Below are 56137 nucleotides of genomic sequence, written 5' to 3' on the forward strand. Positions count from 1 at the left end.
TGGAGGAGTGGTGTCACCTGCTGCCGGAGAGTTGGTTCCGTCTGCTGCTGGTGGCGTGGTGTCACCTGCTGCCGGAGGTGTGGTTCCGCCTGCTGCTGGAGGTGTGGTTCCGCCTGCTGCCGGAGGCGTGTTGTCACCTGCTGCCGGAGGGTTGGTTCCGTCTGCTGCTGGTGGCGTGGTGTCACCTGCTGCCGGAGGTGTGGTTCCGCCTGCTGCCGGAGGTGTGGTTCCGCCTGCTGCTGGAGGTGTGGTTCCGCCTGCTGCTGGAGGCGTGGTGTCACCTGCAGCCGGAGGCGTGGTTCCGCCTGCTGCTGGAGGCGTGGCGTCACCTGCTACCGGAGGTGTGGTTCCGCCTGCTGCTGGAGGTGTGGTGTCACCTGCAGCTGGAGGCGTGGTGTCACCTGCTACCGGAGGTGTGGTTCCGCTTTCTGCTGGAGGCGCGGCTCCGTCTGCGGAAACTGTTCCGTTTGCTACTGTTGGTAGAGTTATTGACTGTGTCAACTGTGCACCGGCTGGCATGCTAAGGACTGGGCCCAGCGTCAGCAGTACGGCAGCGTAGAGACTCTGCTTGCGCAGACCACCAGGCGACATCGTTTCGACCCGCTTGGTCTGCTTATTTTGCTTCTTCATCTTGCCATCCTAGATTTTGGGCGGATGCCATTTCAGATTGAAATCTGTATTCCACCCTTGTTTTATCCCTCCCTGCCTACCGGCTTTAACCGATTTATGTAGAGGCGCATTGTCTTAGGGAGGATGACATTTCAGTCATTGTCTATTGGTGCAGATCGAGCAAAAGAAGCGTCCGTTTTCATGAGTCTGAGAAGACGCGATCGCGAGGAAGAGAAGAGGGAGAACAGCCCGGCAGACTGGCCGGAAAGACAGGATGATCAGCGCACCTGGGCAAAAGTGCCACACAAAAGAAGAATAAAAAAAATCGCCGCATGCATAGCTGCACGCGGCGATTTGAAGGTAAGGATCAATTCAGATGACACGAGCCGGAGCAACCCTGTCAGCTAGCAAATTTCAGAGCGCTTCCTCCGACCACCCCAACCCCAGCGCCTTCTGGATCCCCACAAAACTGCGCGTCAGATTGGCCTCGGCCTGCAACAGGTTCTGCTGCGCCGTGATCTGCTGGCGCGTGGTGTCGAGCACTTCGATCAGTGTACCGGTACCGGCCTGGTAACGCTGCCGCGCCAACACCAGCGCACGGTCGGCCGAGACCTTGGTGCGCGCGATGGTGGCCACGCTCACCCGCCCATAGCGGAAGCGCGAGAGCGCATCCTCGGCATCGCGCAACGCTTCCAGCACCGACTGGCGATACTTCATCTCGGCCTCGTCGCGCACCCGCTCGGCTTGCGTGACACGCGCCTTGGCGCGGCCAAAGTCGAGGAAATTCCAGCTCAGCATGGGCGCACCCAGCGCTGCAAAATCATCCAGGCGCGTCAGGTCCGATGGATGCGTTCCACCCAGCCCGATCACGCCAAACAGCTTCAGGCTGGGGTAGCGCGCCGCTTCAGCCTGCCCGATCTTGGCCGTGTCGGCCGCCAGCGTGCGTTCAGCAGCCCGCACATCAGGACGGCGACGCAGCAGCGAGACCGGGTCCCCCACCGCCACCTGCTGCGGCGGCAGCGGCACCGGGGCAGTGGCCGCCAATTCCACATCCAGCGTGCCCGGCTCCTGTCCCAGCAGCGTGGCCAGTTGATTGAGGTAGGCATCGCGCTCGGCCTGCAGCGGGACCAGGTCGGCACGGCTGGCATCAAGCTGGTTCTGCACGCGCAATTGATCCAGCGAAGAGGCCGTGCCGCGCTCGACGCGCTGTCCGGTCAGCTGAAGCATTTGCTCCTGCGCCTGCACCGCTTCCTGGCCCAGCGACAGACGCAGCTGGCGCTCGCGCAGGCTGATGTAGGCACTGGCCACCTCAGCGGCCAGGCTCACCTGCACATCCGCCAGCGAAGCCTGCGCCGCATCAGCGGTAGCGCTAGCCGCTTCCACCGCACGGCGGCGGGCACCGAAGAGATCGATCTCCCAGCTGGCATCAAAACCGACGCTGTAGAGATTGGCGCTGGTCGGCGAGCCATTGCCGGAACTGGCGCCGCCGGTCAGCGCGCCCAGGTTGGCCGGCGGCAGGCGCGCATGCCCGGCCAAGGCTGAGGCACCGACGCTGGGTGCGGCATTGGCCTGTTCCAGCGCCAGGCCAGCACGCGATTGCTGCAGGCGGGCACGCGCCACGCCCAGGTTCGGATTGGCTTGCAGGGCGCGCGCGATGAGGCTGTCCAGTTCGCTGTCGCCCAGCCCTTGCCACCACTGGTTGATCGGTGCGGCAGCATTGGCGCTGTCGCCGCCGCGCACGAAGTGCTGGGTGTGCGCCGCTTGCGGGGCGGCATCGGGCGGGCCGGCGTAGTCCGGTCCGAGGGCGGAACAGCCGGCCAGCAGCGCGGCGGCCGCCAGCGCGATCAGGTGCACGGCCGGGAAGGAAGAGGAAGTCTTGTCCATGTTGATCATCAATGAGAAGCCACCGGTGCGGCATTGGTCGGCAAGGGGCGCAGGAACAGCACCAGCGGAGTCACGCAGAGGATGGCCACGCCCAGCAGCCAGAACAGGTCGGCATAGGTCATGGTCAGCGCCTGCGCCTGGATGGTGGCGCCCATGAGCTGGATCGCCACATCCTGCCCGCCCAGCAGATGGCCTTGTGCGGCGATGCCGGACTGCACCAGGTCGGAATTGGCGTTGAGGCTTTCTTCGAGGCGGCGGCTGTGCAGCCACAGCCGCTGGTCCTGGATCACGGCGATGGCCGCCAGCGCCAGCGAGCCACCGAGATTGCGCGCGGCACTGTAGAGGCCGGACGCATCCCCTGCCTGCGACGGCGGCACCGAGCGGATCGCCGCCTGGTTCAGGAACAGCATCGCCAGCACCGTGCCGACCCCGCGCATCAGCTGGGAGGCCACGAAGGATCCGCCATAGGACAACGGGCTCAGGTCGGTCTCGATGAAGGCGGAGGTCGCCAGCAGCAGGAAGCCGGTGCCCACGGCAAAGCGGATATCCACCAGCCTCATCAGCAAGGGCGTGAAGGGCATCATCAGGATCATCGGCACGCCCGAGAGCAGCACGATCCAGCCCGACTGCAGCGAGTTGTAGCCGGCGATGCCGGAGAGGAACTGCGGGATCACGTACGCCGTGCCATAGAGCGCCACGCCGACGATCATGGCCATCATCACCACTGACCCGAACTGGCGGTCGCGCAGGAGCCGCAGCTGGATCACCGGATGGCGCGCACGCACCTGGCCGATGGCCAGCAGGATGAAGCCGAGCACGGAGGTGGCGGCCAGCCAGCGGATGTCGGGCGAGGAAAACCACTGCTCGCGCTCGCCTTCCTCCAGCACCACCGTGAGTCCACCCAGGCCCAGCGCCAGGCCGGCGATACCGAACCAGTCGGCCTCGGCCAGCTGCTCGAACTTGGGCCGTTCATAGGGAATGGCCACCAGCAGCAAGGTGATCAGGGCCGCCCCCACTGGCAGGTTGATGAAGAAGGCGTAGTGCCAGCTGACGTTCTCGGTCAGCCAGCCACCCATCACCGGCCCCAGCACCGGCCCCAGGATGGCGGTAGCGCCGAACAGGGCATTGCCGACCGGCTGCTGTGAACGCGGCAGGCGCGTAGCGATGATGGTCATGGCCGTGGGAATGAGCGCGCCGCCGGTGAAACCCTGCCCCACCCGGCCCACGATCATCATCGGCAGCGTAGTCGAGAGGCCGCACAGCACCGAGAACAAGGTGAAGAGACTGGCGGCAGTGAGCAGCAGCACCCGCAATCCCAGCAGCCGTTCCAGCCAGGCCGACATGGGGATGATGACGATCTCGGCCACCAGGTAGGCGGTGGCGATCCAGGTCCCTTCCGTGCCTGAAGCACCGATTTCGCCCTGGATGGTGGGCAGGGAGGAATTGACGATGGAGATGTCCAGCGTGGCCATGAGCGCGCCCAGCGTGCCGGCGGCCACCGCCAGCCAGGCGGCGGCGTCAGCCTTTTCCGGCTGGGCGCCCTGCCCTGCGGGCTTGGCGGGGGCGGCGCTGCTCACTGTGGCTCCTTGCGGGTGGCGTTGCTCTCGCTGTTGCGCTCGCGCAGCGCACGCAGTTCATCCTTGGCCGCGATGGTGTTGACTTCCACCGTCACCGACAGGCCCGCCACGAAGGCGCGGGTTTCTTCCGGCGTGGCATCGACGGCCACGCGCACGGGGACGCGCTGGACGATCTTGGTGAAGTTGCCGGTGGCATTCTGCGGCGGCAGCAGCGAGAACTGGGCGCCGGTGCCCGGCGAGAGGCTTTCCACATGGCCGTGGAATTCCACACCCGGCAAGGCATCGACCTTGATGATCGCGGGCTGGCCAATGCGCATGATGCCGATCTGGGTTTCCTTGAAATTGGCCGAGACGTAGAAACGAGTCGGAACCACGGTCATCATGCGCGTGCCGGGCGAGACGAACTGGCCGACACGAACCTGCTTGTCACCGATGCGGCCATCGACGGCGGCGCGGATTTCGGTGTAGCCGAGGTTGACACTGGCGGCGTCGTATTGTGCCTTGGCCGTCTCGCCCTGGGCTTGGGCCTGGCGCACCTGGGCCTGCAGCGAGCGCACCCGCAGCTGTGCGGCATCCAGCGCGGCGCGGCGTGCGGCGACTGCGCTGCGGGCCTGGGCCTGCTGGTTGCGCAAGGTGGTCAGGCGTTCACGGGTTTCGGCACCGGAGGCGGCCAAGGGCGTGTAGCGTTCCACTTCGGCGGTGGCGAATCGGGCATCTTCGTCGGCGGAGGCCAGTTGCGCCTTGGCCTGTGCAATGGCGGCCTGCTGTTCGGCCAGTTGGGCATTGGCGGCTTCCTCGCTGGCGCTGGCGGCGTCGATCTGGGCTTTGGCCTGGGCGGCCTGGGCGGAATAATCGCGCGCATCGATGCGCACCAAGGGCTGGCCGGCCTTGACGATCTGGTTGTCCGCCACCAGTACCTGGTCGACATAGCCGGTGACCTTGGAAGACACCGTCACGCTGTCGGCCTGGACGAAGGCGTCGTTGGTGCTCTCCAGGTACTTGCCGCGGAACTGGTAGTACAGCACCCAGGCCGCCACGATCAGCAGCACCAGCCCCCCCAGCGCACGCAGGATGAAGCGGGCCCGCGGACTCATGCGTTTCTTGGGAGCGGTGTTCTTGTTGCTGCCGGTGGTGGCGGCATCCGGCTGGGAAGGACTGGCTTCTGTATTGCTGGGTGTGCTGCTGGGTGTGGCGTCTGTCATCTTTTTTATCCTAATATCTGGGCGCGGAGGGCTGCAAACTGAATCAATACACTGGCTGAACTGTGTTGATGACGGGCAATACACTTCACACGCCAGCACCAATACAGTGGCAATACGGGGTCAATACAGCTTTCCCCAACCGAACGGGGAAATTAATGAGGTACCATATGATATGGTATCTGGAAAAATCATGTCTACAGGCTTTACAAACGATGACAGCAGCAGTGCCGCCGAGGCCCTGCGCGACTTCTACATCCGCTCGCACCGTACGCTGGACAAGCTCATGGCCGGCGAAGGCGCCTCATTGGCGCGCAACAAGATGCTCGGCCACATCGAGCGCAACAGCCCGGTGCGCGCGGCCGACCTGGCCACGGCCTTTGGCTTCGCGCCGCGCACCATCACCGAGGCCATCGATGCCCTGGAACGCGATGGACTGGTCCAGCGCACTGGCGACACCACTGACCGCCGGGTCAAATACATCGCTTTGACAGCGTCGGGCAAAGAAGTGCTGCGGGCCTCGGAGCCGGTGAAAAAAACCTTCATCGACGGACTGTTCGCTGCCTTGAACGAAAAAGAAATCGCGGCGCTGACCACTGTATTGGGCAAGCTCAACCATCGGTTGGCTGAATTGGAAGAGGTGGTTTCCTCAAATGCACCGCTGCCCGCCGCAACAACGGATGAGCTGCCCGCCAAACGCAGCCGCAAGAAAAGCTGAAACGACCGAACAGGCATAAAAAAAACGCTCCCGCAAAGGGGAGCGTCAGGCAGGCTGTGCGGCCAGATCGCTGGCCGCGTTCAGCGCAAAAGCATCACAGTTCGGCGAATCGATCGGTGGCCGCGATCAGCTGGTCGAGGATGCCGGGTTCGTTGTAGGCGTGCCCGGCACTGTCGATCAGGTGCAATTGCGAACCGGGCCAGGCCTGGTGCAGGTCCCACGCCGACTTGGCCGGGGTGGCCAGGTCGTAGCGGCCTTGCACGATCACGCCGGGAATGCCCTCCAGGCGCGAGGCATTGGCCAGCAACTGGCCCTCCTCCATAAATCCCTTGTTGAAGAAGTAGTGGTTCTCGATGCGCGCAAAGGCCAGCGCGAATTGCGCATCGTTGAAGGAATCGATCAGGCCTTCATCGGCCACCAGGGTGATGGTGCTGGCCTCCCAGCGGCTCCAGGCCCGCGCGGCCTGCAGTTTGGCCGCCTCGTCGTCGCCGGTGAGGCGCTTGCGATAGGCATGCACCAGGTTGCCGCGCTCGGCCGCCGGGATCGGAGCCAGGAATTCGTCCCAGCGATCCGGCACCATCCACGAAGCCCCTTCCTGGTAATACCAATCCAGCTCGGCCTGGCGCAACAGGAAGATGCCGCGCAAGACCAGTTCGGTCACGCGTTGCGGATGGGTCTGTGCATAGGCCAGCGCCAGCGTGCTACCCCAGGAGCCGCCGAAGACCTGCCAGCGCTCGATGCCCAGCAGTTCGCGCAGGCGTTCGATGTCGGCCACCAGGTCCCAGGTGGTGTTGGCATCGAGGTTGGCATGCGGCCGCGAGCGGCCACAGCCGCGCTGGTCGAACAGGACGATGCGGTATTTCTCCGGATTGAAAAGTCGGCGATGCGAAGGGCCGCAACCACCACCGGGGCCGCCATGCAGGAACACCACCGGCTTCCCCTTGGGGTTGCCGCAGACTTCCCAGTAGACCTGGTGACCGTCGCCGACATCAAGCAGGCCGTGGTCATGCGGTTCGATGGGAGGATAGAGTCCGCGCAGGGTGGCAGGAGCAGAAGTGGTCATCAGCAGATCCTTGAGGGTGAATGCAAAAGTTGCAGTATAGGATGGTCAGGACAAGAACGCAGCGTCGTCATTCCACCACGAGTTCCGGATTGTTCTTCACCTCGTTGAGCACGAAGAATGAACGCAACTGCCGCACGCCCGGTAGCCGCAGCAGCGTATTGGCGTGCAGGCGATTGAAGGCCTGCAGGTCCTTCACGCGCAGCTTGATCCAGTAATCGAATTCGCCGGCCAGCAGCAGGCACTCCTGCACGGCAGCGATCTCGCGCACCGCTTTCTCGAACTCGGCGAAGCTTTCAGGGGTGGAACGGTCCAATACCACGCCCACCGTCACCAGCACCGGCAGTCCCAGTTTCTCGGGGTCGAGGATGGCCCGCACTTCCTTCACATAACCTTCGTCCATCAACCGTTTGGTGTGGTTCCAGCAGGCCGTGGCGCTCATGCCGAGCTTCTTGGCCAGCTCGGCATTGCCGATGCGGCCGTCCTTCTGCAGCGCCTTGAGGATGCGCTTGTCCATGCGGTCCAGTGACATGATGAATCTTTCTCTGAATTCAGTTTTATCGCAATTTTCTTTGCATGAAATAATTTACATCGCTTTTTCATCACGAATCATGCCATAAATTCGGAAGCACCATTTTAATCCTCCGGCGTAAAGTTGATCCCGGCGATTCACCATGAATCGGACCAGATTCGGACCCCTTTCGACCATCCACCTGAACCGGAGCACTCCATGCTGGCACTCGACAAACTCTTCCCTCGCAAGACCCTGGGCTTCTTCCCTTCCCCCATCCACAAGCTGGAGCGCTTGTCCGCCATGCTGGGCGTGGAAGTGTGGGCCAAGCGCGATGACGTCTCCTCAGGCCTGGCCTTTGGCGGCAACAAGATCCGCAAGCTTGAATGGCTGGTGGCCGATGCCCTGGCCAAGGGCTGCGACACTCTGGTCTCGATCGGCAACATCCAGTCCAACCATACGCGCCAGGTCTGCGCAGCCGCCGCCGCCGTGGGCATGAAGTCCTATACCGTGCAGGAAACCTGGCTGGAATGGGATGACCCGGTCTACGACAAGGTCGGCAACATCCTCTTGACCCGCATCATGGGCGGCAACCCGATCATGGGCGGCTATGGCTACTCCACCACCGAGAAGGACACCTGGGCCCGCGCCCTGGAAGAAGTGCGCGCCAAGGGCGGCAAGCCCTATGCGATTCCGGCCGGTGCGTCGGACCACCCGCTGGGCGGCCTGGGCTATGCCAACTTCGCTGATGAAGTGGCGATGCAGGAACAGCAGTTGGGCATCTTCTTCGACAACATCGTGGTGGCGACCTGTACCGGTTCCACCCAGGCTGGCATGGTGGTCGGTTTCGCCGCCCAGGAAAAGCGCCGCCGCGTGATCGGCATCGACACCGCCGATGACGAAGCCATGACCCGCCGCGCCGTCACCAAGATCGCTAACGACACCAGCGAGCTGATCGCCGCCAAGGGCGGCAAGCGTGTGGTGGTGCGCGACGCCGACATCGAGATCATCCCCGACTACAGCGGCCCGGCCTACGGCCTGCCGAGCGAGCAGACCATCGCCGCCATCCGCACCGCCGCCGAGATGGAAGCCATGCTGACCGATCCGGTGTATGAAGGAAAATCCATCGATGGCTTGATCGACATGGCCAAGAAAGGCCATTTCAAGGGCCAGCGCGTGTTGTACGCCCACCTCGGCGGCGCACCGGCACTGAACGCATATTACAAGGCTTTCGAAGATCCGGAAAACCTGACCAAGCTGGCCCGCGAAGCGCGTTACAAGGAGTAAGCGGACTCGCCTGGACCAGGCGGATATCCAGGCAGCGCCCCTTGTCGCTGCTACGCTCTACACCAAGCCCGAGCCTGTTCCTGCAGGCCGGGCTTGTGTCGCTTTTGTGCGGCAAGTTCCCGCTGGCGAAGGCATTTTCGCCCCATGTGGCCACGCGCTTGATCGGCATCAAAGCCTGCAGAAAGCTTCACGCGTACCTTTCGGACATCCTCACTCGACAGGTAAAACACCGTGAAAAAAATCGTCACCCTTACTGCCGCCGTAGCCGCCCTGGCTTCCTCGTTCGCTGCTGCTCCCGTGTTCGCGCAAGAAGCGCAAAGCCCGTGGCTGGTGCGCGTGCGCGCCGTCAACCTGAGCCCGGATAACAAGTCCGACCAGGTCGGCGGCACCGGCGCCTCGGACCGCATCAGCATCAACAACAAGGTGATCCCCGAGTTCGACGTCAGCTACTTCTTCACCCCGAACATCGCTGCCGAACTGGTGCTGACCTATCCGCAAAAGCAGGACGTGCGCCTGGACGGCAACAAGATCGGTACCTTCAAGCACCTGCCGCCGACCCTGACGCTGCAATACCACTTCATGCCTGAAGCGGCCTTCAGCCCCTACGTCGGTGCCGGTATCAACTACACCCGCATCTCCAGCGTGAACCTGGCCAACGGCCTGCAACTGGACAGCAGCAGCGTCGGTGGCGCCCTGCAGATCGGTGCCGACTACAAGATCAACAAGAACTGGCTGATCAACTTCGACATCAAGAAGGTGCAGATCTCCAGCGACGTCAAGACCGCTTCCGGCACCAAGGTCAGCAACGTCAAGATCGACCCGTGGCTCATCGGCGTTGGCGTAGGTTACCGTTTCTAAGGTATTCTTGCCGCACCCAAACGGCGCGATCCGTCATCCATGATGACCGGTCGCGTTGTTTTTTGGGATCCGCGCTAACGTCCCCGCCACCGGTTTTCCGGCCGCCATTCCTTGCAATGCCATCCGCCTTTGCAGCGTTAGCTGGAGCAGTCTCCTGCGGCATGCTCCGCCTGTCCACCGTTTGATAGTAGGAAGAGGTAATTACGATGTCGACGACTTCGCACCCCAATACCCCGGTCGCGCCCGGCGCGCCGATGCCCCATCGCAAGATCATCCGCTCCTGGGTGATCCCCATCAGCCAGCGCAGCACGGCCATCGCCCTGGCGCTGTCGGTGCTGGACTTCTGCCTGTTCGGCGCCAGCCTGGCGGCCATCGTCTGGGCCCCCTGGCTGCTGGCCAAGATCGCGCTGGGCGTGGTCAATGGCTTCATCATCGGGCGCCTGTTCATCCTCGGCCACGATGCCTGCCACCAGGCCTTCACACCCAGCCGCAAGCTCAACACCTGGCTGGGCCGCCTGTTGTTCATGCCTTCGCTCACGCCCTATAGCCTGTGGGCGGTCGGCCACAATGTGGTGCACCACGGCTATACCAACCTGAAGGGTTTTGATTTCGTCTGGCAGCCGCGCTCGCTGGAAGAGTTCCGCGCCCTGCCGCGCTGGAGACAGCGCCTGGAGCGCATCTACCGCAGCGGCTTCGGCCCCGGCCTGTACTACATGATCGACATGTGGTGGAAGCGCATGTACTTCCCCTCGAAGAAGCAGATGCCCACCCGCCGCGCCGAATTCATGTGGGATGGCGTACTGGTGACCGCCGTGGCCGCCGTCTGGATCGCCGGCCTGGCTTGGGCGGCGCAGGCGACCGAACAATCGTTCTGGACCCTGCTGGTGACCGGCTTTGCGATTCCGCTGCTGTTCTGGAAGGCCATGATCGGCTTCGTGGTGTATGTGCACCATACGCATACCTCGGTGGCCTGGTATGAAGACAAGATCACCTGGGCTGCTGCGCAACCCTTCGTCTCCACCACCGTGCACCTGACCTTTGGCCGCTACTGGGGTTCGCTGCTGCATCACATCATGGAACACACCGCGCACCACGTGGACATGAGCGTGCCGCTGTATCGCCTGAAACAAGCGCAGAAGAAACTGGAAACCATGCTGCCCGGCCGCATCGTGATCCAGCGCTTCTCCTGGCGCTGGTATTTCGATACCGCGCGCCGCTGCAAGCTCTACGACTTCAAGCGCCTGTGCTGGACCGACTATCGTGGCCGCCCGACCAGCACCCCGCTGCCCTTGCCGGAGATGAGCAAGCCCACGGCAGAAGCCTGAGCAGGAGCCATGGCTGCTCCATTCAGGCAGCCACGAAGACGCTGAAGTTTCAATAACAAGACGGTCGCATGGAAGGGCATTCGCGGGTCCCCGGTAACCCCGCGATACCGCCCACTTTCCCCCATCAAGGCCGCTTCTCTTCCACACTGTCAGCCGTTGTCATTTGCTGTCAGTTCTGATGTTTTTCGGTGAAATCCGCCATCGCACGGCAGCCCTGCCCGCCCTTTCGGGCGCTTACTTGGACCAAGTTTGATCTGAGACAAGAAATGCCGTCTGATTCGGGAATACTGTGCTTCCTATCACGTTCCGCGCACTTAAAATCGAGTCATTCGATTGCCACAAGTCCGCCGGGAACATCGTATGAACCAGCCTTGCCACTCCACTTCGCTCGCCGCTGCCAACAATGGCGCCGCTCCCCTGACCCAATGCTCGCCGCTGACCGCCGCGCGCGAAGCGGCCGCCAGCTCTGCACTGCGCAGCTGCACCGCTTGCGGCATGCACCAGTTGTGCCTGCCCATGGGCCTGGATGAATCCGACATGAAACGCCTGGACAAGATCATCGGCCGCCGCAAGGTTGCTCGCGATGACTTCCTGTACCGTATCGGCGACCGCTTCACCGCTCTCTATGCAGTGCGCGTGGGCCACTTCAAGACTTATCAGGAAAACCTCGACGGTGACCGCCAGATCACCGGTTTCCAGATGCCTGGCGAACTGTTGGGCATGGATGCCATCAGCACCGAGCAGCATCAGTGCGATGCGGTGGCCCTGCAGGACAGCGAGGTCTGCGAGATCCCGTTCGCCCGCCTGGAACAGCTGTTCGGCCAGATCCCGCATTTGCTGCGGCATTTCCACCGCATGATGAGCCACGAAATCACCAGCGAACAGAACGTCATCATGCTGCTGGGAAACATGCGTGCGGAGCAGCGTTTTGCCGCCTTCCTGGTGAATCTGTCTTCACGTTATGCTGCGCGCGGCTATTCCTCGACGCGCTTCCAGCTGCGCATGACGCGCCAGGACGTCGGCAATTACCTGGGCCTGACCATCGAGAGCATCAGCCGCCTGATTTCCAAGTTCCGCAAGCAGGGCCTGCTGGCAGTGGAACAGCGCGATGTGGAGGTGGTGGACCTGGCCGCACTCAAGCGCCTGGCTGCCGGCGTCGATGCCTGCACGCCAGCACCGGCGGCCACAGCGGCAGCGCGTGCGAGCACCTGATCGGTTTAACGATCAAAGGCTTGAAACCGGACAACAACACCGGTTTCAAGTCCGCTCAAACGCACTCAAGCCAACCAACCCTGCTCAGATCAGCTCAGTGTTGATTGATACGCTCCGGGGCGCTCAGCCCTGGACGTAATGACGCAAGCGCTCTCTCGGCAGTGCCCGCGTCAGCCGCACGGCCAGCAGGCCGCAGGCGGCAAAACTTCCCCAGAAACAGAAGAAACCTACCGTATAGGCGCCCAGCGCTTCCCATTCACGGCCGGACGCCATGGCCAGCTCCTCGGGATTGAACAGGGAAAAGAACACGCCTTCGGCCGCGATGGCCATCAGGAAAGCCACCCAGACCACGATGGCGAGATTGCGTTGCTGTTTGCGCATGGCTGTCTCCTTGACGCATGAAGTTTCATCCGAAGATGGCCGGTCTTGAAGCCGACTTCACTCCAGCTTAGCGCATTATTCGGCCGGTGCGTAGGCCTCCGCATTCATTTCGATGCTGCGCTGTTGCGGCCACACCCAGGACCCGTGCAGGCGCCAGCTGTGGCTGCCATCCTCGGCCACCAGACGCCAGCGCGCCTGTTCCATCTCCGCCAGCGGTACCGAGAAGCTGCCGTCAGCGGACGGACGCACCAACAACGTGCGGTCCTTGGCCGGCTGGGTCGGGTGCACCAGGTTCAGGACCAGCGTCTGGCCCTCTTCGCCGGCGGCAGGCATCTGGCGCATCTGCAGGCGGCCGCGCAGTACAGCGGCGGCCGGGTCATAGGCGATACCGATGGCCGCGCCCAGGCGCTGCGCCTCATGATCGCGGCGCAAGTCCTTGTTGATGGCCTTGCCTTGCTTGTAGTAATCGTCAGCCACCAGGGCATCGGCGCGCGAGATGGCCAGCCAGGCGGTAAAGATCCCCGCCACCACCACCACGGCCGGGCCGGACATCAGCAGCCAGGGCCAGCGATGACGGTACCAGGGAGCGCTGTTGCCAAGCTTGGGGGAGATGGTTTGCATGGTTTCCTCTCGATATGACGTTAAGTTCATGTGACCTGTGGCAGCTGCACGCGGTCAGCGGCGCGGCACCAGGAACACCGCCTTCTCGCTGACATGCAGCGCGGGCTGGTCCTCGGCCTGCAATTCGATATGAATCTTGTTGGAGCCGGATTCACCTGCCCCATGCGGTGCCCTCACCCGCACCGGTACCATCAGGGTCTGGGTAGCGGCCAGTTCGATGGGACCGGACGGATCGACGCTCAGTCCGTCGATGCCGCTCGCACTGATGCGATAACGATGGCCACGCTCATCGGTATTGATGACTTGCAAGCGGTAGACGTTTTCGATGATGCCGTCCTCGACCTCGCGGCCCATGGAGCCGCGATCGCGGATCACATCCAGCTTCAGCGGCGTACGCACCACCAGCGAACCGAGGAACAGCGCGATTACGGCACCCAGGATGGCGGTGTAGATCAGGATGCGCGGGCGGAACAAGCGACGGCGGATCTCCGGCGTCGAGAAGCCCTGCTCGATGGCGTTCTCGGTGGAATAGCGGATCAGGCCGCGCGGGCGGTCGATCTTGTCCATGACGCTGTCGCAGGCGTCCACGCAGGCTGCACAGCCGATGCACATGTATTGCAGCCCCTGGCGGATATCGATCCCGGTCGGGCAGACCTGGACACACATGGTGCAATCGATGCAATCCCCCGCCTTGCGGCCTTCCTGCAGCTTGGCCGCCTTGGCCGCCGGCATGCGCGGTTCGCCACGGGCGTTGTCATAGGTGATGACCAGGGAGTCGCGGTCGAACATGGCGCTCTGGAAGCGGGCATAGGGGCACATGTACTTGCACACCTGCTCGCGCATCCAGCCGGCATTGCCGTAGGTGGCAAAGGCGTAGAAGACGATCCAGAAGCTCTCCCACGGACCCAGCGCGAACTGGCCGATTTCCGGCAGCAGCTCGCGGATGGGAGAGAAGTAGCCGACGAAGCTGATGCCGGTCCACAGCGCCAGGCTGCCCCAGGCCAGGTGCTTGGCGGACTTGCGCCAGAGCTTGTCGAACGACCAGGGCTGGCGGTCCAGGCGCATGCGGGCGCTGCGGTTGCCCTCGATGCGGCGTTCGATCCACAGGAAGATCTCGGTGTAGACCGTCTGCGGGCAGGCATATCCGCACCAGACGCGGCCGGCGATGGCGGTGAAGAGGAACAGGCTGAAGGCGCAGATGATCAGCAGCGCGGCCAGCCAGATGAAGTCTTGCGGCCACAGCACCAGGCCAAACAGGTAGAACTTGCGCGAGGCCAGGTCGAACAGTACGGCCTGGCGCTCGTTCCAGTTGATCCACGGCAGTCCGTAGAACACCAGCTGCGTCAGGAACACGCACAGCCAGCGCAGGCTGGCAAAGCGTCCCTGGATCTCGCGCGGGTAGATCTGTTCACGTGCGGCATACATGCGAACGACGGCATATTCATCCTTGCCCTCCTTCTTCGGCACATCCTGCTGCGTTCCTGCCTCGGGTGGCGGGTCCCCTTCCTTGCCCTGCCTGGGTGTCATTGCGGCCTTGTTCATGGTCTTGCCTGCTCTGCTTTCACTCTCTGTCATGCGCCCCTTGGCCGGGCGCGGCCGATATGGCCATCACGAAGAACGCCGGGGCCGCGCAGTTCTGTGACTGCGTCGGCCCCGGCGCGGGTTCAACTGCTCATCGGAGCCTACTTGGCCTCGGCATTGCTGGGCTTGTTGGACAAGCTCCAGACATAGGCCGCCAGCACGTGCACCTTGGGTTCACCGAGGAATTCGCCAAACGCCGGCATGGTGTTGTCGCGGCCCTTGTTGATGGTTTCCTTGATGGTGTCGATGCTGCCGCCGTAGAGCCAGATCTTGTCCGACAGGTTGGGCGCGCCCAGGGCCTGGTTGCCCACTCCGCCAGGGCCGTGGCAGGCCATGCAGGCGGCGAACTTGGACTTGCCCAGCTCGGCCTTGATCGGATCATGGGCGGAATTGGACAGGCTCAACACATAGTTGGCGACGTTGTCGACATCCTTGTCCGTCCCCACCGCAGCAGCCATGGGCGGCATGACGCCGTGACGGCCCTTGAGGATGGTTTCCTTGATGATCTCGGGCGTGCCGCCATGCAGCCAGTCGTTGTCAGTCAGGTTGGGGAAGCCCTTGTTGCCGCGCGCATCCGAACCGTGGCACTGCGCGCAGTAGGTCAGGAACAGGCGCTCGCCGATGGCATGGGCCTGCGGATCAGCGGCCACTACCTTCAGGTCCTTCTTGAGGTAGCTGTCGAAGAGCGGTCCGTACTTGGCTTCGGCCTGCTTGACGTCGGCATCATGCTCGCCGGTGGAACGCCAGCCCAAGGTGCCGGGCAGGTTGCCCAGGCCCGGGTAGGCGATCAGGTAGCCCACCGAGAAGATGATGGTGATATAGAACAGCCACATCCACCAGCGCGGTAGCGGGTTGTTCAGTTCGGTCAGGTCGTCGTCCCAGACGTGGCCGGTGGTCGAGCCGGCAACCGGCTGGTCGCCCTTCTTGACCTTCCAGCTGGACTGCTGCCACAGCAGCAGCGCGCAACCGGCGATGCCCAGCACGGTCAGGACGATGATCCAGATGTTCCAGAAACCATTGGTGAAATCAGCCATGGCGCACCTCCTTGTCGCTGCTGGCGGCGGGCTGGCCGATGTCGCCATCGGCGAAGGGGATCATTTCGGCTTGCGTGAAATCAGCGGGCTTGTGGCCGACATAGGTCCACCACAGGATGCCGACAAAGGTGATGAAGCTGATCAGCGTGATCAGGCTGCGTGGGTCGGTCAACATTTCAATCATGGTCTTATCTCTCCGCCTTGATCAGGATACCCAGGCCTTGCAGGTAGGCGATCAGCGCATCCTGTTCGGTCTTGCCGGCCAGTTCTGCCGGGGCATTCTTGATGTCTTCTTCGGTGTACGGGTCGCCGATGCGCTTCAATGCCTTCATGCGCGAGACGATGTCGTAGTTGTCCAGCTTGGCCTGCTCCAGCCACGGGTAGGCCGGCATGTTGGACTCCGGTACCACGTCGCGCGGGTTGTGCAGGTGAGCGCGATGCCATTCATCGCTGTAGCGGGCACCGACGCGGGCCAGGTCCGGACCGGTACGCTTGGAACCCCACTGGAAGGGGTGGTCGTAGACCGACTCACCGGCCACCGAGTAGTGGCCATAACGTTCGGTCTCGGCGCGCAGCGGGCGGATCATCTGCGAGTGGCAGTTGTAGCAGCCCTCGCGGATGTACACGTCGCGGCCAGCCAGGCGCAGGGCCGAGTAAGGCTTGAGGCCGGCGATCGGTTCAGTGGTCGATTTCTGGAAGAACAGCGGCACGATCTCGGCCAGGCCACCCACACTGACCACCAGCAGCACCAGGCCAATGAGCAGCCAGGGGTTCTTCTCAATCCATTCATGCGAAAACTTCATACTTTCCCCCAATCAGTGCGCAGCGTTGGTCACGGCAGGAATCGGTGCGACAGCCAGTTCGGTGCCGCGCATGGTGCGCCAGGTGTTGTAGGCCATCACCAGCATGCCGGACAGGTACATCAGGCCGCCCATCAGACGAATGATGTAATACGGGTAGGTTGCCTTGACGCCTTCGACGAAGCTGTAGGTCAGGGTGCCGTCGGCATTGACCGCGCGCCACATCAGGCCTTGCATCACGCCGGCGATCCACATGGCAGCGATGTAGAGCACGATGCCAATGGTGGCGACCCAGAAGTGGATCTCGATCAGATCCTTGCTCCACATCTCGGTCTTGCCCGACAGGCGCGGGATCAGGTAATACATCGCCCCCATGGTGACGAAGCCGACCCAGCCCAGGGCACCGGAGTGCACGTGGCCGATGGTCCAGTCGGTGTAGTGGGACAAGGCGTTGACGGTCTTGATGGCCATCATCGGACCTTCGAAGGTAGACATGCCGTAGAAGGACAGCGACACCACCAGGAACTTCAGGATGGGATCGGTACGCAGCTGGTGCCAGGCGCCCGACATGGTCATCATGCCGTTGATCATGCCGCCCCAGGACGGTGCCAGCAGGATCAGCGAGAACACCATGCCCAGCGACTGGGTCCAGTCAGGCAATGCGGTGTAGTGCAGGTGGTGCGGACCGGCCCACATGTAGGTGAAGATCAGGGCCCAGAAGTGCACGATCGACAGGCGGTACGAATACACCGGACGGTTGACCTGCTTGGGGATGAAGTAATACATCATGCCCAGGAAGCCGGCGGTCAGGAAGAAGCCCACCGCGTTGTGGCCGTACCACCACTGGATCATGGCATCCTGCGCACCGCTGTACATCGAGTACGACTTGGTCAGCGTGGCCGGCATGGTCATGCCGTTGACGATGTGCAGGATGGCCACGGCGATGATGAAGGCACCGTAGAACCAGTTCGCCACGTAGATGTGCTTGACCTTGCGCTTGATGAGGGTGCCGAAGAACACCACGGCGTAGGCCACCCAGACGACGGCGATCAGGATGGTGATGGGCCATTCCAGCTCGGCATATTCCTTGCCGCGGGTCAGTCCCAGAGGCAGCGTGACGGCCGCACCAAGGATCACCAGCTGCCAGCCCCAGAAGGTGAAGGCCGCCAGGAAGTCGGAGAACAGCCGCACCTGGCAGGTGCGCTGCACGACGTAATACGAGGTTGCCATCAGCGCGCAGCCGCCGAAGGCAAAGATCACTGCGTTGGTATGCAAGGGACGTAGCCGGCCGAAGCTCAGCCAGGGAATCCCCATGTTCAATTCGGGCCATGCCAGCTGGGCGGCGATGATCACACCGACCAGCATACCGACTACGCCCCACAGGATGGTCGCCACGGCGAATTGGCGCACAACCGTGTAGTTGTAGCTATTTTCTTTGCTCACGAAACTCTCCCCACTTTGTTGAGTACTGTTCAATGCGAGCTTACGGGGCAAGCCCCCCGGGGGCATTGACGTGTATCAAGTGGAAAGATAGCCGCAGAAAAATGCAGCAGATTGAGCGCGGCCTGTGACACGAACAGGCGGGTGCGAAGCCGGCTCAGGCGGGATCGTGCCGATCCGGCTGCGCGGGAATATCGTCGTCGTGGAGGATGCGCATGGCCGGTCCTTCGAGGTCGTCGAACTGGCCGCCGTCGGAGGCGCGGAAGAACACCCAGATCGCCAGGAAGACCAGCAAGGTACTGAGTGGAATGAGGAGATAGAGCGCTTCCATCAGGCGCCTCCCGCCAGCGCTGGCTGGACCGCTGGCGCAGTGGCCGGCAGCTGCCGGGAGCCGCGCGCGGCACGGCTCAGGCGCAGTGCATTGGCGACCACCAGCAGCGAACTGGCCGACATGCCCACCGCCGACATCCACGGATCGAGCAGGCCGAAGGCCGCCGCCGGAATGGCGAGGAAATTGTAGATGCTGGCCCACACCAGGTTCTGGCGCACGATGCGCATGGTGCGGCGGGCCATCTGCGCACATTGCGCCACGGCCGACAGGCGGTCGCTCATGATGACGGCATCGGCACTGACCTGGGCCAGCGCCGCCCCTTTGCCCATGGCGAAGGAGACATCGCCTGCGCGCAGCATCGCAGCGTCATTGATGCCATCGCCAACGATGGCCACCACCGCCCCACCCTGCTGCAACTGGCGCACTACCTCCAGCTTGCGCTGCGGGGTACAGCCGGCGATCACTTCATCGATGCCGACCGCGGCCGCGACCTCGGCGCAGACCTCGGGCTGGTCACCGCTGAGCAGGATGACGCGCACACCTTGCGCGCGAAATGCAGCCACCGTATCCACGGCATCCGCACGCAATGCATCGGCCAGGTCGAAGCGCGCCAGCCAACCGTTGCTGTTGCCCAGGTAGACCGAACCGGCCGCAGCGGCAGCGGGCTGGTTCAGTTCGGCAGGAATGGATTGCCCGGCAATCCCGGCCACGAAGCCACGCGCGCCCAGGCGATGCACAACACCATCAATGAGACAGTGCATGCCTGCCCCCGTGACGGAGCCCAGCTCGGCGACTTCGCAAGCGGCACTGCCACGGCGCCCGGCCTCCTCCACCAGCGCCTTGGCCAGCGGATGCAGACTGCCGCGCTCCATGGCTGCAGCCACCGATAGTGCCTGCGCCTGGTCGATGCAGCTCCATAGGGCCGTCATCTGCGGCCGGCCTTGCGTGAGTGTGCCGGTCTTGTCGAAGAGGACGGTATCGGCGCGCTGCAAGGTCTCCAGCACGTTGCCCCGCACGACCAGCGTACCTTCGCGCAGCAGGCGGTCGGTTGCCGCAGCCAGGGCCGACGGCGTGGCCAGGGACAGCGCGCAGGGGCAGGACACCACAAGTACTGCAATGGCGGTCGCCCAGGCGCGTGCAGGATCAATCAGATGCCAGGCAATGAATGTGATCGCCGCCAGCAGCAGCAGGGCCACCACGAAGCGCGAGGCCACCACGTCGGCCCACTGCGCCAGGGCAGGCTTGCCCTGTCCGGCCTGCTCTGCCAGGCGCGTGATGGCAGCGAGCGTGCTCTCGCGCGTGGTGCGCACGACGCGCAGCAGCACCGGCTGGCTCAGGTTGACGGCACCGCCCGGCGCTTCCTGGCCAGGCTGGAAGGTTTGCGGACGGCTTTCGCCGGACAGCAGGGCCAGGTCCAGTTCGGCCATCCCTTCGAGCAGGCAGGCATCGGCAGCGATGGTGTCGCCCGGGCGTGCCAGGATCACATCACCGGCCTGCAATTGATTGGCCGCCACCAGTGTGGTTTCGCGTTGCTGCGGGTAGCCGCGCACCACCAGCGCCGACGCCGGGAACGCTTGCTGCATGCGCTCCAGCGCTGCGGCCGATTTGCGCCGCGCGGCCGTCTCAAGATAGCGGCTGGCCAGCAGCAGGAAAATGAACATGCTCACGCTGTCGAACCAGATCTCGCCCTCGCCGCGCCAGGTCGCGATGGCGCTGCCGGTGAAGGCGGCAGCAATGCCGATGGCCACCGGCAGGTCCATGCCCGGGGCCCGCGCCCGCAGGCCCGCCCAGGCACCGGTAAAGAACGGCAGTGCCGAATAGAACACCGCCGGAATGGTGAGGAACAAACTGGCCCAGCGCATCAGCGCCATCATGTCGGGGTCAATGCCTTCATGGGTCATGTAGACCGGAATGGCGTACATCATCACCTGCATCATCGACAGCCCCGCGATGAACAGCTGGCGGAACAGCCGACGGCCGGCGCGGCGCGCCTGCTCGCCCTGTCGCAGCGGATCGAAGGGATAGGCGGTGTAGCCCAGGCCATGCAGGCCCCGCAGGATGGTGGAGGTGGAACAGAGGGCGGGATCGCGGCGGATATGCAGGCGCGCACTGGCCACGTTGAGTTCGGCCATGTGCATGCCAGGCAAGCGGGCCAGGTATTTCTCGATCAACCAGACGCAGGCGGCGCAGCGCAAGCCATCGATGGAAAGGACCAGTTCCTGCGCGTGCTCCGTCGCGTCAGCAACTTCACCATCGGATGTCTGCACGGGAAGGTCGACCAGGGCCAGTTCGGGGGGCAGCAATTGGTCGGAATCGACACGGGCAGAGGGAACGGTACGCCGCAGGTAGAAATCTTCACATCCGCTATCGACGATGAGCCGGGCCACGCTCTGGCAGCCCACGCAGCACAGCGTCCGCTCGAGCCCGCCGACGTCCAGTGTCCATGACTCTCCCGCCGGCACGGGCTGGCCGCAATGGAAACACAGGTTCGCCGTATCGCTGCCATCATTGTGCATGCTCATCCTCCATGCACCGGGCTGACGCAGAACACGTCGATCCAGCCGCGCGCGATGCCCAGGCCGCCAATCTCGGCGGCACGCAGCAAACCGAGCAGGCCGAAGGCCAGCACGATCACGCCGGCGCTGCGCCGTACCCACGGGCGCGCAGCCAGCTGGCGCAAGCGGGCTCCGGACATGCCGGCCACCAGCAGTACGGGCAAGGTACCGGCCCCGAAAGCCAGCATGGTCAGCGCGCCTTGCACGGCACTGCCAGCCATGAGCGCGGTCAGCAAGGCGCTGTAGACCATCCCGCAGGGCAGCCAGCCCCACAGGCTGCCCAGCAGCAGCGCCTTGGCCGGCGTATCGACCGGCACCAGCCGTGCCGCATGCGGACGCAGGCGGGTCCAGAGACCGCTGCCCAACTGCTCCATGCGGGAGACGCCGCTCCACCACTGGGTCAGGTACAGCCCCAGCAGGATCAGGACGAGATTGGTGATGACGTAGGCCACCGTCTGCGCCGGTGCCAGCCAGCCCAGCACATCGGCACCGCGCAGCAGCCCGGCGGCGATGCCACCGGCCAGCGCGCCGGCCAGCGCGTAGCTGGACAGGCGGCCGAGGTTGTAGCCCAGCACGCGCACCAGATCCTGCCCGAAGGCCTGAACCTGGGCGGAGCCAGCGAGATGCAAGGGAATGATGCGATGTACAGCCCGCCCCGGCGCTGCGGCCATGGCCAGCGCCTGTACGGGAGCGGCCGGCGCACGCGGCGGTGCGGCTGAACTGAGCGCGCCGATGATGCCGCCGCACATGCCGATGCAATGGACGCTGCCCATCAGGCCTACCAGGAAGATCGGCAGCAGGTTCATCGACACGCCCCGCTCAGACGGTCTGCGAATAGCGCTGCGGTGCGTCCTTGTTCTGGCTCGCGGCTTTCTCGCGGTCCTGCGACAGGTAGCGGTCGAACACCATGCAGATGTTGCGGATCAGCAGACGGCCCTTGGGCTCGACCGTAATCCATTCGGGTTCGATCTTGATGAGGCCGTCTTCTTCAAGTTGCTTCAGTTTTTCCATTTCCGGCGCGAAGTATTCGCGGAAGACGATGGGATAAGCGATCTCCAGCGAATTGATCGACAGCTCGAAATTGCACATCAGCCGCTGGATGATGAGACGGCGCAGCACGTCGTCCATGCCCAGCTGGATGCCGCGGGCAATGGGCAGCGTGGAATTTTCCAGGCGGGCGTAATAACCATCCAGGGTCTTTTCATTCTGGCTGTAGCTGCCGCCCACGGCGCTGATGGCCGAGACGCCGCAAGCGACCAGATCGGTCTCCGAATGGGTGGAGTAGCCCTGGAAGTTGCGATGCAGGCGTCCCTGCTGCTGGGCGATGGCGAGATCGTCCGTGGGCTTGGCGAAGTGGTCCATGCCGATGTAGACGTAACCGGCGCCGGTCAGCTGGCGAATGCACAGCGAGAGCATGTCCAGCTTGCTGTCGGCGCTGGGCAGGTCTTCTTCCTTGATCTGGCGCTGGGTCTTGAACAGTGCCGGCATGTGCGCATAGTTGTAGACCGCGATGCGATCCGGACTGGCGGCGATGACCTTGGCCAGCGTGCGCGACATCGACATCACGTTCTGCTTGGGCAGCCCATAGATCAGGTCGATGCTGACCGAGCGGAAGCCGGCTTCACGCGCGGCGGCGATGATCTGCAGGGTCTGCTCTTCGGATTGCACGCGATTGACCGCCAGCTGGACTTCCGGATCGAAATCCTGCACACCCAGGCTGATGCGGTTGAATCCCTGCTCACGCAGCTTGTGGACCCGCGCCACCGACACCGTGCGCGGATCGATCTCGATCGAATATTCACCCACGTGATCCGGGGCCAGCGTGAAGCTGTGGCGGATATGGTTCATCAGGTCCGACATCTGCTCGTCCGAGAGATAGGTCGGCGTACCGCCACCGAAGTGCAGCTGCTCGACCTGGTTCATGCCGGAGAAGAGCGAACCCTGCATGCTGATCTCGCGCTTGAGGTAGCTCAGGTACAGCGAGGCCTTGGCACGGTTCTTGGTGACGATCTTGTTGCAGGCGCAGTAATAGCAGATGGTGTCGCAGAACGGGATATGCAGGTACAGCGACAGCGCTCGCCAGGCGCTCATGTTGCGGCGGTCCGCGACCGCATGCAGGTAGTCGGCGACGGCGAAGTCACTCGAAAAGCGATCTGCCGTGGGATAGGACGTGTAGCGCGGACCACGCTGGTCCATTTTGCGCAGGACGGCCTTGTTCATGCCGGCGAGACTGGCGGATGGATGCAGGATGGACGGATGGGCGACTTGCATGCGATGCTCCTGGCCGGCTGCCACGCCGGACTGACGCGGCGCGCACATGCGCTGGGCCGCGAGCCCACCGGGCGAGCTGGTATTGACTGGAGCTTGCAGAATAGACAGATCATTGCCGGCTCGCATTGATATGCATCAAAGGGGCCGGCAGCGTTGTCCCATCGTCCTTCCGACCTTCCCGTTTTGTTGACCAAACGGCACCACCGCACGGTCCGTCGACACATCTTGTGGCGCGAATGGAACGCCTTGCCCGCCGCTCCCGCGCATTTCATTGCTTTTCGGCACTGTCGCGCTTTACAGGGCATGGTGGCAAACCCTAGGCTGCGATGGACGGATCCTGTCCGTCCTTTCAACATTCATCCCGGGGGATTTCTTCGTGCGTCGTTTCCAACTTTCCTGCGCTTGCCTCATCAGCCTGGCTGCCATCGGCAGCACCGCCCAGGCCGCCAATCTCGGCCTCAGTGGCGAACTCGGCACTACCGGCGTGGGTGTCCACCTGAGCGTGCCGCTGGCGCAACAGCTCAATGCCCGCTTCGGGGTCAATTACTTCGATTATTCCTTCAACTCCAGCACCAACGACGTGAACTATGACGCCAAAGCCAGGCTGCGCACCTTTGATGCGCTGCTGGACTGGTTTCCATTCGACAGCGGTTTCCGACTCTCGGGCGGGGTGGTCTACAACGGCAACAAGATCGACGCCACCGGCAAGCCCAAGGCCAACGGCATCTACACCCTCAATGGCAACGTCTATACCGCTTCGCAAGCCGGCCAGGTCGACGGCCGCATCGATTTCAAGAAGTTCGCCCCTTACGTGGGCCTGGGCTGGGGCAATGCGCTCGCTCCCGCCAAGGCCGGCTGGGGCTTCACGGCAGACCTGGGCGTGATGTTCCAGGGAAATGCGTCAACGTCGGTCAGCAGCTCGGGATGCAATGCTCCCGCCGCGATCTGCTCGCGCCTGGCCACCGATGTGGCGGCCGAAAACGCCCAGTTGAGCGACAAGGTGCATGGCTACAACCTGTATCCGGTACTGCGGGTGGGCGTGAGCTATCAGTTCTGATTGGGTTGATCGGCTATCCGGGCCTGTCCGAGACAGCGTAACAGGCCCGCAAGGCGCGATAGTCGTAGTAATGGCTGCCCGGGGAGAGCCGCGCAACATCGCAGTTGGGCTTGAAATCCATCTCCGCTTCGTTGTACAGCAGGCGCACCACGGTGCGTCCAGCGGCATTGGCGAACATGTCCCATTGCAGGTTGGCGGCCATCGGTGCGACCAGCGCGCCACGCCAGCCATTGCTGGCAGGATCATAGGGCTCGCGCTCGACTACCTGCCGCGACGCGCCCGGCAGGCCCAGCAACGTAGCCAGCGGGATCACGATCTCGGCGTGGGTGAAACGCAGCTTGGCCAGATGGCGGCGCTGCCCACGCTCAATGGCGTCGGCCTCATCAAAGAAGTCCTGCAGCAGGATGCGCGCCATGCGCCAGGTTACATCGCCCTGCTCCACCGTGCCCGGCCCCTTGCTGTAGAAGTCTTCAGCATCTTCAGCCTCTGCGTAACGCTGCGCCGCCAACGGCGGCATGAATCGTTCAAACTCCTTCACATCGCTGCCAGCCTGCTCCAGTTCGCTGCGCATGCCGGCACTGATGGCATAAAGGTCATACAGCGCCCAGGCGGCCTGCAAGCCATTGACGATCACGCTGCGGCCATCGCCGGTCAGCGTGTTGGTGTAACGGCCATCAGCACTGGAAAATGTCAGCGTACCGCTGTTGCTGAAACGGTAGCTCCCCTGCACCAGCCGGCCCAGAAGATCCGGCTTGAACAGCCGTGTCAGGACTACATCGGCCGCCTGCTGCAAGCGCGGATCCTGCCGGATGCGTGCCAGTTGCGCCTGTAAGGCCGGACTGCGGGTATAAGCCTGGTAGGCCTGGCTGTCGCGCCAGGTCTGCAGGCGCAGCGCCTGCTGAGGATCCGCGCCGGAGTTCTCTGCCGGCGGGGTCTTGGGCAAGCGGTGGAAATACAGCAGATAGGAATCGCTGGAAGGCCCCAGGACCTGGTCACGCAGGCCAGGGCGGACAGCCAGCAATGCCCGCGTGAAGGCCTCGGCACTGTCCACCGCGCGATCCTTGCCCGAACTGACCACGACCACCGCGCGCCCGGCGCTGCCGGGCTGATCGAACAAACCGGGCAGGCGCTGTACCATCCGGCGCGCCAGATCGGCATGTTCCTGCAAGCCGGCCCGCGTCTCGTTGCCATAGCCGGGCTGGCTGATGCCGGGCACGCCGGCCCCCAGCAGGAAGTTGGCGCGCAGCATGGCCTGCAAGGCCGGCCCCAGCTCCCGTCCCAGCGGGGTCAGCGCATCCTCCTGCTCGGCCTGCTGCCACAGGCGATACAAGGCCAGATCGGATTTCATCCCCGTCAGGCCGCGTGATCCATGGCGCGCCAGCAGTTGCGTAAACACCGGTTCATATCCAGCCGGGACCGGCTCCAGGCTGGCCATCGTCTGACGTGGCGTGTAGGGAGTTTTGGTCTGGCGATCATCGCGATCGGCGGCCTGCGCCAGGCTGGCGCCCAGAAGCAGGCCTGCCAACCAGGCACAGGCCCTTGCGGGCTTGTTGGAGAACATGCCACCGATCATGTTGTTTCACCCTTTCCGGATCAAGCAAACCTGGGCGATCAGAAGTCCGCGCGCACGTTAAGGTTCAGGGTACGCGGGGCCCCCACGTTCAGGTAGGTTTCCTGATAGTAGGTCCAGTACTTGCGATTGGCCAGGTTGGTGATGTTGGCGCTCCAGGTCGTCATGTGGCCACCGATGCGGGTGCGATAGTTCAGCCCCGCATCAAACAGGCTGTATGGAGAAAGCATGTTGGCATTGGCCGAATCCAGCGCCATGGTGCCGATATACTGCGCGCCGGCATGCAATTGCAAGCCCGGCAAGGCTGCCACGCGGTAAGTCAATTGCGCACCGGCTTGCACATCGGCCGCACCGACGGCACGCTTGCCGTTGACCGCAGCGGCCGCATGGGTGATCTCCGAGCCCATGACCATCACGCTGCCATCCAGGCTCAGATCGCGCGTGAGCTGCAGCGAGCCATTGGCTTCCACACCGCGATACACGCTTTGGCCATCGGCCACGTAGACGTTGGCGCCGTTGATGTACTGCGAGCCGCGCTCGATGCGGAACAGCGCCAGGCTGCCGTTCCAGCCGTCGTGCTCGGTTTTGACACCGACTTCAGCCTGTTTGCTCTTGATCGGCGCGAAGGTCTGGTTGGCATTGACGGTGGTAGTCGGCGCGGAGGCGCTCTGTTCCAATGCTTCGGCATAGCTGACGTAGACCGTGGTATCGACGCGCGGCTTGTACATGATGGCCGCCGTCGGGCTCAGCGGATTGGCGGTGAAGCGCGCGCTGGTGGTGTTGGCAGTGCTGTAGGCGGTATCGATGTAGTTGGTATAGCGCACACCGGCCAGTACCGACCAGCGGTCGTCGAACTTCATCGTGTCACTGGCGAAGAGCGCGGTCTGGGTGGTCTTTTCATCGCGATACGTGCCGCCACTGTAGTTGACGCTGTCGGCCGAATAGATCGTCGGCGCATACAGGTTGCCGGTACCGATGTAGGGCTTGGGCGTATTGACCGAGGAGGTCGAGAGCAGGTTCTGCGCCATTGCGCCCAACACCAGCTCATGCTGGAGGAATCCGGTACGCACCTTGCCCTGTACCATGGCTTGCGCCTCGTTGAATTCATAACCGTGGTATTCCGAGGTCACACGATCCCGGTAATTGCCGCTGTTGCTGGTGATGTAGTACTGATCCTTCTTGTAGATGCGTACCGATTCGGAATGGCGCAGGGCGACACTGGCCTTCCAATCATCCGAAAGGCGGTAGTCCGCACTCAGCGTCACCAGGCGGTAATCGACATCGGTGGAGGAGCCATTGCTGTAGAGCCGGGTCGTGCCATCCAGTGGCGAGGGAATCCTGAAGCCGCTGACGATGACATCCGTGCCGCCGGTGGCGATGCGGCGCTGGTAGATGGCGTCCAGACGCACGGTCAGGTCGCTGGTGAGCCGGGCGTCGAAGGATGCGCCGACGGACTGGCGGTTGATGCTGCCATGATCCGCCTCGGTATCGCCGCTTTCGTTGACCAGGTTGACGCGGTAACCGAAGCGCTGGTCCTCGCCAAAGCGCCCTCCGGCATCGACGTGTTCTTTCCAGGTAGCGCCGCTGGCATAGCCGAGATCGGTGGCGAAGAAGGTGTCATCGGTCGGGCGCTTGGTGACGTAATTGATGATCCCGCCCGGCGAGCCGAACCCATACATGAAGCCGGACAAGCCCTTGAGCACCTCCACCTGCTCGAACATCTCCAGCGGCATTTCGGTGCCGCGGTTGATATTGGCCAGTCCATCGATCTTGTAGCCGTTCAGGTCATCCAGGCGCAGGCCGCGCACCGACATGGTGGCCGGGTGCGTGCCATTGGCCGGACTGTTGTTGCTGACGCTGGCATCGTACTTCAGCACTTCGGCCAGCGAGGTGGCCTGGCGATCTTCGATCTCGTCGCTTTTGACCGCGCGCGTGGAGAACGGCGTCTCCAGTTCGGAACGATCACCGAGGGCACCGCTGCTGACCTTCTCGGCCAATTTCTTTTTGTCGACGCTGTCAGTGACGGTGATCTGGGGCAGGACGCTGTCATCGGCCTGTGCCATCAGCGGGCCGGCGCTGCCCAGCAGGAGGCCGGCGCCGAGCAGGGCACGGCGCATGGTGGACGGACGGAAACGGGCAATGCGTGTGGAATTCATGTCGGACTCGCAGTGGATGTGGAGAGAGAGGGAGTTGATTTGGCTATGCAATGGACCGACCGGACAATGCCGGTCAGTCTTCTCTTTTTTATCGGGTCGTTTTCGGGTTCACGGCCGCGGATCAGTCACGAAACCGATCTTGGCCAGCCCGCCTGCCTGTGCCATGGCCATCACCTGCGCCACTTTTTCGTACGGTGTGGTGCGGGCTGCACGCAGATGCAGTTCCGGTGGCTGCGGTGCGGAAGCTGCCTTGCCGATGCGAGCCTGCAGTTGCGCCTGATCGACCGGTTGGTCATTCCAGAAGGTCTTGCCGTCGGCATCGATGGCGAGGTTGATGCTGTCCGGCTTGAGCGTATCGGGCTGGGCGGCGGCGCGCGGCAGGTCGATCTTGACGGTGTTGTTCATGACCGGAACCGTGATGATGAAGATGATCAACAGCACCAGCATCACGTCCACCAGCGGTGTGGTATTGATCTCGGGATTGAAGTCATCGTCCGAATCGGAGAGGGAACCCATGCCCATCATGCAGCTCCCCGCGTGCGCAGGCGCATGGCCGGGGCCTGTTCCGACGCGGCCAGGGCGGCATCGGCACGCGCCCCGGTGACGAACAGCGCATGCAGTTCGAAACCGAACTTGTTCAGTCGCGCGATGATGCTCTTGTTGCCGCGCAGGAGCGCGTTGTAGCCAAAGGTGGCGGGAATGGCTACTGCCAGCCCGAGCGCAGTCATGATCAGCGCTTCGCCGACCGGACCGGCGACCTTGTCGATGCTGGCCTGGCCGCTGCTGCCGATGGAAACCAGTGCGTGGTAGATGCCCCAGACCGTGCCGAACAAGCCCACGAAGGGGGCCGTCGAGCCGACCGAGGCCAGCACTGCCATGCCCGACTGCAGGCTGGCCGAGGCTTCATCGATGGCCTGGCGCAGCGACAGCGTGACCCACTCGCTGACCGGCAGACGATCCTGCAATTGGCCCTGGTGGGTGGTGTGATGATCGACTGCGCTCTGGCCGGCGCTGGCGAGCGCGGCAAAGGGGTTGTCGCGGCCCAGCAGGGTGACGCCAGCGGCAACGTTGCCGGCCTCCCAGAACGCGTGGCCTGCGGCGTGCGCCGGGGTCCGGTAGCGCCACAATTGCAGGGCCTTGGTCACGATCACATACCACGAGGCCATCGACATGGTCGTCAGCAGAAGCGCCACCGCCTTGGTGACGACATCGCCTTGCGACCACAGGGCCGTGAGGCCGTAGGGGCTTGCATCCATTGCTGATTCCTTTCGTTCGGGGTTACTGCGTCAATTGAAATTTGATCGGTACGACGACATAGGCAGGCTGCGCCCTGCCCTGCTCGGCATAAGGCTGGAAGCGCGCGCGCTGGACGGCCTCACGCGCAGCCTGGTCGAGGCTGGCGATGCCGGAAGAGCGTTCCAGTGCAATCTGTTCCACCCCGCCCTGGGCATTGATCAGCACGCGCAACAGCACCTCGCCTTCATCGCCGCGACGGCGCGCCGCAGCGGGGTAGACCGGCTGCGGTGCAGTGAGGTACTGAACGCCGCTGGTAATGACAGGCGGGCGGGACATCGGCGTTGCAGGCGTCACCGCCACAGCAGCGGCAGCGGCCTCGGCAGTCGGCGCTGCCGCTGGCGAAGAGGGTGCATCGGCAGCCGTGACCGGGGCCACCGCTGACGGCGCTGCAGGTACCGGCAAGGACGACACGATCGGATGGGGCCGCGGCATGGCTGCCGGCCGCAATGGCACGGTGTGCACCGGTGACGCGGGCTGTGTTGGCGCCGCAGGCAAAGCCGGCTGCGGTGCGGGCTCGACAATCGCCAGCATCACGGTGGGCGGCACCGGTGGCGTGGAGATGGACGGGGGCAAGGCATGCATCTGCGTGGCCAGCCACAGCAAGCCCAGATGCGCTGCCAGCACGAGCAGCGCTGGCCGTGCACCACGCAGCGTGGACGCGCGAGGAACCGTACGCTGAGGAGAAAGAGTGAGGGATGACTGCATAACTGGTGCCGCAACACGCGGCCTTGCTTTGAAAAAAGCAGGAGTCTAGGCAGTCATGATGACCTCGACATTACACATCCATGACAGCGGCGTCAGGAAAGCACAATGAGATGTAAAAATTTATCAAGCCCATCCGGGACATTGAACTTCACGGACCCGCGCGGCAGCTCAAGCTTCTCGACGTCCCGCGGCAGTAGCCCGCCAGCACAGGATCGACCCGGCGCACACCAGCGCAGCGCCCACCCAGAACGAGGTGGGCAGCGGCGCACGCAGCAGCAAGGCCGACAAGGCCGAAGAAAAGACCGGGATGAAATACGAGGCACCGGCCAGCACCGTCACATTGCCATGCAGGATGCCCACGTTCCAGGCCGCATAGCCCAGCCCCATCGCCGCCGCAGCCAGCACCAGGTAGACCAGTGCGGGCACACTGAAGGATAGTTCAGCCACATGCCCGCCCAGCAGCACCTTCACCCACAATGCCAATGCCACCAGCATGAAGAAAGGCGTCACCCCGTTCTGGCCTTGGGCGATGCGGGTAGTCACGGTGCAGTAGGCCGCCCAGATCAAGGCCCCGATGAAGGCCAGGCCGTAGCTCAGCGGATTGTCACGGATATTGGCCAGCATGCCGGAAGGATCCAGCCCCTGGTCGCCCCCGAGCACCCAGCAGATGCCCAGCATGGAAAGGATGAAGCCTGGCACCACCAGCAGCGTGGCGCGCTGAGCGCCGAAGAGGATGGCCGCCACCAGGGTGAAGGTCGGCCAGAGGTAATTGACCATGCCGACTTCGATGGCCTGGCGGCCGGTATGGGCGTAGCCGATGGAAAGCGACAGGCACAATTCATAAGACACGAAGAGCACGCTGCCCCATAGCAGATACCTGCGCGGAAAACTCGCCAGGCGCGGGAATCCCACCGACACCAGCAGGATCAGCGAAGCCACCGTGTAAATGGCCGCCGCCCCGCCGGTGGCTCCGAGATGCTCGCTCACGCCACGGATCAGGCCCACGATGGCGCTCCACAGCACCACCGCGCTCAATCCGACCAGGGTTGCGTTCTTGCTCTTCATTGCGCCTGCCCAAAAGCGCAAGAGTGTACCTCAACGGCCCGCTCCATCGAACGCCGGTTCCGCCACCCGAACAGGCTGCAGAGCCGCCCTATGTTAAAATGCTGCCCCTCTTGCCGGCCGCTGCGACCGTCTTCCCTGCGGCTGGATATGTTCATGGGTTCCCTCGCCCCCATTCATCAAAAAGGTTCATATGACCACTCTCGACCTGCGCCGCCATGCCGCGCTGCTGGCCTGGCTTTCGCTGTTCCACCTGCTGGTGATCACCTCCAGCAATTACCTGGTGCAATTGCCGGTGTCCATTTTCGGACTGCATACCACCTGGGGTGCTTTCAGCTTCCCCTTCATCTTCCTGGCCACCGACCTGACGGTACGTTTCTTCGGCGCGCCGCTGGCACGCCGCATCATCTTCGCCGTGATGCTGCCGGCCCTGTTCATCTCCTACGCCGTCTCGGCGCTGTTCTACATGGGGCAGTGGCAGGGCTTTGGCGCGCTGGCGCATTTCAATGTCTTCGTGGCGCGCATCGCGGCGGCCAGCTTCATGGCCTATGTGCTGGGGCAAGTGCTGGACGTGCAGGTCTTCAATCGCCTGCGCGCTGCGCGCCACTGGTGGCTGGCGCCCTCGGTATCGATGATCTTCGGCAATGCCAGCGACACCCTGGCCTTCTTCTCCATCGCCTTCTGGCGCAGCAGCGATCCTTTCATGGCCACGCACTGGGTGGAGATTGCGTTGGTCGACTACGGCTTCAAGATCGCCATCAGCCTGCTGTTCTTCCTGCCGGCCTACGGGGCGCTGATGTCGTTCCTGAAGAGCTGGTTCGGCCGTCCGCTGGCGGCGGACCCGGCCTGAGTCCTGCAGCCGATTGCGTCCGGCGGTAAACTGGCGGCTTTGCGCGGTCTTGCCTGACCGCGCGCCCTCCCCTCCACCCTCCACCTGGACTGCGCATGAACTGGCCCCTGTTTGCCCTCGCCGTTGCCGCCTTTGGCATCGGTACCACTGAATTCGTCATCATGGGCTTGCTGCCCGACGTCGCGCGCGATCTGGACGTGAGCGCGCCGGCAGCCGGCATGCTGGTCTCGGGCTATGCCCTGGGCGTGGCCGCAGGTGCACCCATCCTCGCCATCCTCACCGCCAAGTGGCCGCGCAAGCAGGCCCTGGTGGGACTGATGTGCCTGTTCATCCTGGGCAATGTGCTGTGCGCGGTGGCCCCCAATTATGTCTTCCTGATGGTGGCACGCGTGGTCACCGCTTTCTGCCATGCGGCCTTCTTCGGCATCGGTTCGGTCGTGGCGGCCGAACTGGTCGCGCCGCAAAAGCGCGCGCAAGCGGTGGCGCTGATGTTCACCGGACTGACCGTGGCCAACATCCTCGGCGTGCCCCTGGGCACCGCCTTCGGCCATGCGGCCGGATGGCGCTCCACCTTCGGCGTGGTGACCGGTATCGGCGTGCTGGCCGCCATCATGCTGTGGACGATGCTGCCCAAGAAGATCCCCATGCAGATGGGCGATATCTTCCAGGAGTTCCGGTCCATCATCGATACCCGTGTACAGCTCTCGCTGCTGACCTCGACACTGGCCTCGATCAGCATGTTCAGCGTGATCACCTACATCGCCTACATCCTGCTGGACGTGACCGGCTTCAGCACCCAGCAAGAGAGCTGGGTGCTGCTGCTCTTCGGTGCCGGCATCACGGTCGGCGGACTGGTCGGCGGCAAGCTGGCGGATTGGAAGCTGATGCCGGTCATGTGCGGCGTGTTCCTGTGCATCGCCGTCGTGCTGGGGCTGTTCTCCTTCACCAGCCACTACAAGTGGCCGACGCTGGTGACCATGTTCGCTTGGGGTGCGTTCGCCTTTGCGGTGGTGCCGGGCGCACAGATCCGCGTGCTTGATACTGCACGCGGCGCGCCCAACCTCGCCTCGACCCTCAACCAGGGTGCCTTCAACCTGGGCAATGCCACTGGCGCGTGGGTCGGCGGACTGGCGATCTCGGCTGGCCTGCCGCTGACCGACCTGCCGCTGATCGGCTCGTTCTTCGCGCTGCTGGGATTGGCCACGGTCGCCCTGTCGGCCTCGCTGGACAAGCGCGTGCGCGCTCCCGCCTGATCCATCCCCCCGCTCCGGCAAAAAGGCGCTTGACCCTCACGGGCAAGCGCCTTTGTTCATCCGGGTGCTGCAAGCCTGGCGGTCAAGCTGCCTTCAGATGCGCCGAAGCGATGAAGTTGTCGAAGAAACTTTCACATCGGGCCAATTGCTCCAGGGTCACGAACTCGTTGGGCTTGTGCGCATGGACGATGTCGCCCGGCCCGCAGATCACCGCCGGCATGCCGGCCTGGCCGAACAAGCCGCCTTCGGTGCCGAAGCCGACCTTGCGCGCGCGTTCACTGCCCAGGATACGCAATGCCGACGTCACCAGCGGATCATCGGCTGCCGTGCTCATGCCGGGATAGGCGGTGAGGGTCTCGAATTCGATGCGCCCTTGCGCGCCTTCGATCTGCATTTGCGGCAGCACTTCCTGTTCTGCATAACGCTTCACCTCCTCGAAGACCTCGGCCGGATCGATGCCCGGCAGGAAGCGATGCTCGAAGACGAACTCGGCCTTGTCCGGGATGATGTTGGGGGCATTGCCGCCGTTGGAGAGCGTGGTGACGATGGAGGAATACGGCACATCGAAGTCGTAGTCCTGCACTTCGGAATGTCGCACGCGCAAGGCGATCTCGCGGATCTTCAGCTGCATCATGGCGGCATAGTCGATGCTGTTGATGCCCAGGTGCGGACACGAAGAATGCGCCGCATGGCCATGCACCGAACAACGATAGGAGCGCTTGCCCTTGTGCGCGATCACGGGCTGCATCATGGTGGGCTCGCCGATGATGACGCCGGTGGGCTTGATGTCGTTCTGCTGCAGGTCGGCCAGCAGTTCGCGCACGCCCAGGCAGCCGACTTCTTCATCATACGAGAAAGAAAAGTGCAGCGGCGTATGCAAGCGGTCCTGTGCGATGAAAGGCAGCCGCGCCAGGCAGACCGCGATGAAACCCTTCATGTCGCAAGCACCGCGACCGAACAATTTGCCATCGGCCACCTGGGCGACGAAGGGGTCGGTGTCCCAGTTCTGGCCTTTGACGGGCACCACATCGGTGTGGCCCGAGAAGACCGTGCCGTAGCGGCCAGGGCCGGCATCCCCGAGGGTGGCGAAGAGATTGGCCTTGCGCCGCTCGGCGTCGTAGGTCAGGCGCGTGGTGGCGCCGTGGCGCTCAAGGTAGTCGCGCACCCATTCGACGAGGCCCAGGTTGGATTCGCGGCTGATGGTGTTGAAACCGATGAGGGTCTTGAGGATATCCAGCGTCGCCGGGGTCGGTTCCACGGCGGCTGCGTTCAGTGATGCATTCATGATGATGGTTTGCCTGTTCAAATCCGGAACGCGGGCCAGCCGTCAACAGGACGTATGGCTTGCGTGTTCCCTCAGAAGTGCAGCAAGCCGCGTGCCACGGCCGGTGCCTGCTGGGATGCCAGCCGGCTGGTCCATTGCGGCGCAGCTAAAGCCGTTTGCCTCAATTGCACCGCTCTCACCAAATGGGAATGATATTCAGCAAGGATGGGGCAACCGCGCACAAGAAGGCCTTAGCTTACACCGCAATGCATCGCCCGGTTGCGTGGACGAAGGATGTTGACGGCCAAGCCCCGCTACCCGAGGGACGGCAATTTACCCTCAATGCCACTTGAAAAGGGGCAAACGCTTGCGTAAAAACGTCGAACCGTCCCCTATCAGGAAAATCCTGCTATGAGTTTCCACCCATTTTTGTCAGACTGCAGTTGAAGTTTTGTGCCAGGAGAAGCGCCCGCAGAGGCCAGCATGGATTCCCGCGGCACAGGAATGGTGATCAGGGTCACTACAAGAGAAGGACAAGACCATGAAGCCGCCGATCATACTGATGATTGAGTCGAACGGCGAAGCGGTGGAACTGGCGCGCTTTGCGCTGTGGCGCCAGAATTTTCACTGTGTTTTGCAGTGGTATGACGAGGCCGACGCCGCCATCGAGCGCCTGCTGCCACGCCGCCAGGATGGGGAGACACAGATGCCGGGCATGATCTTCCTGGATCCCGGCATGATGGAAAACAATGGACTGGATTTCATCCTGGCCATGAAGGCCGGCCGCGATACCCGTTCAGTGCCCATCGTGGTGTTTGCGGACAGTGATTATCCGCCGGAGATGCCGGCACTGATCGACGCCGGTGCCGTGGAATACCTGCTCAAGCCCGAGACGGCGCAGCAATACATGGAGATGGTGGTGGATCGTGCGCGGCGCTGGAGCAAGCGGCGGCGCCGACGTGCATCCCCTGCGTCTGCCGGCAAGGACAATGCGGGAGCGGACAGAACGAAGGCTGGCGGAGACGATTAGCCGTTGCGCATACCCATGAAAAAAATCGCCGTGATCTTGACAGGTCACGGCGATATTTTTTGCTCGCGCAGCAGGCGCGAGCTGATGCTTATTTCTTCACACGCGTGCTGATGTGGCCATCGAACTCGCGCTGCGCTGCTTCCAGTTTCTTGAGGGCTTCCTGCCAGGGCTGGTAGTCCGCTTCGGTGAGCCAGGAGCCGCCGGGATTCTGCTTCCACTGTTCCAGCTTGGCGGTCATCTTTTCATATTCTTCCAGCTGGGCGACCAGCAGCGATTCCATTTGCGTCTTCAACTCTTCGGCACGGACGATCCAGGGATCTTGTTCCAGTTCTGACATGGGCGGCTTTCCTTGGTGTGAATAATGTGTCGGATGCTATCACGAAGAGGACTGCTTACAGCCGGGAGGCGATTCAGGTGCACCAGGGCCTTCCTCTTTGACGGCGGCTGATGGCCAACGCCGAAAAGATCAAGCGGAAGTCACGCAAAGCAAAGGCCCTAGGGCCCTTGTCCGTATGGATTTCACCTTGCTTGCATTTGGCTGCGGGGACGGGATTTGCAATGTAGGGACAAAAGATCAAGCTCAACTGATCCTGGCCTGTTGATTTGCGTTGAAAACCGACTCCATTCAATAACCCACGAGTCACCCTCCTCGTCGAGCACGCCAATCGCTCACGCCCTGATGCGCAGGACGAGCTGCTGACCGGAGTTTCAAAGGGCAATCCGTATCGCCGCCCTTGGTGTCACTGGCGCGTACTGACTATTCGCGCCGCGCCAGCGTCGTTTGCGGACTTTCTCCGAACAATTTCTTGTAATAGCGCACGAACACGTAAAAGTGGATGAATCCCCAGCTCAGGGCGATGTGCTGAACGTCTGCCGGCACCGATGGGTCCAGCAGGTCTTCCCTTACCCGCTCCAAGCGTTGCGTACGCAGGAACTCCATAGGCGTCATCCCCTTGTACTTGCGGAAGCCCAACTGCAGGGAGCGCGCGCTGATGGCGGAATGCTCGGCAATGTCATTGAGGCTAATGGGGGCAGCCAGGCTGGCCCTGATGAATTCGATGGCACGCTTGATCTGGCGTGGCGCGGGCGTAGGCGGATGACTTGCCAAGACGTGTGAGTAATTGTGCGAAAGGTTCTGCAAGACCATGTGGGCTGCCGCCTGCTGCAGATTGATCAGCGCCAGCGGGGCCTTGATCAAGGGGGCGTTGCCAGAAAGACCTTGCGCAATGATATCGATGATCGATCTGAGCGGCGCCAATACATGAGGATCATGGATCAGCGGGCAGTGAAAGCGAATGGGCTTGTGTACCGGGGCGTCGAGCAGGTGAGACAGCTTGAGGGTCAGGCATTGAACGGTGAAGAACAACCCTTCGCCCGAGGAACCACGCGAGCCAGCGAGTTGCCTGACCTGTTCCAGATTCTGGATGATGGCGCTCCCGCTGCTGCTATGAAGGGCATCCTTGGCAGAGGTCCAGGACGTTTCCCCACTGCGCTGCATATGCAAGCTGTAGCCGCTGGCCTCGGGAGCGTGCCTGACCAGCCAGTCCGTCTTGCTGATCGAGCGATACGCGGCACCGAAGGGAAGCGGGAAGTACTCTCCCTCGTAACTGATCCTGGACTGCTCGGTAGTCAATGCTTCGACCCGGACACCGGTCTCGTGGAAGAACTCATCTAAGGCCTTGGGGGTGGACAGCTTGATTTCTGTTCTTGACCGCCCACTTGTGGCGGAGCCTTGTCTCTTCAAGTGAATTTCGTTGAGAAAAGCGAGCAGTGGCATCGTCCGTCAATGTGTATTCATCCCAGCCAAGAGAATCTTGCGATAAGGGAAGGAAATGGTGAAGAAAAGATTAAGTTTTCCGTGTAATTCTCCCCCATGCATCTGTTAAATATTGCAATAAAGCGAAGCCACCCCAAAAAAAAACGCAGGAATTTATTGATAAATTGGCACTACCCTGGCAATCACGTTAACGTGCAAAGGATTGTGTGATGAACTGCAACCTGAAATATGAAACCGGTTCTTCATGCCCATCTGAACCACATTGACTAAGGGGTGCTCATGAACTGGTTTTATCACCGCAATATCGGAACCAAACTGCTGCTGGCCTTTGCCAGCATCCTCATGCTGACTACTTTTCTGGGTGGGTTCGCCACCTTGCAATTGAGAAAGGTCAACGATGCAGCCGGTGAATTGGCGAGCAACTGGTTGCCTAGCATCCGTTCACTCAACGACATCAAGGTGGCACTGTCCCGGGTGAGAGCTAACGAGGCCCAGATGGCGCTCTATGAGAATGATTCCACGGAACGGACGACCATCACCACCGTCATGAACAAGAACATCGACAGCCTCACGGCGGCGCGCAAGCAATACGAGGGACAGATTTCGGAGCAGGGAGAAAAAGCTATCTACCCGAGTGTCAAGGAGCGTATCGAAAAATTCATCGCCTTGCACGAGCAGACCTTGGCGCTCCTGAGCACGGGCCAGGCGGACCAAGCCAAGCAGCTCCTGCTAGGGCCCGCTTTCCAGAATTACCTGGCGCTATTGGGTGAGCTTGACAAGTTGGCCCAGGTCAACCTCGATGGCAGTCTTCAATCCGTTCATATAGCTGACGTCACATACGACCAGTCACGCTTTGGGATCATCGCCCTGCTGGTGGGCAGCGTTTTGGTCGGCACGCTGCTGGCAGTGTTCATCGCCCGCATCATTTCCACGCCGTTGCGTACTGCTGGTGCCTTTGCCAACCAGGTCGCCGCTGGTGACCTGACGGCCGAGATCAGAGTCAGCTCTCGGGATGAAACCGGGCAACTGAGCATGGCACTCGCTGCGATGAACGAAAACCTGCGGCGCATCGTCAGCCAGGTCCGTGGCGGTACTGAAACGATCGCCACGGCCTCCAGCCAGATATCCATGGGCAACCTGGACCTGTCCTCGCGCACCGAGGAGCAGGCCAGCTCGCTGGAAGAAACCGCCTCGGCCATGGAGCAACTGACCTCCACGGTTCGGGAGAATGCCAAAAATGCGCAGCAGGCCAACCAATTGGCATTGACCGCCTCGTCCATTGCCCAAGAAGGCGGCAAGGTCGTCCACCAGGTCATCGAGACCATGGGCAACATCGATGCCTCTTCCAAGAAGATTGTGGAAATCATCAGCGTCATTGACGGCATTGCCTTCCAGACCAATATCCTTGCCTTGAACGCAGCGGTGGAAGCGGCCCGGGCCGGTGAGCAGGGCCGCGGTTTTGCGGTGGTGGCTACCGAAGTGCGGTCACTGGCGCAGCGGTCTGCCACGGCCGCCAAGGAAATCAAGAGCCTGATCGACAGTTCGGTGCAGCAGGTCGGCGTGGGTAGCACCCTGGTGCAGCAAGCCGGGGCGACGATGGCCGAAGTGGTCTCCAGCGTGCAGCGGGTCACCGATGTAATGACCGAGATTTCGGCTGCCAGCAGCGAGCAGACCCAGGGCATTGAGCAGGTCAACTTAGCCATCACCCAGATGGATGAAGTGACCCAGCAGAATGCTGCTCTGGTGGAAGAAGCTGCGTCGGCGTCGCAATCGCTGTCGCACCAGACCCGGCAATTGTCCGAGCTGGTGGGCGTCTTTCGTCTGCCGGGCGGGGTGATGCACGCTGCTGGCGTAGCGGTCTCCGGGGAAACGCTCCCCGCGACCCGACCACGTCCTGCCGCCTCCACGGTTCCCAGCATTGCCACCAGCCCCAAGGCCAAACCCGTGCCTAGCGCAATTGCCAGCCCTGCCAATTCGGATGAACTATGGGAAACCTTCTGACATAACGAGGAGGACACAATGGGCGAGGCATCCAAAGCCGACCTTGACCGGATCAGACATGAACTGGACGCGGTCTCTTACGATGCGGCCTGGAAGGTGACATCCCTGATCCTCCAGGCCAGCGCGGTGCGCAATGGTCTGGACCAGCCGCTGGCGCCCGAGGAGAGGGACAGCCTCGACTTTCTCATCAACCGCCTCAACAGTGCCGCCCGCGATGCGGAGGAGATAGTGAATATTTTGTACAAACTATCCCGGGAGCAATAAGGCCATCAAGGCATCGCGCATGGTCGTCAAGGAGGTCGAGCGACGGCAGACCGAACTGAAGTGATGCCACCAGGAGAACTCATGCTCTATACCATCTACGTCCACAAGGATCCAGACAGCGCCTGCGGCGCGGCCTTTCCCGATTTTCCTGGCTGCTTTGCTGGCGCGGACAAGCTGCAGGATCTGCCTGCCGCTGCGCAGGAGGCTGTGGAAGCGCACTTCCATGGCGAGACCGAGCCCATTCCGCATCCGAGCGTTCCCGAGGACTGGGCCGGCGATGGGCAATTCCGGGGCGGCTACTGGATGCTGGTGGAGATCGATCTGTCGCGCGTCAATGCCAAGGCTCAATGTGAGCTTGCCGCAAAGCCTGGTCGCGCGCATTGATGCCGTGGCCCAGGCGCGGAGGATGTCGCGGTCAGCGTTCCTGGCGATGGCGGCGGAGCATGAGATGCAAGCAATGGCCGGGGGAGCCACTTAATCCGGGCTACAGCGGTTTGTGGTCCGGAGGCAATTGATACTTTCTGAAACGCATCACATCGCTACCGGCCCACTCGTTCAAGCACCAAACTACCCCTGCAACGGCTCGATCTCATTGCAGCCAAACACAACCGACGCCTTCGTCACATCCCCGAACCCTCCAGGGTTATTGGGCATCGCGCCAGCAACTGCGGCGGGACCCTATGCGCGGCCTGCACATCATCCCGCGAGCGCTTGGTCGATCAGGCCCACAAGGTCGAACTCAGGCGGAAGAGGATGACCATCTTGCGCGTGGTCAACGGCTGAAAAGGTCACGCAAAAGTCACGCAGGCCGTTTTTGCAGAGTCACGCAAAAGCAAAAGGCCTCTAACGCTGTCACGTTAGAGGCCTTTATCTGCAAGGCTTTCGCCTTAAAGCATTTGGTTGCGGGGGCAGGATTTGAACCTACGACCTTCGGGTTATGAGCCCGACGAGCTGCCAGACTGCTCCACCCCGCGTCTGAAGAAAACAATTATAGGGCAGGTAAAATCGGAATGCAAACATTTTCTGCAATCTTTTTACAGTGATACACTCCTAACCGCATTGCAGCTTCCCGTCGCCGTCCACGACAGCGTCCCAACGCCCCGTCGCCGCAGCAGGAAAATGCACCACAGGCCCTTCCCTACTATATATAAAGACAGACACCTTCCGAGCCTCTATGAAATTCTGTTCCGAGTGCGGCCACACAGTCTCCCTGCAGATCCCTCCCGATGACACGCGGCTGCGCCATGTGTGCGGCAACTGCGGCGCAATCCATTATCAGAATCCAAAGATGGTGGTCGGCTCCATCCCCGTCTGGGAGCAGGATGGCCAAACCAAGGTCCTGCTGTGCAAGCGCGCCATCGAGCCGCGCCTTGGTTACTGGACGCTGCCAGCCGGTTTCATGGAAAACGCCGAAACCACAGAAGACGCCGCCCGCCGCGAAACCGAAGAGGAAGCCGGCGCCCGCATCGAGCTGCACGAACTGTTCTCCCTGGTCAACGTGCCCCACGTGCACCAGGTCCACCTCTTCTACCGCGCCACCTTGCTCGACCTCGACTACCAGGCCGGTGTCGAAAGCCTGGAAGTGGCCCTCTATACAGAAGACCAGATCCCCTGGCACGACATCGCCTTCCCCACGGTGGAATTTACCCTGCGCGCCTTCTTTGCCGATCTCAAGAACGTGCGCAGCGGTGAAGGCAGCTTCGCGCTGCACACCGAAGACATCCGCCGCCGCATGATCTGATCCGCAGGAGTACGCGGATGATCGCCTGGCTGGACCTCGATACGCCTTTCCCCGATGTCTCCCGCGCCCTGGCCGACCCGGCCGGGCTGCTGGCGGCAGGCGCCGACCTGTCGCCGCAGCGGCTGCTGGAAGCTTATCGCCACGGCATCTTCCCCTGGTTCTCCGAAGGCCAACCCATCCTCTGGTGGAGTACCGATCCGCGCATGGTCCTGCGCACCGATCGCTTCGTGGTCTCCGACAGCCTCAAGAAAACCCTGCGCCGCATCGAACGCAGCCGCCACGGCGACGGTCTCTGGCAAGTCACCTTCGATACCGTCTTCGAACAGGTCATGCAAGGCTGCGCCGGTCCGCGCCGCCACGAACAGGGCACCTGGATCTCCCCCGAGATCATGGCCGGCTACACCGGCCTGCACCGCGCCGGCTACGCCCATTCCTCCGAAGTCTGGCTCAACGGCGAACTGGTCGGCGGGGCCTATGGCGTCTCGATCGGGCGCATGTTCTACGGCGAATCCATGTTCGCCCGCGTGAGCGATGCCTCCAAGGTGGCGCTGGCACACCTGGTGTTCTTCCTGCGCAGCCACGGCGTGGAGATGATCGACTGCCAGCAGGAAACCTCCCACCTGGCCTCGCTGGGCGCTCGGCCGATCGCCCGCAGCGACTTCCTGCACCACCTGCGCGCAGCCATCCAGTGGCCGCAGATCCGGGGCTGGGAACCACTGAACCTGCTGGAGCACGGCATCCCGTCGGCGCGGCGCGACTGAGGCTGGCGCCGTTCTTCACTGCGGGCATCAAAATGGTGTAAATTGGAACCTGACTCCACGGACCGCACGGCGCGCCCGAGACCCCCGCCGCCGGCCTCCAGCAAGACAGGACAGGACGCACATGACGCATCTCAAAGACTTGCCGTTCTCCACGTTGCAGTTCTATGCAACCGCGCCCTACCCGTGCAGCTATCTCGATGACCAGCAAGCCCGCTCCCAGGTGGCCACCCCGTCGCATCTCATCAATGCGGATGTGTATTCTGAACTGGTCAAGACGGGCTTTCGGCGCAGCGGCATCTTCACTTACCGGCCCTATTGCGATGGCTGCACTGCCTGCACCCCGGTCCGCATCCGAGTGGCCGACTTCGAACGCAACCGCAGCCAGCGCCGCGCCTGGGAACGCAATCGCGGCCTGCAGACCCTGGTCACCAACCTGACCTACGCCCACGAGCATTACGAGCTCTACCTGCGCTACCAGTGCGCCCGCCACGCCGGCGGCGGCATGGACCAGGACAGCCGCGACCAGTACGCGCAGTTCCTGCTGCAGAGCAAGGTCAATACTCGCCTGGTGGAATTCCGCGAGCCTGACGGTACCCTGCGCATGGTCAGCATCATCGATGTGCTCAATGACGGTCTGTCCTCGGTCTACACTTTCTTCGATCCGGACCTGCCGACAGCCTCCTTCGGTACCTACAACATCCTCTGGCAGATCGAACAGGCGCGCCAGCTCGATATGCCCTACGTCTACCTCGGCTACTGGATCAAGGAAAGCCAGAAAATGGCCTACAAGACCAATTACCAGCCACTCGAAGCCCTGCATGAAGGTGAATGGCGCCTGCTGGAAGGCTGAAGCAAGCTTCAGCTGTGTGGCGCATCGTCTGCAAAAACAGGCGCAGCGGCATCAAATTTGCGACGACGACGGCGCCGAGGCGGGGAAGCATGGGCGGTGCGCGTTAGAATAGCGGCAGTTTTTTTGGCCCCCTTCCTTTCCTGATCGTCCCATCGTGTCCGACAAATTCCTCTACGCGCTCGCGCGTCCGCTGCTGTTTTCCCTGGAACCCGAAACTGCGCACCATCTGGTGCTGCCCGCCTTGCGCTGCGCTGCACGCTACAGCCTGACCGACTTCATCACCAAAAAGCCGGCCGCCGATCCGCGCACCGTCATGGGCATCACCTTCCCCAACCCGGTCGGCATGGCCGCTGGTCTGGACAAGGACGGCGCCTACATCGACGGCCTGGCCGCACTGGGCTTCGGTTTCATCGAGGTCGGTACCGTCACGCCGCGTGCCCAGCCGGGCAATCCGCTGCCGCGCATGTTCCGGCTGCCGGCCGCCGATGCGGTGATCAACCGCATGGGCTTCAACAATGGCGGGGTGGATGCCTTCGTGACCAATGTGCAATCCTCGCGCTTCTACCAGGAGCGCCAGGGCGTGCTGGGCCTGAACATCGGCAAGAACGCCGATACCCCGATCGAACGCGCCGCCGAGGACTATGTGGCTTGCCTGGAAAAGGTCTACCCGTACGCCAGCTATGTGACGGTGAATATTTCTTCGCCGAACACCAAGAACCTGCGCCAGCTGCAGGGCGCCTCCGAACTGGATTCACTGCTGTCGCAGCTCAAGACGGCCCAGCGCCGCCTGGCGGATCGTCACGGCCGTTATGTGCCGGTCGTGCTCAAGATCGCGCCGGACATGGAGTTGGAACAGGTCAAGAACGTCGCCGACGCGCTGCTGCGCCACCAGATCGATGGCGTCATCGCCACCAACACCACCATCACCCGCGATGCCGTGCAGGGCCTGCCCCATGGCGAAGAGGCTGGCGGCCTGTCGGGCAAGCCGGTGCTGGAGCTGTCCAACCAGGTGATCCGCGGCCTGAAGGCTGAAGTGGGCGAAGCCTTGCCCATCATCGGCGTGGGCGGCATCTTCAGCGGCGCCGATGCGCAAGCCAAGATCGATGCCGGCGCCTCGCTGGTGCAGCTCTACACCGGCCTGATCTACCAGGGGCCGGCGCTGGTGCATGAGTGCGCCGAGGCATTGCGCGCAAGGCAGCTGCCTGCGGCCGCAGCGCATCACTGAGCTGCCACCACAGGCGCAAACGAAAACAGCAGGCCTGGTGCCTGCTGTTTCTCTTTGAAGCTGCGCCAGAACGGGCGCAAAGTGCGCTTACTCCTTGGACGACTCCTTCTTGAGGTTGAAGATCCGGCGCGCATTGGCGTCGGATTCGGATTTCTTCTCAAAATCGGTCTTTTCGCAACCGGCCAGCACAACGCCAACGACCAGCGTCAGCAACATGACGACGACACGCATGATTTCCCCCAGAAATTTCGGATAAGGCCCCGGCAAGCTGTGCTTCCCTCCCACAGGCAAGCCCACAGCGCCATGGTGTGTGCCCCGGCGGGCAGCACGACGGGCCGGCAGGCGCCATTTTATGCGCAAAAGATCACCTCACGATGACCATCTGTGAAAGTTTCCGCGCAAAACCGCCTGCCGTTCCCCTCTATAATGGCAGGCTTCCGGCGGCCCGGCCGTCGCCCTGCTTTGTGTCCATGTCCGTCAACACCATCGCCATCAATCGCCAGATGCGCCGTTTCGATGACCATGCCAGCGTCTGGCTGTTTGGTTACGGCTCCATCATCTTCAAGGCCGACTTCCCTTACCTGGAACGCCGGCCAGCTCACATCACCGGCTGGGCGCGACGCTTCTGGCAAGGCTCGCACGATCACCGCGGCACCGCCGAGGCACCGGGCCGGGTCGTGACCCTGGTGCCTGAAGCAGGAGCCGACTGCGCCGGCATGGCTTACCTGATTACGCCGGAAGTCTTCGCCCACCTGGATCACCGTGAAAAGAACGGCTACCTGCGGCTGGCCACGGCCATGCGCTTCGAGGACGGCGAGACCGCCGAAGGTCTCATCTACATCGCCGCCGAGGACAACGAGGCCTTCGCCGGCCCGGCCAGCGAACTGGAGATCGCGCGCCAGATCGCCGGCGCCGTCGGCCCCAGCGGGCGCAACAGCGAATACCTGCTCAAGCTGGCCCAGGCCCTGCGCGACCTGGGCGCCGAAGATAGCCACGTCTTCGCCATCGAACGGCACCTGCTGCAGCTGACCGGGCAGCCAGTCGTGCTATCGTCTGCCCCACGCCCCTGAGTCCAGCCTCACTTACTCCAACAAGGAAAAAGAACATGATCAAGACCATTGCCGTCGGCCTCACGCTCCTGATGACCCTGGCCGCCTGCACCACCCCGGTGGAGCGCACTTCCACCGGCGACATCCCCGCCGCACGCGTCTACATCAAGAGCATGACCGAGCAGGCTGCGGGCCTGTCGCAGATCACCTTCACCCGCGCCGCCGGACTGCTCAACAATGACATGCTGGAACTGGCCATCAACGATGTAGTACTGGCCCAGATTGCCGGCGGCGAGCACCTGTCGATCTGGCTCAAGCCGGGTAGCTACGATTTCAGCATCAAGCGCGTCAGCAGCCTGGGCAGCAATGCCGGCCCGACCACCGACAAGTTGACCGTCCAGGTTGCCCAGGGCGGCCGCTACCAGGTCCAGGTCAGCACCGAATTGCGCGGGCTGACCCTGCAATTGGCCAAGTAAGCCCAAGGCCCACGGCGCAACAAATGCGCCGCATTCCGTTGTTTTACACCACAGCCCCTGTCGTGCGGATGAAACACCGCGCGACAGGGGCTTGCTCATTGCGCTGGCGAGCAATGAAACAAGTCATTGATTTTAAATGATTTTTAAAAATAGAAGACCTTGCAGCCACCGTCAACCGCCACATTATTCACAAATCAGATAACTGGTATTGGGATTCAAAAGTGGAAGCGCGCCCGTGAAGCGAATATATTGCAATGCAACAGATCAATTTCTTCCTCACGGAGCTCACCATGAACATCGTCGCCGACATCCTCCCGTACACCCTGCTCATCGGCGCCATGGTCGCGCGCTACCTGATTTCGGTCAAGTAAGCAGTACCCTGGCCGGGCCCGCGCCAGCCTCCTCCAAGGGGCAGTGCGTTGCCACGGAGCAGTCTTGAAAAGCGGTGATTGTCGCGTTGCAACGCAGACAAGCCGCTTTTTCTTTTTGGGTGCGCTGACGGCAGGAAATGCATTTATTTGGTGCAAATTTGCACCATTATCATCCTAGATGATATCTCGTGCGGGGCGTGCTGCGACGAAAATCGACGACCGCCGAGGTAAATCCTGCTCTTCCCCCTCACTTGCAAACCTGCTGCAGCGCATTACACTCGCAAGCTTTGCCAACGCAACGAAAGTGATGCATGAAGCGACTTGCCTCCCTCCTCGCCGCCTCCGCCCTGCTGCTGGCCGTGCAAGGCTGCGCCTGCGCGCCCGGCTTCGTCGGCTTTGACAGCCGCTGCCAGTTCACCAACGTTCCCAGCGGGCAACCCTGAATGTAGAAAAGCGCCGCATCGGGCCCCTCCGGGACCCCATGTCGGCGCTTTACATGCGTAATTCCACGTTAATTCCAGAACCTTCCTTCAGCTGGCGCCGGGCGTTTGCTCACTCCACCGCCGGCAACACCCGCAACCACTCTCGCAGGTCGTGCATGGCTTGCTCCCGCAAGCCCGCTTCTTCGTTGAAGATCTCGTGGTAAGCCGAGGCATACCAATGCAGCGTCTTGCGCTGGCCCGGCAGGGCCTCAAAGAACGCCCGGCTGCCGCGTGGCGCCACGAAGGCATCGTCGCCTGCCACCTGCAACAGTACCGGCCGGGTGAATTGTCCGGCATCACGCGCCGCCTGGTGCATGGCGTCGAGCATGAAGTTGAGCATGCGCGGGGCGATCTTGCCGTGATTCAGCGGATCTTCCCGGTACGCCCGCACCGCATGCGGATCATGCGAAATACGCTGGGCCGGCAAGGCAGTCGGTAGCGCCAGGCCGGGCGCCATGAAGGAGGACACCTTCAGCAGCCATTGCTGCCAGCCCGACAGATCCAGCGCCAGCGCAGGCGAGGACAAGGCCAGCGCCCGAACGGGACTGAAGCCGCCGGTAGCAAAGCGCGCGGCCACCAGCCCCCCCATGCTGTGGCCGAACAGGATCGGGGTGCACTCGGTGCGGCGGCTGAAGTCATCGAAGCTCTGCTTCAGGTCGCGCAGCAGGTCGTCCGATTGGATGAGGCTGCCCTGCCGCCCGCCCGAATTGCCGTGACCGCGATGGTCGCAGATACGTACCGACAGTCCGGCCTGGTTGAACAGCTGCGCCAGGGCGCTGTAACGTCCACCGTGCTCGCCCAGGCCATGCACCATCTGCACGGCCGAGGTGGCACCGGGCAGCAGCCAGTCGCGGCAGAACAGGCGGGTGCCGTCGGCGGCGTCGATCCAGTGTTCCTGCGCGGTGAGGGGAAGTGTCATGGTTTCTTCACGAGAGAGGAATCGGCATCAGCCTGGCCCCGGGTGGCGCGCCAGGCCTTGCGCAAGCGCCGGCTCTGGCGCACTGCCAACTGCAGCGAGGCCGCCCAGGACAAGGGACGCGGATGCACCACCGCCCGCAATGCGCGGGCATAGTCCAGCACCATGCCGGGGGTCCAGGCCATGGTCACGGCACGTTTGCGGATCTGGCTGGCGACCCAGATCTCGGGGGTGAACATCATCCGCACCGCATTGAACCAGTGCCGGTCGCGAGCGCCGATGACGCCTTCCAGCGCCGCCTCCAGCGCATGGGCCACGGTACTGGAACAGTTGCGGTAGGTCAGGTTGTAGATCTCGGTCTGGCGGTAATGCTGCCAGAAGCGGTCCAGCGCGGCGCGCCGGTAATCGCGGAAAACGATCTTTTCCGTCGAATCACACCAGGCTGCGGCTTCGCTGCGGTAGTCGCTCAGGTAGCGCCCTTTGACGTCGTTGTCGGCGGTGGCGCGCAAGAGGCGGGCGAACTGGTCCGGCGAGCGGTCGATTTCCTCGGCCGGATAAAGGCTGATGTACAAGTCGGGCTGGATCTCCAGCGCCGCATGGCCGGTCGAGATGACGCCCTGCATGTTGACGGCGGCGATGTAGCGGTCGATCACCGGTTGCCGCCGCGCCGGGCCCTTGGCGCTGCCGGCCGGCGTCCACACATGCACCGTCATGGGCGCCGCGGACGCGGAAGCCGGCGTAGGCATCGCCGGCGTGTCCAGCCGTGCTTGCAGGTCAGGCGCACCGTCATGCAGTCCGGCATCGAAGGGCCGGTCGTCGCCGCTGTTGCGCTCGGCCAGTATGGCGGCCGAGGCCTGCTGCGGCAGCATGCGGCTGCGCAGCGCCAGCCAGATCATGTTCCAGCCCCCAAACATCAGGCCCAGCCCCAGGCAATAGGGCAGCGTGCCCTTGTAATGCGTGGGATAAGGCTGGAAGAAGAAGACCGCCAGGGCAATCTGCACCAGGCCGCCCAACAACGCCATGCGCCAGCGCGGAAAGCGCACCACCAGGGCCGAGGTGATCTGCAGCGCGCCGCCAATGGTGAAGGCGATGCCAAAGAGCATGGCCAGCGCCATGTTGCTGGCCTGGTGCTGGGTGATGACCAGCACGGCAATGAGCAGGAACACCCCGCCCTTGGCATAGCGCAAGGTCTTCTGGGCGCCCATGCCGCTGTTGGCCACCCACAGGGTCAGCAGGCTTTCCAGCAGAAGCAGGTAGCCGAACAGGGTGAGCGGAAAATTGAGCACGCCATCGAGCGCATCGATGACCAGCGAGACCCCGATGGCGCCCCAGGCCAGGCCGGCCACCGCCAGGGCATGCCAGTTGCGGCGGATGAAATCGGCGCCCAGCAATAACAAGACAAGTCGTATCACGGTATTCCCTGGGCTGCGCCCTTCCCTTTGCGATCCCGCATTCTGGGGGATTACGGGGCGCGAAGCAAATCGGCCGCCGACAGGACTGGCTCCGGTCGGCGCAATGCCGCACAATGCCGGGCCAACCTCCTTGTTTGCTTGTCATGTCCATGTCCTTGCCGGTCTTGATCTCCGCCATCGCCAGCAGCCTGCTGCTGCCGCCCGTCTCGCCCGTGCTGCTCTACCTGGCCGGTACCTGGCTGCGCCGCCGTGCGCCCCGCACCGGCCTGGCCCTGATGCTGCTGGGCGCTACGATCCTGCTGGTACTGAGCACGCGCATCGGCGCCCTGTGGCTAGTGCGGCCGCTGGAAGCGCAATACCCGCCGTTGGCCAGCCCGGGCCAAGCCCAGGCCATCGTCATCCTGGGCTCGAGCCGCATGGACCAGGCGCCGGAATACGGGGGCAGCGACGAATCGACGCCCCTGGGGATGAAGCGGCTGCAATATGCTGCCCATCTCGCCCGCCAGACCGGCTTGCCCATCCTGGTCACGGGCGGCAGTCCCGACGGCTCGCCGCAGAGCGAAGCGGCGGTGATGGCCCGCAACCTCCAGCGCGACTTCGGGGTCGCGGTACGCTGGCAGGAGACCCGCTCCGCCACCACCGCCGAGAACGCCAGCTATTCGGCCGCCATGCTCAGGGCGGAGGGCGTCGAACGCATCCTGCTGGTCACCGACACCATCCACATGCCGCGTGCCATGCGCGTCTTCACGCAGACAGGCTTGCAGGTACAGGCTGCGCCGACCCTGTTCCTGGACCGCGCCCGCCCGCGCCCCACCGATTACCTGCCGCGTGCCGGCAACCTCGACCTGGCCAGCTACGCCCTGCGTGAATGGATAGGCCAGTGCTGGTATCGGGTGCGCCACGCCTTGGGCCATTGAAAACGGCTAAGGGAGCACAAGCCAAGAGCAAAAATGCGCGCCCTTGCTCCTCCTGTTCCGCCAATCAGCGCCGCAAAGCAGAGGTAGAGTGACAAAGTCGCGCGCATTTCGTCAGCAAAAGCCCGTGAACAACACCTTGACCTAGTAGCAACAACAACGCTCACGCAAAGCGATGCACCCGGTCCGCCAGGCCAGGTGCCATCGTCCCGGCACAACGATGCCAGCGAGCACCTCTACAATATTGGGAGATACATCATGGGCCAGTTGTCCTTCAGCAAGAAACTGTGGCTGCCACTCGGTTTGAGCCTGGTCGCACTACTGGCGATTTCCGTCTTCAGCGCCTTCATGGTGCGTGACGTGCGGCTGGAAGAACGCAAGAACGACCTCACCAACATCGGCCAGACCGCCCTGTCCATGGTCAAGGCCTATGGTGCGCTGGCCGAAAGCGGCGCGCTGAGCAAGGAAGAGGCGCAAAAACGCGCCAAGGCCGCCATGAAAAGCCTGCGCTACGGCACCGATGGCTACTTCTCGATTTCCACCTCCGGCCAGATCATCGTCATGCACCCGATCAAACCGGAACTGGATGGCAAGGACCTCACCAACTTCAAGGATCCGGCCGGCAAGAACCTGTTCGTCGAGATCACCAAGGCCGGCAGCCAGCCCGGCGGCAGCTTTGTCAATTACCTCTGGCCCAAGGTCGGCGCGGCCGAACCGGTGCCCAAGACCTCCTTCGTGATCGCCTACCAGCCCTGGGACTGGAACCTGACCACCGGCGCCTACATGGATGACATCAACGCGGCCTTCATGCGCACCCTGACGCAGATGGCCATCCTCTTTGCCGTCGTGGCGGCAGCCTTGGGGGCACTGGTGATCGTGATCAACCGCGGCATCCTGCGCACCATCGGCGGTGACCCGGCCAAGGCAGCGGAAGTCGCCAACCGCATCGCCCAGGGCGACCTCACGCCCAACATCGAGACCGCACCAGGCGACCAGGGCAGCCTGCTCTTTGCAGTGCGCAGCATGCGCGATTCGCTCCTGAGCACCATCGCCAACATCAAGACCTCGGCCGACACCATCGCCACGGCCAGCCAGGAAATCGCCAGCGGCAACCTCGACCTGTCCGGCCGCACCGAACAGCAAGCCGGCTCCATCGAGGAGACCGCCTCGGCCATGGAAGAACTGACCGCCACCGTCAAGCAGAATGCCGACAACGCACGCCAGGCCAACCAACTGGCCGAATCGGCCTCCGAAGTGGCGATCCAGGGCGGCAGCGTGGTCAGCCAGGTGGTGCAGACCATGGAGGGGATTACCGACAGCTCGCGCAAGATTGCCGACATCATCGGCGTGATCGACGGCATCGCCTTCCAGACCAATATCCTGGCCCTGAACGCGGCGGTGGAAGCCGCCCGTGCCGGCGAACAGGGGCGCGGCTTTGCGGTGGTAGCCTCGGAAGTGCGTTCGCTGGCCCAGCGCTCGGCCTCGGCCGCCAAGGAGATCAAGACCCTCATCGATGATTCGGTAGCCAAGGTCGATACCGGCAGCAAACTGGTCGAACAGGCCGGCGCCACCATGACTGAGGTGGTGGCCAGCGTGCGCCGCGTCACCGACATCGTCGGCGAGATCAGTTCGGCCAGCCAGGAACAGAGCGCCGGCATCGCCGAAGTCGGCCGCGCCATCACGCAGATGGATGAGGGTACGCAGCAGAACGCCGCGCTGGTGGAACAAGCCGCTGCAGCCGCCCAGTCGCTGCAGGATCAGGCCGCCACCCTGGCCGGCCTGGTCGGCCGCTTCCAGACCGATGGCAGCCAGGCGCGCACGGTTCATGCCACCCAGGCTGCGCCGGCCGCCTCCGCGAGCGCCAAACCTGCCGCACGACCGGCTGCGGCCGCCGCACCCCGCAAGCCGGCTGCGGCCCCGGCTGCGCGTGCAGTCATTGCTGCTCCCAAGGCCGCGCCCGCCAAGCCTGCCGCAGCGCCCAAGGCGGAGGCGGCGGCGGCCAAGCCAGCAGCCAAGCCCTCTCGCCTGCCTGCCGGAGAAGATGAAGGGGATTGGGAAACCTTCTGAGGGATCTGCTCACTGCACCACAAGCCCGCCTGTGTGCGGGCTTTTTTCATGGCGCATGTTGCGTGGTTCAGTCCAGCGCGGCCAGGTTTTCTCCGACCAGGCGGCCAATGAGGCCGCTATCGGGGGGCACTGCAAGCGCGCGGGCCATATCCTGCTTGCCGGTGGCAATGAGGCCCTGGTCATGCGGCGCGATGGTGTATTCGCTGTGACAGGCCGGACAGTAAAGCGTATCCCCGGCGGCAGCATGGCGCGGACGCACCACTACGGGACCGCAGGATAGACAGCGCTGCAGCGGAATGCCTTCGTCACTGTGGCCGACGATGTGGGCCAGTTCCTCATGGGCTTGCAGGCCGATGAAGAGACGTCCCAGGTTCGCATCGAACTGCTTGCCCAGCTCGCCCTCGATGATCTCCATGGCGCGCCCGATGGGCATGCCGCTGCGATAGGGGCGCGTACTGGTCATGGCATCGAAGGCGTCGCAGATGCCAACGATGCGCGCGGCCAGGGGAATTTCCTCACCGCGGCGTCCGTAGGGATAGCCCCGGCCATCCGGGGTTTCGTGATGCAGCAGCACCGCGTCCTCAGCCAGGGCTGCCAGCGGATGGCCGGCCAGCATGCGGTGGCCGATCTCGGGATGGGTCTTGATGACGGCATATTCGGTGTCATCCAGGCGCGATTTCTTTCCCAGTACGGCATCGGGAATGCCGATCTTGCCCAGGTCATGCAGGAAGGCGCCGATGGTAATGCGGGCCACCTGTTCGGACGGCAGCCCTGCCGCCTCGGCCAGCAGGCGCGAGAGCCGCGCCACCCGCCACAGGTGTCCACCGGTGTAGGGGTCGCGGGCCTCCACGGCCCAGGCCAGCAGGAACAGGCTCATCAACAGCTGTTCGTCGCGCGCAGCCTGGCGCGCAGCGGCCTTGCGCGTGGCGCGCTGCCACAGGGAAAGCAGACTCATCAAACAACTCCTTGCAGGGTGGGATCGTCCTGGACCAGCCTGATATCGACCTCGCGCTCGACGAAACGCCATTCCGCGCTCTGGCGCAGGCGCGACACCAGTTCTTCGAAGGCGTCGGCGTGTTGCGGTGCGTACTCGAACCAGGTCAGGAAATCGAAGGACTGGCCCAGCTCCCGCGCATGATAAAGACGGCGTGCGATGGGCGGCAGGTACTCCAGGCCGATGGCAATGTGGTGCGACTGTTCTTCCAGGATGGCGCGCCGTTCATCCTGGCCCAGGGCCCACCAGGCCGGGTTCTTGCGGATCGGGATGAGCGCCGCACAGCGTGCCTCCGGCCTGCCCAGCCCCTGCTGTACCGCTGCCAGGGTATCGAGCTCCTGCCGTGTGGCATAGCGCGGATGGCCGGTGGCGCCATCGAGGCGCCACTGCGCGCCGGCGGCCACATCGCCGGCCTCGTCCGGCCCAACCACGGCCAGCCGGTCGGCCTGGGCAAGCGCCTGGCCCGTGACAGCGGTGATGCGCTCGATACGCCAGGCGCCACGGGTACCCGCCACGAAGGCGGTCTGGATGACACTCATGCCTTGTCCCTCAAGAAGTTACCAGCGCAGCAGGCGCGGCCCCAGCAGCAAACCCACCGCGGCCGGAATGAGAATGCCCAGGAAGTACCAGACGCCCCAGAAGGGAACGCCCATTTCAGGGCAATGCAGGCAATACACCATGGTGGCGGTGGCGCCGGCCAGCAGGCCAGCCACCGCGCCAGTCAGGCGCAGCCGGGTCGGGGCCATGCCGCGCACGGCCCAGAAGATGCCGATGAACAGCGGAATGGACAGCAGCGCGATGTTGAAGGGGCAGCTGCGCCAGCTGATCCCCATCAACAGCGGCAGACGTTGCACCGCCGGCGCACTGAGCAGCACCAGTGCGCCCCCCAGCCACACCGCCAGGCTGGGCAAGGCGATGCCCGCCCAGCGCGCGCCCACGCGCAAACCCGGACGCACCAGGCGCCGCAGCACCAGCATGGCGCCCACCGCCAGCGTGGTCGGAAAAGCCAGCTTGATCCAGAACAGCGGCACGCCCAGCATCACGGCCAGGTCGGGACGCAGCCCGTAGATCTTCAGCATCAGCAACAGCGAACCCAGGCCACCCAGCGCCAGGGCCTGGGCCATCTGTTTTACCGGCAAGCGGCGGTCCACCGGCGCCACGCCGCTGGCCATCATCGATATCAGGTCTTCAGTCTTCATGGTTGCAATTTCTCCCGGATCTTCAGGGCCAGGGCCTTGAGGCCGCGATGGATGCCGACTTTCACGGCCGATTCCGACATCCCCGTCAGTTGCGCCGTCTCGGCCACCGACAAGCCTTCCAGCTTGACGTGCACGATCGGCAGGCGCTGCTTGTCGGGCAATTCTTCGAGCAGGGCGCCGACATCGCGCCGCGCCTGGGCCGGTTCGTCGTCGCAAATGGCCAGCAGGTCGTGTTCTTCTTCCAAGGGGTCATTGAAGGCTTCGCGACGCGAACGGGCGCGCAGGAAATCCATCAGCTTGTAGCGGGCGATGGCGTGCACCCAGGCCGTCAGCGGCTGCTCGGGGCGATAGGTATGGCGCGCATTGTGGATGGCCAGAAGGGTTTCCTGCACCACATCCTCCACATCATCCTGCAGATGCACCAGCCGCTTGCGCAGGAAGGCCCGCAGGCGGCCGCTCAGTTCGGAGAGAAAGTTGCGATAGGCCGCAGCATCGCCATCGAGACCGGCCAGCAGCAGCGTGCGCAGGCGCTCCTCGGCCGGATGCGCGGACTGGCCGGGACGGTCCGCTGCCTCCTCCGGCAAGGCCGGGCCGCCAGTGGCCAACAGGTAAGGACTCTCAGTCATGGAACGCCGCCCGATTACCAACGAAGCAGCCATGGGCCGCACAAGGCGCCGGCCCCCGTCGGCAGCGCCACCCCCAGTACATACCAGACGCCCCAGAACGGCGGCGCCATCTCTACGCAATAAAGCGAATAGACTAGCACGCCCTGTGCACCCGCCACCAATCCGGCCACCGCGCCCGCCGCATGCAATTGCGTGGGCGCCATCCCGCGCAGGAACCACAGCATGCTCGCCAGCGTCGGCAGCGATAGCAAGGCGACGTTGGCCGAACACACTTCCCAGCTGCTGCCCAGCAGCAGGTCCAGCCGCTGCGAGGGTGGTGCCAGCGCCAGCCAGCTACCGCCTGCCAGCCACAGCAGGGCCGGTGGCAACAACAGTCCAGCTGCCGGGGCCAGCCCCATGCGCATGCCCGGCAGGGCCAGGCGCGAGGCCACCAGTTGACCGGCCAACAGGGCCGCCAGCGGGAACGAAACCTTCATCCAGAACAGCGGCTGCTGCAACAGTTCGCGCAGGTCGCTGCGCACTCCATAGAGAATGGCCAGCAGCAGGGCCGCCCCCATCAGCCCCAGCGCCAGCGCTACCGCCATGCGCGCGGCCACGTTGCGCACCAGGCTGCGCTGGAGGGGGCCGGTGGGCTCGCCCGTGCCGGCTGCCAGCATGTTGACCAGTTCCATCGTTTTCATTCACATCCCCTGTAAGCCCCTGCGGGCGGACTGCGCAATGGCGCGCTCTATTTTGTATTCGTTCACAACTGCGCTCCGGTTACAGCTGGCGCGAAAAATATTTCTGCAAAAAAGTTTCCGCGCCCTGTAACCGGCCAGCCCCTCCCTGCGAATTAACAAGCAGATCGGACGCTACGCAGCATTCGCAACGGCACCGGTCAGTGTCACTTCCACTTCATCCATTACTAGGAGCACACCATGAACCACTTCGTCGCCACCGCCGCCCTGACCCTCGCCACCCTCGCCTCCGGCGTCGCCATGGCCCAAGACAAGCAACCGATGAACAAGACTGCCGTCGAGAAGTGCTATGGCGTCTCCATGGCCGGCCAGAACGACTGCAAGGCCGGTGAAGGCACCACCTGCGCCGGTACCGCCAAGATGGATTACCAGGGCAACGCCTGGAAGAACGTCCCGGCCGGCACCTGCACCTCCATCAAGACCCCGCGCGGCATGGGTTCGCTCAAGCCGGTCTGATCCTGGCGGAGCCATCGGCCATGACAACGCACACCCTCACCGCCGGCCTGGGCCTGAAGCCCCAGCATTTCGATGCAGCGCTGGCCTGCACGGCACCGGGACTGTGGTTCGAAGTCCATCCGGAAAACTACCTGATGGAAGGCGGCCCGCGCCTGGCCTGGCTGCAGGCCATCCGCGCGCAGCATCCGGTGTCCTTGCACGGGGTGTCGTTGTCATTGGCCGGGCCTGACGCGCCCGATCCGCTGCACCTGCGCCAGCTGGCGCAACTGGCCGAGCGCATCGAACCGGTGCTCGTTTCCGAACACCTGGCCTGGTCGCGCGC

The 56137-nt window shown here is 63.3% G+C and carries 57 protein-coding genes, 1 tRNA gene and 1 pseudogene (1 of these 59 cut by a window edge); 25 read left to right on the forward strand and 34 right to left on the reverse strand.

Features of this window, described 5'->3' with window-relative positions; translation table 11 throughout:
• Window positions 1-524 (forward strand): hypothetical protein (locus tag FYB76_RS26735; RefSeq protein ID WP_229297078.1); only part of this gene is annotated, 524 nt, incomplete at its 5' end.
• A gap of 499 nt (window positions 525-1023) precedes the next feature.
• Here FYB76_RS26735 and FYB76_RS24105 read toward each other — a convergent pair.
• From FYB76_RS24105 to FYB76_RS24115, 3 genes are read right to left on the reverse strand one after another with little or no spacing between them, the layout of a single operon-like run.
• Window positions 1024-2502 (reverse strand): efflux transporter outer membrane subunit, encoded by a 1479-nt coding sequence (locus FYB76_RS24105; RefSeq protein ID WP_154135316.1) that lies wholly within the window; start codon window positions 2500-2502, stop codon window positions 1024-1026.
• Complete coding sequence (locus FYB76_RS24110) at window positions 2502-4070, reverse strand: MDR family MFS transporter (RefSeq protein ID WP_370516406.1); 1569 nt, start codon at window positions 4068-4070, stop codon at window positions 2502-2504. The genes FYB76_RS24105 and FYB76_RS24110 overlap by 1 nt, the downstream gene beginning before the upstream one ends.
• The gene (locus tag FYB76_RS24115) at window positions 4067-5272 is read right to left on the reverse strand and encodes an HlyD family secretion protein (RefSeq protein ID WP_154135317.1); all 1206 of its coding nucleotides are present in this window, start codon (window positions 5270-5272) and stop codon (window positions 4067-4069) included. The genes FYB76_RS24110 and FYB76_RS24115 overlap by 4 nt, the downstream gene beginning before the upstream one ends.
• Between FYB76_RS24115 and FYB76_RS26910 the strand changes: the two genes are divergently transcribed.
• A complete protein-coding gene (locus tag FYB76_RS26910) occupies window positions 5163-5987 on the forward strand; it encodes a MarR family winged helix-turn-helix transcriptional regulator (protein ID WP_229297079.1) in 825 nt (274 codons plus the stop codon). The genes FYB76_RS24115 and FYB76_RS26910 overlap by 110 nt on opposite strands.
• A 94-nt stretch (window positions 5988-6081) precedes the next feature.
• Here FYB76_RS26910 and pip read toward each other — a convergent pair whose 3' ends face one another.
• Window positions 6082-7050 carry a prolyl aminopeptidase gene (gene pip / locus FYB76_RS24125; RefSeq protein WP_088757036.1) on the reverse strand — a complete coding sequence of 323 codons (969 nt, stop codon included), beginning with the start codon at window positions 7048-7050 and terminating at the stop codon, window positions 6082-6084.
• A 67-nt stretch (window positions 7051-7117) separates the two neighbouring features.
• Window positions 7118-7579 (reverse strand): Lrp/AsnC family transcriptional regulator, encoded by a 462-nt coding sequence (locus FYB76_RS24130; RefSeq protein ID WP_017454720.1) that lies wholly within the window; start codon window positions 7577-7579, stop codon window positions 7118-7120.
• A 198-nt stretch (window positions 7580-7777) separates the two neighbouring features.
• On the opposite strand from FYB76_RS24130, the gene FYB76_RS24135 reads away from it, so the two are divergent.
• From FYB76_RS24135 to fnr, 4 genes are all read left to right on the forward strand, one after another.
• Entirely contained in the window at window positions 7778-8845 is a 1068-nt protein-coding gene (locus FYB76_RS24135) for a 1-aminocyclopropane-1-carboxylate deaminase (RefSeq protein ID WP_008330525.1), read from the forward strand.
• 231 nt (window positions 8846-9076) lie between these two features.
• A complete protein-coding gene (locus tag FYB76_RS24140) occupies window positions 9077-9703 on the forward strand; it encodes an OmpW family protein (protein WP_088757037.1) in 627 nt (208 codons plus the stop codon).
• A 206-nt stretch (window positions 9704-9909) separates the two neighbouring features.
• Window positions 9910-11028, forward strand: coding sequence for a fatty acid desaturase (locus tag FYB76_RS24145; protein ID WP_229297080.1), 1119 nt, complete (start codon window positions 9910-9912; stop codon window positions 11026-11028).
• A 360-nt stretch (window positions 11029-11388) separates the two neighbouring features.
• Window positions 11389-12240 (forward strand): fumarate/nitrate reduction transcriptional regulator Fnr, encoded by an 852-nt coding sequence (fnr, locus tag FYB76_RS24150; RefSeq protein ID WP_088757039.1) that lies wholly within the window; start codon window positions 11389-11391, stop codon window positions 12238-12240.
• Between the two features lie 123 nt (window positions 12241-12363).
• Here fnr and FYB76_RS24155 read toward each other — a convergent pair whose 3' ends face one another.
• From FYB76_RS24155 to hemN, 11 genes are all read right to left on the reverse strand, one after another.
• Window positions 12364-12621 (reverse strand): hypothetical protein, encoded by a 258-nt coding sequence (locus FYB76_RS24155; RefSeq protein WP_088757040.1) that lies wholly within the window; start codon window positions 12619-12621, stop codon window positions 12364-12366.
• 75 nt (window positions 12622-12696) lie between these two features.
• Entirely contained in the window at window positions 12697-13242 is a 546-nt protein-coding gene (locus tag FYB76_RS24160; RefSeq protein ID WP_154135318.1) for a FixH family protein, read from the reverse strand.
• Window positions 13243-13296: 54 nt separating this feature from the next.
• Window positions 13297-14784, reverse strand: a complete 1488-nt coding sequence (gene ccoG / locus FYB76_RS24165; protein ID WP_088757042.1) for a cytochrome c oxidase accessory protein CcoG — start codon at window positions 14782-14784, stop codon at window positions 13297-13299.
• A gap of 140 nt (window positions 14785-14924) precedes the next feature.
• Window positions 14925-15857: a cytochrome-c oxidase, cbb3-type subunit III gene (gene ccoP / locus FYB76_RS24170; protein ID WP_088757043.1), complete on the reverse strand. Its 933-nt coding sequence runs from the start codon at window positions 15855-15857 to the stop codon at window positions 14925-14927.
• Window positions 15850-16041: a CcoQ/FixQ family Cbb3-type cytochrome c oxidase assembly chaperone gene (locus FYB76_RS24175; protein ID WP_088757044.1), complete on the reverse strand. Its 192-nt coding sequence runs from the start codon at window positions 16039-16041 to the stop codon at window positions 15850-15852. Before FYB76_RS24175 ends, ccoP begins: the two co-directional genes overlap by 8 nt.
• 4 nt (window positions 16042-16045) lie before the next feature.
• Window positions 16046-16660, reverse strand: coding sequence for a cytochrome-c oxidase, cbb3-type subunit II (gene ccoO, locus FYB76_RS24180; protein ID WP_039784824.1), 615 nt, complete (start codon window positions 16658-16660; stop codon window positions 16046-16048).
• 12 nt (window positions 16661-16672) lie between these two features.
• Window positions 16673-18100, reverse strand: coding sequence for a cytochrome-c oxidase, cbb3-type subunit I (gene ccoN / locus FYB76_RS24185; RefSeq protein WP_370516407.1), 1428 nt, complete (start codon window positions 18098-18100; stop codon window positions 16673-16675).
• Between the two features lie 154 nt (window positions 18101-18254).
• Entirely contained in the window at window positions 18255-18428 is a 174-nt protein-coding gene (gene ccoS / locus FYB76_RS24190) for a cbb3-type cytochrome oxidase assembly protein CcoS (RefSeq protein WP_088757046.1), read from the reverse strand.
• On the reverse strand, window positions 18428-20944 hold the full coding sequence (locus tag FYB76_RS24195; protein ID WP_154135343.1) for a heavy metal translocating P-type ATPase: 2517 nt from the start codon (window positions 20942-20944) through the stop codon (window positions 18428-18430). The genes ccoS and FYB76_RS24195 overlap by 1 nt, the downstream gene beginning before the upstream one ends.
• 2 nt (window positions 20945-20946) lie before the next feature.
• Window positions 20947-21789, reverse strand: a complete 843-nt coding sequence (locus tag FYB76_RS24200; protein ID WP_154135344.1) for a sulfite exporter TauE/SafE family protein — start codon at window positions 21787-21789, stop codon at window positions 20947-20949.
• Between the two features lie 13 nt (window positions 21790-21802).
• Entirely contained in the window at window positions 21803-23254 is a 1452-nt protein-coding gene (gene hemN / locus FYB76_RS24205) for an oxygen-independent coproporphyrinogen III oxidase (protein WP_154135320.1), read from the reverse strand.
• Between the two features lie 502 nt (window positions 23255-23756).
• Here hemN and FYB76_RS24210 point away from each other — a divergent pair.
• A complete protein-coding gene (locus FYB76_RS24210; protein ID WP_370516410.1) occupies window positions 23757-24311 on the forward strand; it encodes a hypothetical protein in 555 nt (184 codons plus the stop codon).
• A 13-nt stretch (window positions 24312-24324) separates the two neighbouring features.
• On the opposite strand, the gene FYB76_RS24215 is transcribed toward FYB76_RS24210, so the two are convergent.
• The 6 genes from FYB76_RS24215 to yddG form a co-directional block, all read right to left on the reverse strand.
• Window positions 24325-25872, reverse strand: coding sequence for a histidine-type phosphatase (locus FYB76_RS24215; RefSeq protein ID WP_154135321.1), 1548 nt, complete (start codon window positions 25870-25872; stop codon window positions 24325-24327).
• A 50-nt stretch (window positions 25873-25922) separates the two neighbouring features.
• Window positions 25923-28037: a TonB-dependent siderophore receptor gene (locus FYB76_RS24220; RefSeq protein WP_229297081.1), complete on the reverse strand. Its 2115-nt coding sequence runs from the start codon at window positions 28035-28037 to the stop codon at window positions 25923-25925.
• A gap of 108 nt (window positions 28038-28145) precedes the next feature.
• On the reverse strand, window positions 28146-28559 hold the full coding sequence (locus FYB76_RS24225) for a biopolymer transporter ExbD (protein ID WP_154135347.1): 414 nt from the start codon (window positions 28557-28559) through the stop codon (window positions 28146-28148).
• The gene (locus FYB76_RS24230) at window positions 28559-29293 is read right to left on the reverse strand and encodes a MotA/TolQ/ExbB proton channel family protein (RefSeq protein WP_154135322.1); all 735 of its coding nucleotides are present in this window, start codon (window positions 29291-29293) and stop codon (window positions 28559-28561) included. The genes FYB76_RS24225 and FYB76_RS24230 overlap by 1 nt, the downstream gene beginning before the upstream one ends.
• 22 nt (window positions 29294-29315) lie before the next feature.
• Window positions 29316-29957, reverse strand: coding sequence for an energy transducer TonB (locus tag FYB76_RS24235; RefSeq protein ID WP_195724712.1), 642 nt, complete (start codon window positions 29955-29957; stop codon window positions 29316-29318).
• A 249-nt stretch (window positions 29958-30206) separates the two neighbouring features.
• Entirely contained in the window at window positions 30207-31103 is an 897-nt protein-coding gene (yddG, locus tag FYB76_RS24240) for an aromatic amino acid DMT transporter YddG (RefSeq protein ID WP_154135324.1), read from the reverse strand.
• Window positions 31104-31293: 190 nt separating this feature from the next.
• Here yddG and FYB76_RS24245 point away from each other — a divergent pair, with 190 nt between their 5' ends.
• Both FYB76_RS24245 and FYB76_RS24250 read left to right on the forward strand, forming a co-directional pair.
• Window positions 31294-31950, forward strand: coding sequence for a 7-cyano-7-deazaguanine/7-aminomethyl-7-deazaguanine transporter (locus FYB76_RS24245; RefSeq protein WP_088757481.1), 657 nt, complete (start codon window positions 31294-31296; stop codon window positions 31948-31950).
• Window positions 31951-32045: 95 nt separating this feature from the next.
• Entirely contained in the window at window positions 32046-33203 is a 1158-nt protein-coding gene (locus FYB76_RS24250) for an MFS transporter (RefSeq protein ID WP_088757480.1), read from the forward strand.
• 82 nt (window positions 33204-33285) lie between these two features.
• Here the strand turns inward: FYB76_RS24250 and argE are convergent, their stop codons facing one another.
• Window positions 33286-34488, reverse strand: a complete 1203-nt coding sequence (gene argE, locus FYB76_RS24255) for an acetylornithine deacetylase (RefSeq protein WP_088757479.1) — start codon at window positions 34486-34488, stop codon at window positions 33286-33288.
• A gap of 520 nt (window positions 34489-35008) precedes the next feature.
• Here argE and FYB76_RS24260 point away from each other — a divergent pair.
• Window positions 35009-35497 (forward strand): response regulator, encoded by a 489-nt coding sequence (locus tag FYB76_RS24260; protein WP_088757478.1) that lies wholly within the window; start codon window positions 35009-35011, stop codon window positions 35495-35497.
• 88 nt (window positions 35498-35585) lie between these two features.
• Here the strand turns inward: FYB76_RS24260 and FYB76_RS24265 are convergent, their stop codons facing one another.
• Together FYB76_RS24265 and FYB76_RS24270 are read right to left on the reverse strand one after the other, a co-directional pair.
• Complete coding sequence (locus FYB76_RS24265; protein WP_134222917.1) at window positions 35586-35834, reverse strand: hypothetical protein; 249 nt, start codon at window positions 35832-35834, stop codon at window positions 35586-35588.
• Between the two features lie 420 nt (window positions 35835-36254).
• A complete protein-coding gene (locus FYB76_RS24270) occupies window positions 36255-37274 on the reverse strand; it encodes an AraC family transcriptional regulator (RefSeq protein WP_154135325.1) in 1020 nt (339 codons plus the stop codon).
• Between the two features lie 279 nt (window positions 37275-37553).
• On the opposite strand from FYB76_RS24270, the gene FYB76_RS24275 reads away from it, so the two are divergent.
• From FYB76_RS24275 to FYB76_RS26915, 4 genes and pseudogenes are all read left to right on the forward strand, one after another.
• Window positions 37554-39275, forward strand: coding sequence for a methyl-accepting chemotaxis protein (locus tag FYB76_RS24275; protein WP_154135326.1), 1722 nt, complete (start codon window positions 37554-37556; stop codon window positions 39273-39275).
• 18 nt (window positions 39276-39293) lie between these two features.
• Window positions 39294-39539, forward strand: coding sequence for a hypothetical protein (locus tag FYB76_RS24280; protein WP_154135327.1), 246 nt, complete (start codon window positions 39294-39296; stop codon window positions 39537-39539).
• 81 nt (window positions 39540-39620) lie between these two features.
• Window positions 39621-39918: pseudogene (locus tag FYB76_RS24285) on the forward strand (type II toxin-antitoxin system HicB family antitoxin); the annotation flags it as partial.
• Window positions 39895-40017 carry a type II toxin-antitoxin system HicB family antitoxin gene (locus FYB76_RS26915; RefSeq protein ID WP_229297086.1) on the forward strand — a complete coding sequence of 41 codons (123 nt, stop codon included), beginning with the start codon at window positions 39895-39897 and terminating at the stop codon, window positions 40015-40017. The pseudogene FYB76_RS24285 and the gene FYB76_RS26915, both read left to right, overlap by 24 nt.
• Window positions 40018-40436: 419 nt before the next feature.
• Here FYB76_RS26915 and FYB76_RS24290 read toward each other — a convergent pair.
• Window positions 40437-40513: transfer RNA gene (locus tag FYB76_RS24290), tRNA-Met, on the reverse strand.
• Between the two features lie 200 nt (window positions 40514-40713).
• Here FYB76_RS24290 and FYB76_RS24295 point away from each other — a divergent pair.
• The 4 genes from FYB76_RS24295 (at window position 40714) to FYB76_RS24310 (ending at window position 44116) form a co-directional block, all read left to right on the forward strand.
• Entirely contained in the window at window positions 40714-41280 is a 567-nt protein-coding gene (locus tag FYB76_RS24295; protein ID WP_088757512.1) for an NUDIX hydrolase, read from the forward strand.
• A 17-nt stretch (window positions 41281-41297) separates the two neighbouring features.
• On the forward strand, window positions 41298-42041 hold the full coding sequence (gene aat, locus FYB76_RS24300) for a leucyl/phenylalanyl-tRNA--protein transferase (protein ID WP_154135328.1): 744 nt from the start codon (window positions 41298-41300) through the stop codon (window positions 42039-42041).
• Window positions 42042-42162: 121 nt separating this feature from the next.
• Window positions 42163-42891: an arginyltransferase gene (locus FYB76_RS24305; protein ID WP_088757514.1), complete on the forward strand. Its 729-nt coding sequence runs from the start codon at window positions 42163-42165 to the stop codon at window positions 42889-42891.
• Between the two features lie 154 nt (window positions 42892-43045).
• Complete coding sequence (locus FYB76_RS24310; RefSeq protein ID WP_220407889.1) at window positions 43046-44116, forward strand: quinone-dependent dihydroorotate dehydrogenase; 1071 nt, start codon at window positions 43046-43048, stop codon at window positions 44114-44116.
• Between the two features lie 87 nt (window positions 44117-44203).
• On the opposite strand, the gene FYB76_RS24315 is transcribed toward FYB76_RS24310, so the two are convergent.
• Entirely contained in the window at window positions 44204-44347 is a 144-nt protein-coding gene (locus tag FYB76_RS24315; protein ID WP_154135329.1) for a hypothetical protein, read from the reverse strand.
• 239 nt (window positions 44348-44586) lie between these two features.
• On the opposite strand from FYB76_RS24315, the gene FYB76_RS24320 reads away from it, so the two are divergent.
• The 3 genes from FYB76_RS24320 to FYB76_RS27015 all read left to right on the forward strand — a co-directional run bounded on the left by FYB76_RS24320 (window position 44587) and on the right by FYB76_RS27015 (window position 46455).
• The gene (locus FYB76_RS24320; protein ID WP_088757516.1) at window positions 44587-45186 is read left to right on the forward strand and encodes a gamma-glutamylcyclotransferase; all 600 of its coding nucleotides are present in this window, start codon (window positions 44587-44589) and stop codon (window positions 45184-45186) included.
• Window positions 45187-45221: 35 nt separating this feature from the next.
• Window positions 45222-45641 carry an NAD-GH domain containing protein gene (locus FYB76_RS24325; protein ID WP_088757517.1) on the forward strand — a complete coding sequence of 140 codons (420 nt, stop codon included), beginning with the start codon at window positions 45222-45224 and terminating at the stop codon, window positions 45639-45641.
• Window positions 45642-46323: 682 nt separating this feature from the next.
• The gene (locus FYB76_RS27015) at window positions 46324-46455 is read left to right on the forward strand and encodes a hypothetical protein (protein ID WP_255475342.1); all 132 of its coding nucleotides are present in this window, start codon (window positions 46324-46326) and stop codon (window positions 46453-46455) included.
• Window positions 46456-46564: 109 nt separating this feature from the next.
• Here the strand turns inward: FYB76_RS27015 and FYB76_RS24330 are convergent, their stop codons facing one another.
• Window positions 46565-47413: an alpha/beta hydrolase gene (locus FYB76_RS24330; RefSeq protein WP_154135330.1), complete on the reverse strand. Its 849-nt coding sequence runs from the start codon at window positions 47411-47413 to the stop codon at window positions 46565-46567.
• Window positions 47410-48822 carry an HdeD family acid-resistance protein gene (locus tag FYB76_RS24335; RefSeq protein ID WP_370516408.1) on the reverse strand — a complete coding sequence of 471 codons (1413 nt, stop codon included), beginning with the start codon at window positions 48820-48822 and terminating at the stop codon, window positions 47410-47412. Before FYB76_RS24335 ends, FYB76_RS24330 begins: the two co-directional genes overlap by 4 nt.
• A gap of 143 nt (window positions 48823-48965) precedes the next feature.
• Between FYB76_RS24335 and FYB76_RS24340 the strand changes: the two genes are divergently transcribed.
• Both FYB76_RS24340 and FYB76_RS24345 read left to right on the forward strand, forming a co-directional pair.
• Window positions 48966-49739 carry a YdcF family protein gene (locus FYB76_RS24340; RefSeq protein ID WP_370516409.1) on the forward strand — a complete coding sequence of 258 codons (774 nt, stop codon included), beginning with the start codon at window positions 48966-48968 and terminating at the stop codon, window positions 49737-49739.
• 255 nt (window positions 49740-49994) lie between these two features.
• Window positions 49995-51803 carry a methyl-accepting chemotaxis protein gene (locus FYB76_RS24345; protein ID WP_154135331.1) on the forward strand — a complete coding sequence of 603 codons (1809 nt, stop codon included), beginning with the start codon at window positions 49995-49997 and terminating at the stop codon, window positions 51801-51803.
• 67 nt (window positions 51804-51870) lie between these two features.
• On the opposite strand, the gene FYB76_RS24350 is transcribed toward FYB76_RS24345, so the two are convergent.
• Genes FYB76_RS24350 through FYB76_RS24370 form a run of 5 tightly spaced genes read right to left on the reverse strand, consistent with a single transcriptional unit; the run spans window position 51871 to window position 55302 of the window.
• Window positions 51871-52758 carry an HD-GYP domain-containing protein gene (locus FYB76_RS24350; RefSeq protein ID WP_195724713.1) on the reverse strand — a complete coding sequence of 296 codons (888 nt, stop codon included), beginning with the start codon at window positions 52756-52758 and terminating at the stop codon, window positions 51871-51873.
• Window positions 52758-53336: a chlorite dismutase family protein gene (locus FYB76_RS24355; RefSeq protein ID WP_088757449.1), complete on the reverse strand. Its 579-nt coding sequence runs from the start codon at window positions 53334-53336 to the stop codon at window positions 52758-52760. The genes FYB76_RS24350 and FYB76_RS24355 overlap by 1 nt, the downstream gene beginning before the upstream one ends.
• 18 nt (window positions 53337-53354) lie before the next feature.
• The gene (locus FYB76_RS24360) at window positions 53355-53996 is read right to left on the reverse strand and encodes an NrsF family protein (protein ID WP_088757450.1); all 642 of its coding nucleotides are present in this window, start codon (window positions 53994-53996) and stop codon (window positions 53355-53357) included.
• On the reverse strand, window positions 53993-54622 hold the full coding sequence (locus FYB76_RS24365; protein WP_088757451.1) for a sigma-70 family RNA polymerase sigma factor: 630 nt from the start codon (window positions 54620-54622) through the stop codon (window positions 53993-53995). The genes FYB76_RS24360 and FYB76_RS24365 overlap by 4 nt, the downstream gene beginning before the upstream one ends.
• 14 nt (window positions 54623-54636) lie before the next feature.
• Window positions 54637-55302: a DUF1109 domain-containing protein gene (locus FYB76_RS24370; RefSeq protein ID WP_229297082.1), complete on the reverse strand. Its 666-nt coding sequence runs from the start codon at window positions 55300-55302 to the stop codon at window positions 54637-54639.
• 237 nt (window positions 55303-55539) lie between these two features.
• Here FYB76_RS24370 and FYB76_RS24375 point away from each other — a divergent pair, with 237 nt between their 5' ends.
• Both FYB76_RS24375 and FYB76_RS24380 read left to right on the forward strand, forming a co-directional pair.
• Window positions 55540-55815: a DUF2282 domain-containing protein gene (locus tag FYB76_RS24375; RefSeq protein ID WP_034336271.1), complete on the forward strand. Its 276-nt coding sequence runs from the start codon at window positions 55540-55542 to the stop codon at window positions 55813-55815.
• 20 nt (window positions 55816-55835) lie between these two features.
• Window positions 55836-56137 carry the start of a DUF692 domain-containing protein gene (locus FYB76_RS24380; RefSeq protein ID WP_154135332.1) on the forward strand. It continues 550 nt past the right edge of the window, so the window shows 302 of its 852 coding nt (coding positions 1-302); it begins with the start codon at window positions 55836-55838; its stop codon lies beyond the right edge, outside the window.

Source organism: Herbaspirillum sp. CAH-3, from assembly GCF_009668275.1.
Lineage (GTDB): Bacteria > Pseudomonadota > Gammaproteobacteria > Burkholderiales > Burkholderiaceae_D > Herbaspirillum > Herbaspirillum aquaticum.

Coding starts and splice junctions, on each gene's coding strand:
- FYB76_RS24245 (WP_088757481.1), top strand. CDS start 31,294: ATGACCACTCTCGACCTGCGCCGCCATGCCGCGCTGCTGGCCTGGCTT.
- argE (WP_088757479.1), bottom strand. CDS start 34,488: ATGAATGCATCACTGAACGCAGCCGCCGTGGAACCGACCCCGGCGACG.
- FYB76_RS24350 (WP_195724713.1), bottom strand. CDS start 52,758: ATGAGTCTGCTTTCCCTGTGGCAGCGCGCCACGCGCAAGGCCGCTGCG.
- FYB76_RS24315 (WP_154135329.1), bottom strand. CDS start 44,347: ATGCGTGTCGTCGTCATGTTGCTGACGCTGGTCGTTGGCGTTGTGCTG.
- FYB76_RS24115 (WP_154135317.1), bottom strand. CDS start 5,272: ATGACAGACGCCACACCCAGCAGCACACCCAGCAATACAGAAGCCAGT.
- ccoS (WP_088757046.1), bottom strand. CDS start 18,428: ATGGAAGCGCTCTATCTCCTCATTCCACTCAGTACCTTGCTGGTCTTC.
- FYB76_RS24355 (WP_088757449.1), bottom strand. CDS start 53,336: ATGAGTGTCATCCAGACCGCCTTCGTGGCGGGTACCCGTGGCGCCTGG.
- pip (WP_088757036.1), bottom strand. CDS start 7,050: ATGACCACTTCTGCTCCTGCCACCCTGCGCGGACTCTATCCTCCCATC.
- FYB76_RS24130 (WP_017454720.1), bottom strand. CDS start 7,579: ATGTCACTGGACCGCATGGACAAGCGCATCCTCAAGGCGCTGCAGAAG.
- ccoP (WP_088757043.1), bottom strand. CDS start 15,857: ATGGCTGATTTCACCAATGGTTTCTGGAACATCTGGATCATCGTCCTG.
- FYB76_RS24325 (WP_088757517.1), top strand. CDS start 45,222: ATGATCAAGACCATTGCCGTCGGCCTCACGCTCCTGATGACCCTGGCC.
- hemN (WP_154135320.1), bottom strand. CDS start 23,254: ATGCAAGTCGCCCATCCGTCCATCCTGCATCCATCCGCCAGTCTCGCC.
- FYB76_RS24345 (WP_154135331.1), top strand. CDS start 49,995: ATGGGCCAGTTGTCCTTCAGCAAGAAACTGTGGCTGCCACTCGGTTTG.
- FYB76_RS24160 (WP_154135318.1), bottom strand. CDS start 13,242: ATGCAAACCATCTCCCCCAAGCTTGGCAACAGCGCTCCCTGGTACCGT.
- FYB76_RS24135 (WP_008330525.1), top strand. CDS start 7,778: ATGCTGGCACTCGACAAACTCTTCCCTCGCAAGACCCTGGGCTTCTTC.
- FYB76_RS24195 (WP_154135343.1), bottom strand. CDS start 20,944: ATGCACAATGATGGCAGCGATACGGCGAACCTGTGTTTCCATTGCGGC.
- FYB76_RS24270 (WP_154135325.1), bottom strand. CDS start 37,274: ATGCCACTGCTCGCTTTTCTCAACGAAATTCACTTGAAGAGACAAGGC.
- FYB76_RS24320 (WP_088757516.1), top strand. CDS start 44,587: ATGTCCGTCAACACCATCGCCATCAATCGCCAGATGCGCCGTTTCGAT.
- FYB76_RS26910 (WP_229297079.1), top strand. CDS start 5,163: ATGCGTTTCTTGGGAGCGGTGTTCTTGTTGCTGCCGGTGGTGGCGGCA.
- FYB76_RS24225 (WP_154135347.1), bottom strand. CDS start 28,559: ATGGGCATGGGTTCCCTCTCCGATTCGGACGATGACTTCAATCCCGAG.
- FYB76_RS24220 (WP_229297081.1), bottom strand. CDS start 28,037: ATGAATTCCACACGCATTGCCCGTTTCCGTCCGTCCACCATGCGCCGT.
- FYB76_RS24340 (WP_370516409.1), top strand. CDS start 48,966: ATGTCCATGTCCTTGCCGGTCTTGATCTCCGCCATCGCCAGCAGCCTG.
- FYB76_RS24365 (WP_088757451.1), bottom strand. CDS start 54,622: ATGACTGAGAGTCCTTACCTGTTGGCCACTGGCGGCCCGGCCTTGCCG.
- FYB76_RS24265 (WP_134222917.1), bottom strand. CDS start 35,834: ATGTCAGAACTGGAACAAGATCCCTGGATCGTCCGTGCCGAAGAGTTG.
- FYB76_RS24280 (WP_154135327.1), top strand. CDS start 39,294: ATGGGCGAGGCATCCAAAGCCGACCTTGACCGGATCAGACATGAACTG.
- FYB76_RS24375 (WP_034336271.1), top strand. CDS start 55,540: ATGAACCACTTCGTCGCCACCGCCGCCCTGACCCTCGCCACCCTCGCC.
- FYB76_RS24295 (WP_088757512.1), top strand. CDS start 40,714: ATGAAATTCTGTTCCGAGTGCGGCCACACAGTCTCCCTGCAGATCCCT.
- FYB76_RS24275 (WP_154135326.1), top strand. CDS start 37,554: ATGAACTGGTTTTATCACCGCAATATCGGAACCAAACTGCTGCTGGCC.
- FYB76_RS24360 (WP_088757450.1), bottom strand. CDS start 53,996: ATGAAGACTGAAGACCTGATATCGATGATGGCCAGCGGCGTGGCGCCG.
- ccoO (WP_039784824.1), bottom strand. CDS start 16,660: ATGAAGTTTTCGCATGAATGGATTGAGAAGAACCCCTGGCTGCTCATT.
- yddG (WP_154135324.1), bottom strand. CDS start 31,103: ATGAAGAGCAAGAACGCAACCCTGGTCGGATTGAGCGCGGTGGTGCTG.
- FYB76_RS24200 (WP_154135344.1), bottom strand. CDS start 21,789: ATGAACCTGCTGCCGATCTTCCTGGTAGGCCTGATGGGCAGCGTCCAT.
- FYB76_RS24175 (WP_088757044.1), bottom strand. CDS start 16,041: ATGATTGAAATGTTGACCGACCCACGCAGCCTGATCACGCTGATCAGC.
- FYB76_RS24330 (WP_154135330.1), bottom strand. CDS start 47,413: ATGACACTTCCCCTCACCGCGCAGGAACACTGGATCGACGCCGCCGAC.
- aat (WP_154135328.1), top strand. CDS start 41,298: ATGATCGCCTGGCTGGACCTCGATACGCCTTTCCCCGATGTCTCCCGC.
- FYB76_RS24370 (WP_229297082.1), bottom strand. CDS start 55,302: ATGAAAACGATGGAACTGGTCAACATGCTGGCAGCCGGCACGGGCGAG.
- ccoG (WP_088757042.1), bottom strand. CDS start 14,784: ATGAACAAGGCCGCAATGACACCCAGGCAGGGCAAGGAAGGGGACCCG.
- FYB76_RS24145 (WP_229297080.1), top strand. CDS start 9,910: ATGTCGACGACTTCGCACCCCAATACCCCGGTCGCGCCCGGCGCGCCG.
- FYB76_RS27015 (WP_255475342.1), top strand. CDS start 46,324: ATGAAGCGACTTGCCTCCCTCCTCGCCGCCTCCGCCCTGCTGCTGGCC.
- FYB76_RS24105 (WP_154135316.1), bottom strand. CDS start 2,502: ATGATCAACATGGACAAGACTTCCTCTTCCTTCCCGGCCGTGCACCTG.
- FYB76_RS24215 (WP_154135321.1), bottom strand. CDS start 25,872: ATGTTCTCCAACAAGCCCGCAAGGGCCTGTGCCTGGTTGGCAGGCCTG.
- FYB76_RS24260 (WP_088757478.1), top strand. CDS start 35,009: ATGAAGCCGCCGATCATACTGATGATTGAGTCGAACGGCGAAGCGGTG.
- fnr (WP_088757039.1), top strand. CDS start 11,389: ATGAACCAGCCTTGCCACTCCACTTCGCTCGCCGCTGCCAACAATGGC.
- FYB76_RS24230 (WP_154135322.1), bottom strand. CDS start 29,293: ATGGATGCAAGCCCCTACGGCCTCACGGCCCTGTGGTCGCAAGGCGAT.
- FYB76_RS24250 (WP_088757480.1), top strand. CDS start 32,046: ATGAACTGGCCCCTGTTTGCCCTCGCCGTTGCCGCCTTTGGCATCGGT.
- FYB76_RS24305 (WP_088757514.1), top strand. CDS start 42,163: ATGACGCATCTCAAAGACTTGCCGTTCTCCACGTTGCAGTTCTATGCA.
- FYB76_RS24155 (WP_088757040.1), bottom strand. CDS start 12,621: ATGCGCAAACAGCAACGCAATCTCGCCATCGTGGTCTGGGTGGCTTTC.